Annotated in this window: 53 protein-coding genes and 1 pseudogene (2 of these 54 cut by a window edge); 41 read left to right on the forward strand and 13 right to left on the reverse strand. The window is 51.9% G+C overall.

Features of this window, described 5'->3' with window-relative positions; translation table 11 throughout:
* From MKX98_RS06415 to MKX98_RS06445, 7 genes are all read left to right on the forward strand, one after another.
* Window positions 1-484 carry the 3' portion of a glycoside hydrolase family 3 N-terminal domain-containing protein gene (locus tag MKX98_RS06415; protein WP_339222142.1) on the forward strand. The gene continues 1,100 nt to the left of window position 1, outside the view, so 484 of the gene's 1,584 nt are visible here — the last part of the coding sequence; its start codon lies off the left edge, out of view; the stop codon is at window positions 482-484.
* Window positions 485-515: 31 nt separating this feature from the next.
* Entirely contained in the window at window positions 516-2,771 is a 2,256-nt protein-coding gene (locus tag MKX98_RS06420; RefSeq protein ID WP_339222143.1) for a hypothetical protein, read from the forward strand.
* Between the two features lie 31 nt (window positions 2,772-2,802).
* Window positions 2,803-5,052 (forward strand): hypothetical protein, encoded by a 2,250-nt coding sequence (locus MKX98_RS06425; protein WP_339222145.1) that lies wholly within the window; start codon window positions 2,803-2,805, stop codon window positions 5,050-5,052.
* 124 nt (window positions 5,053-5,176) lie between these two features.
* A complete protein-coding gene (locus MKX98_RS06430) occupies window positions 5,177-6,052 on the forward strand; it encodes an aldolase (RefSeq protein ID WP_339222146.1) in 876 nt (291 codons plus the stop codon).
* The gene (locus tag MKX98_RS06435) at window positions 6,042-7,205 is read left to right on the forward strand and encodes a Gfo/Idh/MocA family oxidoreductase (protein WP_194541213.1); all 1,164 of its coding nucleotides are present in this window, start codon (window positions 6,042-6,044) and stop codon (window positions 7,203-7,205) included. Before MKX98_RS06430 ends, MKX98_RS06435 begins: the two co-directional genes overlap by 11 nt.
* A gap of 2 nt (window positions 7,206-7,207) precedes the next feature.
* Window positions 7,208-8,425 (forward strand): carbohydrate kinase family protein, encoded by a 1,218-nt coding sequence (locus tag MKX98_RS06440; RefSeq protein ID WP_199341189.1) that lies wholly within the window; start codon window positions 7,208-7,210, stop codon window positions 8,423-8,425.
* 22 nt (window positions 8,426-8,447) lie between these two features.
* Window positions 8,448-8,987 carry a D-lyxose/D-mannose family sugar isomerase gene (locus MKX98_RS06445; protein WP_194541214.1) on the forward strand — a complete coding sequence of 180 codons (540 nt, stop codon included), beginning with the start codon at window positions 8,448-8,450 and terminating at the stop codon, window positions 8,985-8,987.
* A 104-nt stretch (window positions 8,988-9,091) separates the two neighbouring features.
* Here MKX98_RS06445 and MKX98_RS06450 read toward each other — a convergent pair whose 3' ends face one another.
* The gene (locus MKX98_RS06450) at window positions 9,092-10,312 is read right to left on the reverse strand and encodes an L-dopachrome tautomerase-related protein (RefSeq protein ID WP_339222149.1); all 1,221 of its coding nucleotides are present in this window, start codon (window positions 10,310-10,312) and stop codon (window positions 9,092-9,094) included.
* A 124-nt stretch (window positions 10,313-10,436) separates the two neighbouring features.
* A complete protein-coding gene (pyk, locus tag MKX98_RS06455; RefSeq protein ID WP_194541216.1) occupies window positions 10,437-11,852 on the reverse strand; it encodes a pyruvate kinase in 1,416 nt (471 codons plus the stop codon).
* Between the two features lie 160 nt (window positions 11,853-12,012).
* Here pyk and MKX98_RS06460 point away from each other — a divergent pair, with 160 nt between their 5' ends.
* A complete protein-coding gene (locus tag MKX98_RS06460; RefSeq protein WP_194541217.1) occupies window positions 12,013-12,792 on the forward strand; it encodes an AraC family transcriptional regulator in 780 nt (259 codons plus the stop codon).
* 50 nt (window positions 12,793-12,842) lie between these two features.
* Here MKX98_RS06460 and MKX98_RS06465 read toward each other — a convergent pair whose 3' ends face one another.
* A complete protein-coding gene (locus MKX98_RS06465) occupies window positions 12,843-13,802 on the reverse strand; it encodes an LCP family protein (RefSeq protein ID WP_194541218.1) in 960 nt (319 codons plus the stop codon).
* Window positions 13,803-13,985: 183 nt separating this feature from the next.
* On the opposite strand from MKX98_RS06465, the gene MKX98_RS06470 reads away from it, so the two are divergent.
* The 5 genes from MKX98_RS06470 to MKX98_RS06490 all read left to right on the forward strand — a co-directional run bounded on the left by MKX98_RS06470 (window position 13,986) and on the right by MKX98_RS06490 (window position 17,910).
* Window positions 13,986-14,735, forward strand: a complete 750-nt coding sequence (locus MKX98_RS06470; protein WP_339222151.1) for a MerR family transcriptional regulator — start codon at window positions 13,986-13,988, stop codon at window positions 14,733-14,735.
* 132 nt (window positions 14,736-14,867) lie between these two features.
* Window positions 14,868-15,944, forward strand: a complete 1,077-nt coding sequence (locus tag MKX98_RS06475; protein WP_339222153.1) for a glycosyltransferase — start codon at window positions 14,868-14,870, stop codon at window positions 15,942-15,944.
* 168 nt (window positions 15,945-16,112) lie between these two features.
* A complete protein-coding gene (locus MKX98_RS06480) occupies window positions 16,113-16,613 on the forward strand; it encodes a hypothetical protein (RefSeq protein ID WP_194541221.1) in 501 nt (166 codons plus the stop codon).
* A gap of 163 nt (window positions 16,614-16,776) precedes the next feature.
* A complete protein-coding gene (locus MKX98_RS06485) occupies window positions 16,777-17,628 on the forward strand; it encodes a manganese catalase family protein (RefSeq protein WP_194541222.1) in 852 nt (283 codons plus the stop codon).
* A 72-nt stretch (window positions 17,629-17,700) separates the two neighbouring features.
* Complete coding sequence (locus MKX98_RS06490; protein ID WP_009594383.1) at window positions 17,701-17,910, forward strand: general stress protein; 210 nt, start codon at window positions 17,701-17,703, stop codon at window positions 17,908-17,910.
* 139 nt (window positions 17,911-18,049) lie between these two features.
* On the opposite strand, the gene MKX98_RS06495 is transcribed toward MKX98_RS06490, so the two are convergent.
* Window positions 18,050-18,388: a helix-turn-helix domain-containing protein gene (locus MKX98_RS06495; protein ID WP_071221283.1), complete on the reverse strand. Its 339-nt coding sequence runs from the start codon at window positions 18,386-18,388 to the stop codon at window positions 18,050-18,052.
* A gap of 160 nt (window positions 18,389-18,548) precedes the next feature.
* Here MKX98_RS06495 and MKX98_RS06500 point away from each other — a divergent pair, with 160 nt between their 5' ends.
* Window positions 18,549-19,487 carry an aldo/keto reductase family protein gene (locus tag MKX98_RS06500; protein WP_194541223.1) on the forward strand — a complete coding sequence of 313 codons (939 nt, stop codon included), beginning with the start codon at window positions 18,549-18,551 and terminating at the stop codon, window positions 19,485-19,487.
* Window positions 19,488-19,702: 215 nt separating this feature from the next.
* On the opposite strand, the gene MKX98_RS06505 is transcribed toward MKX98_RS06500, so the two are convergent.
* Window positions 19,703-20,677 carry an aldo/keto reductase gene (locus MKX98_RS06505; protein WP_339224341.1) on the reverse strand — a complete coding sequence of 325 codons (975 nt, stop codon included), beginning with the start codon at window positions 20,675-20,677 and terminating at the stop codon, window positions 19,703-19,705.
* A 273-nt stretch (window positions 20,678-20,950) separates the two neighbouring features.
* On the opposite strand from MKX98_RS06505, the gene MKX98_RS06510 reads away from it, so the two are divergent.
* The 3 genes from MKX98_RS06510 to MKX98_RS06520 all read left to right on the forward strand — a co-directional run bounded on the left by MKX98_RS06510 (window position 20,951) and on the right by MKX98_RS06520 (window position 22,567).
* Entirely contained in the window at window positions 20,951-21,265 is a 315-nt protein-coding gene (locus MKX98_RS06510) for a DUF2628 domain-containing protein (RefSeq protein ID WP_339222158.1), read from the forward strand.
* 199 nt (window positions 21,266-21,464) lie between these two features.
* On the forward strand, window positions 21,465-21,929 hold the full coding sequence (locus MKX98_RS06515) for a DinB family protein (protein WP_339222160.1): 465 nt from the start codon (window positions 21,465-21,467) through the stop codon (window positions 21,927-21,929).
* A gap of 128 nt (window positions 21,930-22,057) precedes the next feature.
* Window positions 22,058-22,567, forward strand: a complete 510-nt coding sequence (locus MKX98_RS06520) for a CYTH domain-containing protein (RefSeq protein WP_194541226.1) — start codon at window positions 22,058-22,060, stop codon at window positions 22,565-22,567.
* Between the two features lie 101 nt (window positions 22,568-22,668).
* Here the strand turns inward: MKX98_RS06520 and MKX98_RS06525 are convergent, their stop codons facing one another.
* Window positions 22,669-23,424, reverse strand: coding sequence for a YheC/YheD family protein (locus MKX98_RS06525; RefSeq protein WP_194541227.1), 756 nt, complete (start codon window positions 23,422-23,424; stop codon window positions 22,669-22,671).
* 213 nt (window positions 23,425-23,637) lie between these two features.
* Between MKX98_RS06525 and MKX98_RS06530 the strand changes: the two genes are divergently transcribed.
* Window positions 23,638-24,003, forward strand: coding sequence for an MmcQ/YjbR family DNA-binding protein (locus tag MKX98_RS06530; protein ID WP_194545069.1), 366 nt, complete (start codon window positions 23,638-23,640; stop codon window positions 24,001-24,003).
* Window positions 24,004-24,127: 124 nt separating this feature from the next.
* Here the strand turns inward: MKX98_RS06530 and MKX98_RS06535 are convergent.
* Window positions 24,128-25,401: pseudogene (locus tag MKX98_RS06535) on the reverse strand (chitinase).
* 400 nt (window positions 25,402-25,801) lie between these two features.
* On the opposite strand from MKX98_RS06535, the gene MKX98_RS06540 reads away from it, so the two are divergent.
* The gene (locus tag MKX98_RS06540; protein WP_194541229.1) at window positions 25,802-27,154 is read left to right on the forward strand and encodes an MATE family efflux transporter; all 1,353 of its coding nucleotides are present in this window, start codon (window positions 25,802-25,804) and stop codon (window positions 27,152-27,154) included.
* On the opposite strand, the gene MKX98_RS06545 is transcribed toward MKX98_RS06540, so the two are convergent.
* Window positions 27,149-27,391 (reverse strand): hypothetical protein, encoded by a 243-nt coding sequence (locus MKX98_RS06545; RefSeq protein WP_339222163.1) that lies wholly within the window; start codon window positions 27,389-27,391, stop codon window positions 27,149-27,151. The two genes, MKX98_RS06540 and MKX98_RS06545, sit on opposite strands and share 6 nt — an antisense overlap.
* 322 nt (window positions 27,392-27,713) lie before the next feature.
* Here MKX98_RS06545 and MKX98_RS06550 point away from each other — a divergent pair, with 322 nt between their 5' ends.
* From MKX98_RS06550 to MKX98_RS06575, 6 genes are all read left to right on the forward strand, one after another.
* On the forward strand, window positions 27,714-28,757 hold the full coding sequence (locus MKX98_RS06550; RefSeq protein ID WP_194541230.1) for a BMP family protein: 1,044 nt from the start codon (window positions 27,714-27,716) through the stop codon (window positions 28,755-28,757).
* A gap of 69 nt (window positions 28,758-28,826) precedes the next feature.
* Window positions 28,827-30,320: an ABC transporter ATP-binding protein gene (locus MKX98_RS06555; RefSeq protein ID WP_194541231.1), complete on the forward strand. Its 1,494-nt coding sequence runs from the start codon at window positions 28,827-28,829 to the stop codon at window positions 30,318-30,320.
* Window positions 30,320-31,387 (forward strand): ABC transporter permease, encoded by a 1,068-nt coding sequence (locus tag MKX98_RS06560; RefSeq protein ID WP_071221266.1) that lies wholly within the window; start codon window positions 30,320-30,322, stop codon window positions 31,385-31,387. Before MKX98_RS06555 ends, MKX98_RS06560 begins: the two co-directional genes overlap by 1 nt.
* A complete protein-coding gene (locus MKX98_RS06565) occupies window positions 31,371-32,294 on the forward strand; it encodes an ABC transporter permease (protein WP_113060298.1) in 924 nt (307 codons plus the stop codon). Before MKX98_RS06560 ends, MKX98_RS06565 begins: the two co-directional genes overlap by 17 nt.
* Before the next feature lie 91 nt (window positions 32,295-32,385).
* Window positions 32,386-33,060, forward strand: a complete 675-nt coding sequence (locus tag MKX98_RS06570) for a sulfite oxidase-like oxidoreductase (protein WP_339222167.1) — start codon at window positions 32,386-32,388, stop codon at window positions 33,058-33,060.
* 1 nt (window position 33,061) lies between these two features.
* Window positions 33,062-33,793 (forward strand): nucleoside phosphorylase, encoded by a 732-nt coding sequence (locus MKX98_RS06575; RefSeq protein ID WP_071221263.1) that lies wholly within the window; start codon window positions 33,062-33,064, stop codon window positions 33,791-33,793.
* A gap of 124 nt (window positions 33,794-33,917) precedes the next feature.
* Here the strand turns inward: MKX98_RS06575 and MKX98_RS06580 are convergent, their stop codons facing one another.
* Window positions 33,918-34,454 carry a DinB family protein gene (locus MKX98_RS06580; protein WP_233354773.1) on the reverse strand — a complete coding sequence of 179 codons (537 nt, stop codon included), beginning with the start codon at window positions 34,452-34,454 and terminating at the stop codon, window positions 33,918-33,920.
* A gap of 178 nt (window positions 34,455-34,632) precedes the next feature.
* Here MKX98_RS06580 and MKX98_RS06585 point away from each other — a divergent pair, with 178 nt between their 5' ends.
* The 15 genes from MKX98_RS06585 (at window position 34,633) to htpG (ending at window position 54,129) form a co-directional block, all read left to right on the forward strand.
* On the forward strand, window positions 34,633-35,151 hold the full coding sequence (locus MKX98_RS06585; protein WP_071221261.1) for a TetR/AcrR family transcriptional regulator: 519 nt from the start codon (window positions 34,633-34,635) through the stop codon (window positions 35,149-35,151).
* Window positions 35,152-35,676: 525 nt separating this feature from the next.
* Window positions 35,677-36,144, forward strand: coding sequence for an RNA polymerase sigma factor (locus MKX98_RS06590; protein ID WP_194541234.1), 468 nt, complete (start codon window positions 35,677-35,679; stop codon window positions 36,142-36,144).
* Entirely contained in the window at window positions 36,141-37,349 is a 1,209-nt protein-coding gene (locus MKX98_RS06595) for a hypothetical protein (protein WP_220686341.1), read from the forward strand. The genes MKX98_RS06590 and MKX98_RS06595 overlap by 4 nt, the downstream gene beginning before the upstream one ends.
* A gap of 20 nt (window positions 37,350-37,369) precedes the next feature.
* Window positions 37,370-37,567, forward strand: a complete 198-nt coding sequence (locus MKX98_RS06600) for a hypothetical protein (protein ID WP_194541236.1) — start codon at window positions 37,370-37,372, stop codon at window positions 37,565-37,567.
* Window positions 37,568-37,736: 169 nt separating this feature from the next.
* Window positions 37,737-38,336, forward strand: a complete 600-nt coding sequence (locus tag MKX98_RS06605; RefSeq protein WP_339222171.1) for a TetR/AcrR family transcriptional regulator — start codon at window positions 37,737-37,739, stop codon at window positions 38,334-38,336.
* Window positions 38,329-39,021, forward strand: a complete 693-nt coding sequence (locus tag MKX98_RS06610; RefSeq protein ID WP_339222173.1) for a DUF308 domain-containing protein — start codon at window positions 38,329-38,331, stop codon at window positions 39,019-39,021. The genes MKX98_RS06605 and MKX98_RS06610 overlap by 8 nt, the downstream gene beginning before the upstream one ends.
* A 361-nt stretch (window positions 39,022-39,382) precedes the next feature.
* Window positions 39,383-41,089 (forward strand): trehalase family glycosidase, encoded by a 1,707-nt coding sequence (locus MKX98_RS06615; protein WP_339222175.1) that lies wholly within the window; start codon window positions 39,383-39,385, stop codon window positions 41,087-41,089.
* A 211-nt stretch (window positions 41,090-41,300) separates the two neighbouring features.
* Window positions 41,301-43,046, forward strand: a complete 1,746-nt coding sequence (locus MKX98_RS06620; protein ID WP_339222177.1) for a sensor histidine kinase — start codon at window positions 41,301-41,303, stop codon at window positions 43,044-43,046.
* Window positions 43,024-44,199, forward strand: coding sequence for a response regulator (locus MKX98_RS06625; protein WP_339222179.1), 1,176 nt, complete (start codon window positions 43,024-43,026; stop codon window positions 44,197-44,199). Before MKX98_RS06620 ends, MKX98_RS06625 begins: the two co-directional genes overlap by 23 nt.
* A 141-nt stretch (window positions 44,200-44,340) precedes the next feature.
* Window positions 44,341-45,618 carry a sugar ABC transporter substrate-binding protein gene (locus tag MKX98_RS06630; RefSeq protein WP_339222181.1) on the forward strand — a complete coding sequence of 426 codons (1,278 nt, stop codon included), beginning with the start codon at window positions 44,341-44,343 and terminating at the stop codon, window positions 45,616-45,618.
* Window positions 45,619-45,641: 23 nt separating this feature from the next.
* Window positions 45,642-46,649, forward strand: coding sequence for a sugar ABC transporter permease (locus tag MKX98_RS06635; RefSeq protein WP_339222183.1), 1,008 nt, complete (start codon window positions 45,642-45,644; stop codon window positions 46,647-46,649).
* A complete protein-coding gene (locus MKX98_RS06640; RefSeq protein WP_071221250.1) occupies window positions 46,646-47,458 on the forward strand; it encodes a carbohydrate ABC transporter permease in 813 nt (270 codons plus the stop codon). Before MKX98_RS06635 ends, MKX98_RS06640 begins: the two co-directional genes overlap by 4 nt.
* Before the next feature lie 149 nt (window positions 47,459-47,607).
* Complete coding sequence (locus MKX98_RS06645) at window positions 47,608-50,706, forward strand: glycoside hydrolase family 2 TIM barrel-domain containing protein (RefSeq protein WP_339224343.1); 3,099 nt, start codon at window positions 47,608-47,610, stop codon at window positions 50,704-50,706.
* A gap of 53 nt (window positions 50,707-50,759) precedes the next feature.
* Window positions 50,760-52,001 carry an MFS transporter gene (locus MKX98_RS06650; protein WP_339222186.1) on the forward strand — a complete coding sequence of 414 codons (1,242 nt, stop codon included), beginning with the start codon at window positions 50,760-50,762 and terminating at the stop codon, window positions 51,999-52,001.
* A 250-nt stretch (window positions 52,002-52,251) separates the two neighbouring features.
* Window positions 52,252-54,129, forward strand: coding sequence for a molecular chaperone HtpG (htpG, locus tag MKX98_RS06655; protein ID WP_339222188.1), 1,878 nt, complete (start codon window positions 52,252-52,254; stop codon window positions 54,127-54,129).
* Between the two features lie 111 nt (window positions 54,130-54,240).
* Here htpG and MKX98_RS06660 read toward each other — a convergent pair whose 3' ends face one another.
* The 4 genes from MKX98_RS06660 to MKX98_RS06675 all read right to left on the reverse strand — a co-directional run bounded on the left by MKX98_RS06660 (window position 54,241) and on the right by MKX98_RS06675 (window position 57,190).
* The gene (locus MKX98_RS06660; protein ID WP_339222190.1) at window positions 54,241-54,867 is read right to left on the reverse strand and encodes a DUF3298 domain-containing protein; all 627 of its coding nucleotides are present in this window, start codon (window positions 54,865-54,867) and stop codon (window positions 54,241-54,243) included.
* A 245-nt stretch (window positions 54,868-55,112) separates the two neighbouring features.
* A complete protein-coding gene (locus tag MKX98_RS06665) occupies window positions 55,113-56,264 on the reverse strand; it encodes an MFS transporter (RefSeq protein ID WP_339222192.1) in 1,152 nt (383 codons plus the stop codon).
* A 43-nt stretch (window positions 56,265-56,307) separates the two neighbouring features.
* Window positions 56,308-56,616 carry a hypothetical protein gene (locus tag MKX98_RS06670; protein ID WP_339224345.1) on the reverse strand — a complete coding sequence of 103 codons (309 nt, stop codon included), beginning with the start codon at window positions 56,614-56,616 and terminating at the stop codon, window positions 56,308-56,310.
* A 187-nt stretch (window positions 56,617-56,803) separates the two neighbouring features.
* Window positions 56,804-57,190, reverse strand: coding sequence for a helix-turn-helix domain-containing protein (locus MKX98_RS06675; RefSeq protein WP_339222194.1), 387 nt, complete (start codon window positions 57,188-57,190; stop codon window positions 56,804-56,806).
* Window positions 57,191-57,438: 248 nt separating this feature from the next.
* On the opposite strand from MKX98_RS06675, the gene MKX98_RS06680 reads away from it, so the two are divergent.
* A protein-coding gene (locus MKX98_RS06680; protein ID WP_339222196.1) for an NAD(P)H-dependent oxidoreductase crosses the window boundary here: on the forward strand, window positions 57,439-57,671 show its start. It continues 313 nt past the right edge of the window; 233 of the gene's 546 nt are visible here — the first part of the coding sequence; its start codon is at window positions 57,439-57,441; its stop codon lies off the right edge, out of view.

Below are 57,671 nucleotides of genomic sequence, written 5' to 3' on the forward strand. Positions count from 1 at the left end.
CGTAAGAGACCGAAAGCAGTTGATACCGTATCCGATCACCAGACAGACCCGAGTTCTTCATGTAGTGATCATGAACCATGCTGATCGATATGCGGAGCTCTACGACAAAATAAAAGATGAACTCGGAAAACATACAGACCAGCTGACTCAGTGGGTTGACCCGGGACCCGACAATCTATACCGTGCGATGTGCGAACAGGCCTATGATCTTGTTATATGTTCGATTGGAAGCAAGCTTAGTTACGGACTGAACGTCGTTCGTCTGCACGATGAGGTTGCCAGAAATATGATGGCCGGGTGGAGCAAGTTGGGTACGCCGATCATCTTTGTGTCTCATTTTCATTCCTATGTGCATAAAGAATACGAGACTTCCATCGATACGATCGTGAACACATACGGTGACATTGACTGCACAATTGAATATCTAATTGAGGGCATATTCGGGAAGAGGGGGCTGAATCGCAGCCTGTATGCACATGATTAACTCCAAATCCTGGAGTAGAGGTGGGTGCAGCATGAAGAAGATCACGGCGTTGAACTGGGAGGTGGGCTGGAGTGATCATGCGGGGCAATTTCCGGATCGCTGGGTCCCTGCCACCGTACCCGGCGCAGTCCAATTGGATTGGGCCCGGGCTGAAGGATGGGGGGATCACACCTATGGTGAGAATTGGCGTCAATATGAATGGATGGAGGATAAAACCTGGACGTATCGGGCTTGGCTGCGCCCCCCGGCAAGTTCACCAGGCGAGCGGCTCTATTTCATATCGAAAGGAATCGATTACAGCTTTCATATTCGCCTGGACGGCACCGAGCTGCTGCAGCAAGAGGGGATGTTCACGCCGGTAGAACTGGATCTGACCGAGCACTTACGCGGGGAGGACGGTCTGCTTGAAATCGTGATCGATCCTGTCCCCAAGCGTCCTGGCGCACCTCCCGGCAGAGGTCGTTCACAGGCGGACCACTCCTGCAAGCCGGCGGTGAGCTACGGGTGGGATTGGCATCCACGCCTGATCCCGCTCGGAATCTGGGACGATACGTACCTTGTCGTCAGGCCGGAAGCGCATCTTGCGTCTTCTGAGGTGCGTTATGAATTAACAGAAGCGCTGGATGAAGCGGCATTGGAGCTGCAAGTGCGTCTTAGCCAACCTGCAGCGGGGGAGTTGCAATGGAGGCTGATCGGTCCCGAGGGAGAGACGGTATTTGAGGAAGCATGGGTTGTAAACGATGAAAGCCCGGTCCATGCGATACAGAAGAGGCTTTTGAAGCCTCGGCTATGGTGGCCGCATGATCATGGTGAACAGCCCCTGTACCGCTCGGAGGTGAGTTTCAAGCCGGCGGATGGTTCGGGCTCATCGACATCCAGCAGGCATCAGAGGATCGGCTTCCGCCGTGCAAGGCTGGTGATGCACGAAGGGGCATGGAAGGAGCCCTCCCAGTTTCCCAAGAGTCGAAGCAATCCGCCGATCACGATGGAGATCAACGGCCGGCAGATATTTTGCAAAGGCACGAACTGGGTAAACCCGGACATTTTCCCGGGGCGAATTCGCGCAGAGGATTACGGAATCCTGCTGGACTTGGCCAAGGCAGCCCATATGAACATGCTCCGGGTGTGGGGAGGAGGGATTGTCAACAAGGAATCCTTTTTCGAGCGATGCGACGAAATCGGGCTAATGGTCTGGCAGGAGTTCCCGCTGGCATGCAACCAATATCCGGACACCCCTGCTTATCTCCGGGTGCTGGATCAGGAATCGCGCTCGATCATCGAGCGTCTTCGAAGGCATGCGTCGGTGGTGCTGTGGTGCGGCGGCAATGAACTGTTCAATTCTTGGTCCAAAATGACGGATCAATCGTTGCCGCTCAGGCTTTTAAATGCGAACTGTTACATGCTGGATCCCCATACCCCTTTTTTGATGACATCACCGATCGAGGGCATGGCTCACGGGAATTACGTGTTTCGTTATGAATCCGGCGAGGATGTCCTGCAGTCCATGCCTAAGGCGAGGAATACGGCTTACACCGAGTTCGGCATACCCTCACCTGCATCTGTTGAACAATTAGAGAGCTTTATTCCAGCCAAAGAGTTGTTCCCGCCTAGACCTGGTACGACATGGGAGTCTCATCACGGATTCGGCGCTTGGCAGGGGGATACTTGGCTGATGCCGGAGCTCATCCAGCATTACTTCGGGCCAAGCGAGACCTTGGAGCAATTGGTGGACCGCGGTCAGCTGCTGCAGTCGGAAGGGTACAAATGTATCTATGAGGAAGCCCGCCGTCAAAAGCCGGTATGCTCCATGGCCCTGAACTGGTGTTATAACGAGCCTTGGCCGACCGCAGCCAATAACAGCATCATCATGTATCCGGCCAGGCCGAAGCCGGCTTATTATGCAGTGCAAGCTTCATGCAGGCCTGTCCTTGCAAGCGCTCGCATTCCAAAGTTTGTGTGGAGGCCAGGGGAATGGTTTGAGCCAGAGCTATGGCTGCTGAGCGATAGTCCCGACAACATCAAGCCTGGACGAATAGGAGTGTATGTAACGTTCGGTGCGGGTGAGAAATTGTTACTGCAGGAGTGGGATTTTCCTTCTATCCCGCCTGGTATGAACCAGATCGGCCCGACTGCAAGATGGTTGCTGCCTGACATGGCCTCCGGCAGAATGAAACTCGAATTGGTCGTGACTGACAGGCCCGAGTGGGATTCCGAGTATATTTTGTTATTCAAGAACGGCGAGAGCACGGAAAAAGCATCTGGGCACACACTGAATCTGAATCTATGATCGTGCAATGATTAGATAATGGAGGTTGGATATGGTCACCAGACAGACAATGGAATGGGAAGTAGGCTGGAGTGATCATGCGGGGCAAGCTCCGGATCGCTGGGTCCCTGCCACCGTACCCGGCGCAGTCCAATTGGATTGGGCTCGAGCTGAAGGATGGGGGGATCACACCTATGGTGAGAATTGGCGTCAATATGAATGGATGGAGGATAAAACCTGGACGTATCGGGCTTGGCTGCGCCCCCCGGCAAGTTCACCAGGCGAGCGGCTCTATTTCATATCGAAAGGAATCGATTACAGCTTTCATATTCGCCTGGACGGCACCGAGCTGCTGCAGCAAGAGGGAATGTTCACGCCAGTGGAACTGGACCTGACGGAGCGCTTACGCGGGGAGGGCGGTCTGCTGGAGATCGTGATCGATCCTGTCCCTAAGCGTCCTGGAGCGCCTAGAAGCCGGGATCAGGCGGACCACTCCTGCAAGCCGGCGGTGAGCTACGGGTGGGATTGGCATCCACGCCTGATCCCGCTCGGAATCTGGGACGATACGTACCTTGTCGTCAGGCCGGAAGCGCATCTTGCGTCTTCTGAGGTGCGTTATGAATTAACAGAAGCGCTGGATGAAGCGGCATTGGAGCTGCAAGTGCGTCTTAGCCAACCTGCAGCGGGGGAGCTGCAATGGAGGCTGATCGGTCCCGAGGGGGAGACGGTATTTGAAGAAGCATGGGCTGTAAACGGTGAAAGCCCGGTCCATGCGATACAGAAGAGGCTTTTGAAGCCTCGGCTATGGTGGCCGCATGATCATGGTGAACAGCCCCTGTACCGCTCGGAGGTGAGTTTCAAGCCGGCGGATGGTTCGGGCTCATCGACATCTAGCAGGCATCAGAGGATCGGCTTCCGACGCGCAAGGCTGGTGATGCACGAAGGGGCATGGAAGGAGCCCTCCCAGTTTCCCAAGAGTCGAAGCAATCCGCCGATCACGATGGAGATCAACGGCCGGCAGATATTTTGCAAAGGCACGAACTGGGTAAACCCGGACATTTTCCCGGGGCGAATTCGCGCAGAGGATTACGGAATCCTGCTGGACTTGGCCAAGGCAGCCCATATGAACATGCTCCGGGTGTGGGGAGGAGGGATTGTCAACAAGGAATCCTTTTTCGAGCGATGCGACGAAATCGGGCTAATGGTCTGGCAGGAGTTCCCGCTGGCATGCAACCAATATCCGGACACCCCTGCTTATCTCCGGGTGCTGGATCAGGAATCGCGCTCGATCATCGAGCGTCTTCGGAGGCATGCGTCGGTGGTGCTGTGGTGCGGCGGCAATGAGCTGTTCAATTCTTGGTCCAAAATGACGGATCAATCGTTGCCGCTCAGGCTTTTAAATGCGAACTGTTACATGCTGGACCGCCAAACCCCTTTTTTGATGACATCGCCGATCGAGGGCATGGGGCATGGACATTATATGTTCCAATACCGGAACGGCGAGGATGTGCTCCAGTCCATGCCTAAGGCCAGGAACACCGCATATACCGAATTTGGTGTTCCTTCCCCGTCGTCCGTAGAGCAGTTAAAGAGCTTTATTCCCGCTGATGAACTGTATCCGCCACGACCCGGGACGGCTTGGGAAAGTCATCACGCATTCCATGCGTTGTCAGATAATATGTGGCTGATGGCCGACCAGATTGAGCATTATCTCGGTCCCTGGGAGACGCTGGAACAGCTGGTGGAGTACGGTCAGCTGCTGCAGTCGGAAGGGTACAAATGTATCTATGAGGAAGCCCGCCGTCAAAAGCCGGTATGCTCCATGGCCCTGAATTGGTGTTATAACGAGCCTTGGCCGACTGCAGCCAATAACAGCATCATCATGTATCCGGCCAAGCCGAAGCCGGCTTATTATGCAGTGCAAGCTTCATGCAGGCCTGTCCTCGCAAGCGCACGCATTCCAAGGTTTACTTGGAAAGAAGGCGAATGGTTTGAGCCTGAACTATGGATGTTGAATGACAGCGCGGAGCAGATCCCGGCAGGCCGGATCGAAGCCTGGTTGACCGTTGGATCGAGTGAACGACAATTCGTGTTGGCATGGGATTATGCCGAACTGGCATCTAATGAGAATCGGCGCGGACCAACAGCCAGAATCAAACTCCCTCGTTCGGAAACCGGCAGAATGAGGTTAGAATTGATCGTCGTCAACCGACCAGAGTGGAATTCGGAATACGTCCTGTCTTTTAAGGGGCATCATCCGCGTACTGAACCTGATCGGAATACGCTGAATTTTGGTTCATAGAACCTCCCTGGCGTCTAGAGAATCTATTCAAGCAACGGAAATGGGAGAAACGAATCCAGAAATGACAGCACTTAAAGCACTTTATGAAAAAGAACTAGACCTGTTTAAGGTTGTGAAGAAATAAATGAATTGGAGATGGGTGACCATGACGGCAGATGCAAGGTTACGAAGAATGTTCAGTGAGGCGGGTAAGTGTTTTGACGTAGCCATCGATCACGGTTTTTTTAATGAGTATTCCTTTTTGCAATCCATAGAAAACATGAAACAAGCGGTCGAAACCGTCGTAAAAGCCAACCCGGATTGTATTCAGCTTAGCCTTGGCCAATCCAAGCTGCTGCAGCATATTTCTGGTAAATGCAAACCTGGCTTGGTTCTGCGTACCGATGCAGCAAATATCTATGGTCCAGAATTACCTCATTATTTATTTAGCCAAGTAATAGATCATGCCGTCGAGCATGCGGTTCGAATGGATGCTGTAGCTGTATGTGTGAATTTGCTTCTTCTACCGAATCAACCAGAGCTGCATTACCAATGTGTGAAAAATGTCATGAAGTTAAAAACGGATTGTGAACGCTACGGTATGGTCCTCATGGTGGAGCCGCTTGTGATGCTGCCTAATGAAGCGAAAGGAGGCTACATGGTAGACGGTGATATTGAGAAAATCATTCCCCTTGTCAGACAGGCCGTTGAGCTTGGGGGCGATGTAATCAAAGCGGATCCATGCGATAACATCCTGGAGTACCATCGGGTTATAGAGACTGCCTCTGGAGTGCCCGTGCTTGTTCGGGGAGGCGGCCGAGCCTCCGATGAAGAGATTGTGAACCGTACCGTGAGTTTGATGGATCAAGGAGCATCCGGCATTGTATATGGGAGGAACGTGATCCAGCATCCCCATCCAGCACGTATGACGCAGGCCTTAATGGAAATTGTGCACAGAGGCTGCAGCGCAGAGATAGCCCTTGCGATCTTAAACGGGGAGGACATGGCGGATGAGGCATAAAAAAACCATTCGTTTCGGTGTCATCGGATGCGGCCTCATGGGAAAAGAGTTTGCCAGTGCTGCTGCCAGATGGTGCCATCTGACCGATGTCGATTTTATACCGTCCATTACCGCCGTTTGTGATGCAAACCGAGCAGCCACGGCCTGGTTTGAACAAGAGATCCCCAGCGTTAAACATTCGTATACCGATTACAAAGAACTGTTAACAGACCCGCAGGTAGACGCCGTTTATTGTGCCGTACCGCATCATTTGCATGCACAAATATATACCGATATTATCCGGGCGGGAAAACATCTGCTTGGAGAGAAACCGTTTGGAATCGACCGGGAAGCGAATCTCGCGATCCGTACAGCATTAGATGAGAACCCGTCTGTCCTCGTGCGTTGTTCTTCGGAATTCCCTTTTTTTCCGGGTGCCCTGCAAATCTCCCAGTGGGTGCAAGAAGAGAAATTTGGAAAGATCATTGAAGTTGAAGCAGGCTTTTGGCATTCGAGCGATCTCGATCCTAATAAACCGATGAATTGGAAGCGAAGAATCTCCGCTAATGGCGAATATGGATGTATGGGTGATCTTGGAATGCATGTACTGCACCTGCCCATGAGATTCGGCTGGTATCCGCAGAATGTAAGAGCGTTGTTGAGGAACGTGATAGAAGAGCGGCCAGATGGTAAGGGGGGGATGGAGCCTTGCGAGACATGGGACAATGCGATTCTGGCCTGCGACGTACAAACATCGCTTCAACGCTTTCCTATGCTGCTTTCGACTAAACGAATAGCTCCCGGTCATGCGAACACATGGTTTATCCGTATCCAAGGGACGGCGATGTCCGCTGAATTCACGACGAAAAATCCGAAGCAGGTATCCTGGCTTCCGTATGAGCCAGGCGGAAGCCAGGCATGGCATGTCATGGATGCGCCTTACAAATCCGCTTACTCGACCATCACAGGAGGGATATTTGAGTTTGGGTTCTCGGATTCCATCCTCCAGATGTGGGCGGCTTTCTGCGATGAACTGGTTAACGGATCGGACGGCATGCTCCAACCTTTCCGATGCGCAACGCCTGAGGAAGCGGAAGGGAGCCATCGGGTGTTTACGGCTGCATTGGAATCGAATCGATCCGGTAACACCATTCCGATCCCGTGGAGGGCGTAAAATTGATTGAAAAACATACTCTTCCTTATCATGTCATTGTTGGTGGTCATATTTGCCTTGATATTATCCCCTCCATTCAGGACGGACCATTTCATATGGTGCCGGGGAAGTTATTAAACGTCGGAGAGGCGATGCTGGCTACCGGTGGAGCGGTTGCCAATACAGGTATTGCGCTTCATCGGCTTGGTATGCCCGTACGGCTCATGGGCAAGGTGGGTACCGATATTTTCGGCGAAGTGATCCTCTCCTTGATTCGCAGAGAGCATGAATCGTTAGCAGAAGGCATGATCGTATCAGAGGGAGAATCGAGCTCCTATACAATCGTTTTGAGTCCACTGAAGGTAGATCGAATGTTCCTTCACTGTACAGGCGCCAACGATACATTCGGAGCTGAAGATGTCAGTAAGCGTACATTGGAAGAAGCGGGTTTATTCCATTTCGGTTATCCCCCCCTGATGAGGCGCATGTATGAGCAAGGGGGCTGCGAGCTGGCAGCCTTGATGCAGCGGGCGAAAGCAGCAGGTATCACGACATCGCTGGATATGGCGAAACCCGATGCGAACTCATTGGCCGGACATGTTGATTGGAGGGAAGTGTTGCGAAATGTGCTTCCCTCCGTGGATTTATTTTTGCCAAGCGTGGAAGAAATCCTATATATGCTTCACAAAAAGCGCTATGAGGAAATGGTCGAAAAATACGGAAGCGAGCATATCATGGACCGGATCGGTCCCGATCTGCTGCAGGAGCTTTCCGCTGAATTACTTGGCATGGGGGCCGCAGTAGTCGTGCTTAAGCTTGGCGAGCATGGTCTATATATGCGCAGTACGGCTGAATCAGCCCGGCTGGAGAACATGGGGCGTTATCGCCCTGAACGTTTAACAGATTGGTTAGGGAGGGAACTTCTGGTTCCTTGCTTCATAGTAGAGACAGCGGGGACAACGGGAGCTGGAGACTGTACGATTGCAGGCTTTTTGTCCGCATTCATGCAGGGAATGACGCCGGAAGAGTCGCTGATTATGGCTGTCGGCACGGGGGCGTGTAATGTCGAACGGCCGGATGCGACAAGTGGAATCCCGACATGGGAGGAAGTTGCATCCCGAATTGACTCAGGCTGGCAGCAGCATGTATCAAAGATAGCACGTTCGGGATACCATCCCAAAGTGCATGGAGCGGCGTCAGTGTTTCATGGGAATGGAGACACAATACGCGTTAATGATTGACGTCAAAGGAGGCGAAATGTTAATGCTGACTCACAGTCAAGTGAAGGCCGCGCAGAAACGTACGGCGGAAATTCTTCATAACGCCGGAATCATCCTGTCGCCAGACGAGATGAACGAGATTGAGGTGGCTTCCTTCGGATTGAATGATCTTGAGACGCAGGGTTTAGAGCTCATTACTTACATTAATACCGATCGATACTGCGCGAAAGAGCTGGTGTTATTCCCAAGCCAAACCTGTCCCGAGCATAAGCATCCTCCAGTGGGAGAAGACCCAGGTAAGATGGAAACGTTCCGCTGCAGAGCAGGAAGGGTATATCTTTACGTCGAGGGGGAACCCTCTGCTCCGATCCAAGCGCTAGTACCGCCAAAGAGTAAGGATTACTATTCCGTATTTCAGGAAATCGAACTGACACCTGGGCAGCAATACACCATTCCGCCAGACACACTGCATTGGTTTCAGGCAGGAGAGGAAGGTGCGGTCATATCGGAGTTCTCCAGCACGAGTCGTGATGAATATGATATTTTTACCGATCCTAATATTTGCCGGGTGCCTAAAAAATAGTTGAATGACTAAATCTGCTCATGCAGAAGTTTAAAATTCGTATAACAAAAGGGTTAGGCAGAGGGCATGAGTGCCCGATCTGCCTAACCCTTTTTTCACAACCCTCATCCACCATATAAGTACGACTTTACGTCCCGCCCGATGTAGGCTCTCCATACAATCAGATTGTAAGGATCATCCCAGTCGATGTTCTGCGGCTCCTCGAACATGCGGTGCAGGCGGTTGTTGTTGAAGATGATCGAGCCGCGCTGATCAAAAGCCATCCCGTCTACCCACAGCATTCTGTCGTCGGACAGCAGCTTGTTGAACGAGCGTGTGTACGGTGAATAGTAACCGATTCCCTTGCCTTCGAGCATGGTGTAGAATACACGGCCTTGATTGTCGGCATGCATGCCGTCGGTTGTCGTTCCCTTGCTGCCCAGGGTCTGAACGGAATCCCGGATGATCGAATCGGGAATATCGAAATTTCGCAGAAGCCGCGTATCGACAGCGTACAGATTGCGCCCCGTTACCTGGCAGTAGAATAGAGTTCCGCGATCCGCGGACAGAGCTATGCCATCGGCGCCGATCCGAATCGGCTTGTTGCGGTATACCGGCTCGGTATCGATCTCAAACCGGAAACGGGGGACGTCCTGCGTGCTGTAATGACTGTCGAGGACGCGCCGAAATTTCTTCGTTCTCATATTGTAGACGATGATTCCGCCATACAGCGGATGGTCCGGCCAGCCGGAGCCCGAATCGGTAATATAGGCATAACCGTTGCGGTTATCCACCACGATGTCGTTCAGGAACGATGTTCGGGGCGGGGCAATATCGTCCGGAATGACAATAGAGTCGAGCAGGCGGTTCGCGCTCAGATCCCAGATGAGCAGCTTTTGCGAGCCTACGGGCGAGGTATCGTATGCGATTTTTCCTTGATCCAGAATCCACATCCGATGATGTTCATCAATCTCGTAGCCGAGGACGGATTGCAGCACCCGAACATCCCCCGGCGTATTCCACTCCCAGCTTGGAAAAGCCTCCAGTACGGGCTTGCCGTCCACCATCGCAATGGTATTCAGCGTAGCGGGAACCCCTTCAGCCCAGCGCGGAACCGATACATAAAAGCGTTCCTGCCGGTCTACCTTGACGCCTGCAGGCATGCAGTGCTTCCAATCCTGGCGCTCCTCGAATCGCTGCTTCATCGCGAGAGTCGGGAAGTTCCAGTCCAGGCGGCTCCAGTGAAAGAGCATCTGGTACGGACTTGTATAGCTATGGGTCTGTTTACAATGAGGGACAGTAGGCTGCTGCCACTGGCCCTCCATTGAATGATGCGGTACAACCATTTCAAGACCTCCCATAGGCAGTGCAGATCATCTTTCGCGCTTATTCCTCTAAGTTAGTTATATGCCCAGAGGGATGGATTGGCGCCGATTAAATCACCGGGAGGTCTTTTTAGGAAAATACAAGTTACACTTGCAGAATCTTAATCAGATTCGTGTTACCGGATTGACCGATCGGCACGCCGGCAGACAATACGATAATGTCGCCTTTTTCGATGTAGCCTGTCTTGATGGCATTACGGGTCGCGGATTCGAACATTTCGTCCGTCGTTGTGACTTTGTCGCCTTTTACCGGAATGACACCGGAGAGCAAGCAGATCTTGGCCAGCACTTCTTCATGCTGCGTGACCGCGATAATCGGTGCCTTCGGACGGTATTTCGAAATCATCCGCGCCGTAAATCCGCTCTCCGTTGCCGTAATGATCGCTTTGGCATTCAGCACGAGGGAGGAGCTAACCGCACCCTGGCTAATAACCTCGGTAATATCGGCTACCTGCTGTCTGGATTTGAAAGCGAATTGGTCTTTATAATCGATCATCGTCTCGGCGCGGCGGGCGACTGCCGCCATCGTGCGCACGGATTCTACCGGATATTTGCCGGCAGCGGATTCGCCCGAGAGCATGACCACGTCAGCGCCCTGGATCACCGCGTTAGCCACGTCGCTCACCTCGGAGCGGGTTGGACGGGGATTGACCTGCATCGATTCCAGCATGTGCGTTGCCACGATAACCGGTTTGCCTGCCAGGTTGCATTTATCGATCATTTCTTTTTGCATCATAGGCACTTCTTCGATTGGTACTTCGACGCCAAGGTCTCCGCGGGCAACCATGATTCCGTCGGATGCTTCAATGATGTCGTCCAGGTTCTCCATGCCCTCTCCGTTTTCAATCTTGGAGATGATCTGTACATGCTCCGCGCCGCGTTCTTTCAGGATGCTGCGGATTTCGCGGATGTTGTCGCCATGACGCACGAAAGAAGCGGCAATGATCTCAATGTCGTTCTCCAGGCCGAAGCCGATATGCATGACGTCACGCTCGGTGACGCCGGGAAGCGTCGTTTTGATCCCAGGGAGGTTGACGCCTTTACGTGGTTTGAGCACCCCGCCGCTGATGATTTTGCAAAGAATGTCCGGTCCGTCGACGCGGAGAACGTTCAGGTCCACGAGGCCGTCATCGATCAAGATGCGGTCTCCCGGTTTAACCACTAGATTCAGCTCGGCATAATTGACCGAGATGCGCTGGGCATCGCCAAGAATTTCTTCGGTAGTCAGGATCAGCTCCTCACCTGGTTTCAGAAGGCAGGAAGCCTCCTTCAGCTTGCCGATCCGTACTTCAGGTCCTTTAATGTCCATCATGATCGGGACATACGTGTTTAATTCGGCTGCGGCCCGGCGAACATTCCGGATCCGGGTGACGTGATCCTCCAGCTCACCATGTGCCATATTCAAACGGGCAACGGTCATTCCCTCCTGAATCATGTTCTTCAACAGCTCAATGGAATCGCACGCGGGTCCCATCGTACAAATGATTTTAGTTTTTAGCATGGCTGTTTGTTCCTCCTTTGTATTTGTTCTCTTCTGCTTTTATACAGCATTTCGACTTCATTCAAACTTCCCTAATGATCACATTGTAGCCTGTCTTGTCGAATCATGATATGAACTATAGTACAATGGATGGATTATAGTATCGCAGTTGAGGTGAGTTATGGTCACTCCGATAGAAATAAGGCAAATTAGCGGTGTCGATTGGTATGAAGAAGCTGATCATGAGCAAAGAGCATGGCGCTTAAGCCTTGTGACATATGGAAAATGTGTATATTGGGTGAATGGCGATAAGCAAATTATGGAGAAAGGGGAATTGCTGCTTATTCCAGCCGGCGTTTCGTATTATGGCAAAAGCATCCCTACCGTGACGCACACGCAAATCGTCGTACAATGGACGGAAGGCGCCTCGACGGACTTATCCGTGCTGGATCGGAAAGAAGCCTTGAAGTTTAAACCGGGTGTTTATGAGTTAATCCGCGAACGGTTGAAGGTGATCCATCAGCAGTGGCAAGAACGCCCATCTTATTATGTCTTGATGATCGAAGCATTATTGACAGAAGTGTTGATTTATATCAGCCGTGAGCTGGACAAGGGCGTCATCACGCCGGAGAAGCACTTGCACGTGGACCGGATGAAGTCTTATATCGAGCGGCATTACCGTGAGAAAATAACGAAAGAGGAGCTGGGCGATGTCATCGGCAAAACCCCCAATTACGCAGCGGTACTCTTTAAAAGCGTTACAGGGCAGACCATCAGCCAGTACGTGCACGCTCAGCGAATCAAACGGGCAGTGTATTTGTTAACGGAATCGCAGCTGACGGTACAGGAGATTGCCGTATTTCTCGGATATCAGGACCTCTCCTACTTCTATAGAATCTATAAACGAGTCACGGGCACCGCTCCATCAGATTTATTGCATGAGCGTCCACGAACGATATAGGAGATTTAACGCAAAAAAAGAGGGCTATCTATGCCCTCTTTCGATGATCGCTATTTTATTCCGGCGTCATTTTCGAATAACTGCTTCACATACTGCTGCAATTTGTTTTTATCTACGCCGAGCACCTGTGCCCGACCGACCTTCTCGTTGGTCAGCAGCGAGAATGGGGGGAGCTGCTGCTGGTCGATTTTATCCAGATTCACATCAAAACCCAGAGCCATCAGCTTCAGCATTTCTTTAGGGCTTAGATCGGTTTCGATGTATGGTGCAATTGAATCCAGGATGCCGGGAAGCTTAATTAATGAGCCCGTGGTCTGCATCTTCTTGGCGACTTCCGTCATGAGAATCCGCTGCCGTTCCGTACGGGCAAAATCGGACCTCGCATCGTGCCGAAACCGGACGTATTGCAGCGCCATCTTGCCGTCGAGATGCTGCAGTCCTTGTTTTAAATCGATGTCGTACATATGCTTGTCGGCTTTACTTGTGTAATACATGTCTTTCTCCACCTCGATGTCGACTCCGTCAATGGCGTCGACCAGGGCTATGAAGCCGACAAAATCGGTGTAAACATATTTATGTATGGGCAGGTCCAGCAGATTGCTGATGGTTTGTCTCGTCAGCTCGATTCCGCCGTAAGCAAATGCCGAATTCAGTCGTCCTTTGCCATGGCCGGGGATGTCCACATAGGTGTCCCGCAAAATCGAGAATAAATGGGCTCTTTTCGTCACAGGATCGATGGAAGCCACCAGCATGGTGTCGGATCTGCCGGCATCGTCTCCCCGGGAGTCTCCTCCAATCAGAAGAATATTGATGCGTTCTTTACCCTCCCACTTGGGTATTTCAATGATTTCTTCCGTTGCGGCACCCGAAGCTTCCACTGGCTTCGCCGGATTCGAAGCGGTCGAAATTTGGTTTGAGAACTGAATGATAGCGTAGGTATAGTACGAGATAATCCCCAAGATTCCAACAGATACTAAGAGCATGGTGTATTTTAACCATTTCCTTTTCATAGTTCCTATACATCCTTTCTGTTTACTACTGCATAATGGACCATTCTAGCAAAATAATGAGCAAAAATCATATTTTCCCGCAGGAAACGATTCTCAAGTGGCAACAAACCTTAGATAAATAACGTGTTTGACTCTCCTCCAAGGGGAGGCCTTAGACTGGAAGTCGAAGGAGGGAACAGCATAATGTTATACACGGTAAAAGAGGTTTCGGAGCTGTCCGGGGTGACCATTAAAACGCTGCATCATTATCATAAAATCGGTTTGCTTCTGCCGGCCGAGATCAGCGAAGCGGGTTATCGCTTGTACGGTGCAGCCGAACTGGAGCGATTGCAGCACATTCTGTTTTACAGGGAAATGGATTTTCCGCTGGAACAAATCAAGGTGCTGATGGAGGAAACTCCTGAACGGCGGCAGATGCTGTTACAACAGGAGAAGTTGCTGATGGACCGCGCGGATCGATTGAATGCGATTCTGAAAACCTTAAGAATATCCATAACCAGTACGGAGGAGGGCAAGCGCATGGAGCCTCAGGAATTGTTCAAAGGTTTTGAGAGCGAAGAAGAATGGGAGGCAGCTTTAACGGAGCAGAATGAACACCTGAAAGAGCAGTATGATATGGATTTGCTCGAGGGTGAGCCCGTCGATGTTCCAAGCATGAACGAGCAGGCAAGGGAAGCGGCTGCCTTTATGGCAGGCATGGCAAACGCATTGAAAACGGGGATCAAGCACGATGATGCGCGAGTAAGAGATTCGATTCGCGATCATCTGCAGTTTATGAATGAGCAGGGTTACGCCTTTACGGCTGCGGATTTTGCGGGTCAAACGAAGTTTTTCCTGAATGACGACTTTCATCTCCGGATGCTGGAAGAGCAGCAGACGGGACTGGCTTATTATCTGCATGCGGCTGCGGAGGCGTACGCACAACAGACATAATACAGGCCGTTCTCCATCGATCAAGACCGCCGAAATCGCGGTCTTTTTTGCTATGTCTATGATTTATTGTCCAAACCTCGCGAGATGGCATTCCATATGATGTCTGGGAGACAAGTTTATGGGGGGCTGGACATGATCACGATTAGTTTGTGCTTGATTGTAAAGAACGAGGAGCAAGTGTTGGATCGGTGCTTAAACTCCGTTAAGGATGTCGTTGACGAAATTGTCGTCGTAGATACGGGGTCATCGGACCATACGCTCGGAATTGCAGCCAAATATGAGGCTCGAATCTTTCATTTTGATTGGATCGACGATTTTTCCGCTGCAAGGAACTATTCGTTCTCTCATGCGACGAAGGAGTATATCTTATGGCTGGATGCGGATGATTGGCTGCAGCCGGCCGATCTGGAAAGGTTCAAGGCACTCAAACAAAATTTGGACCCGGCGGTGGACTCCGTATGCATGGATTACTACCTTGCCTTCGATCCGTTGGGGAAACCCACGGCAGTTGTTAAAAGAAACCGGCTGGTGAAGCGTTCTAGGCATTTTCAATGGCGTGATCCGGTGCATGAGCATTTAGAGGTTGCGGGAAATATCATGTTATCCGACATTGCCGTTAGTCATGGACGCGTACACACGGACTCCGGGCGGAATTTGCGTATTTATGAGGCCCATCTTGCGAAGGGAGGCACCCTCTCCAAGCGCCAGTTGCTGCATTATGCAATGGAATTGTCTGCGAGCGCCTATTATGACAAGGCCATTGAAATATATGAAACGATTATTCATGATCCGGTCAGCTATTTTGAGGAAAAACTGGATGCGTGTGATCGCATGGCGCATTGTTACCACGAGCTGGGACAAAAAGAACAAGAACTGCAATCCCTGTTAAAGACGTTTAATTATGACGTGCCGCGGGCCGATTATGTATGCCGGATCGCGTACTATTTCCAAGAGCTCAACGATTATGCAAAAGCGGTTCACTGGTACGAATTGGCGCTCAAGCTGGAGATGCCAGGGGATCGATTATACGGCGTTAATCAAGCGGCCTGGACATGGTTTCCCCATTTGCAGCTGACGTATTGTTACGGAAAACTAGGGCAGCTGGAGCAGGCTTATGAACATAATGAAAGGGCTCTTTCTTACGCTCCGGATGATCCGGACATCTTATACAACAAGCATTTGCTGGAGGAGAAGCTCCGCTGCAAGTGATCTTGCGGCTCTAACCGCCGCCCTGTCGTTCTGTCATGTCGGAGTACTGGATCGTGCCTTTTTTATGTCGTTTGGGCATATACCGTTTCTGCCGAATCTATGAATCGATATACTACTATGAAACTAGTTTCGTAGAGAATATGGATAGAACGACAGGAGGAGAGTGAAATGGCGTTCAAACGATCAGGGTCCAGAAAGCTTGTCTACAAGAAAACGCTCAGTAAGCATACCGCATCCAAGAAGAAGCGTGTCGGCAAAATAAGAAAATCCGCGTTTAGAGCAGTCTCCGGCATCGACCAAGAAATCAATGACGGCGTATTCAGCAAAGTCCAATATCAAGTTGAAGAACTGGATCTTAAGAATGAATACAATTCATCAACATCGACCTTCACTCCTAAGCAAAGAGGTATCTACTCCCTGTTGGCCAGCGTTTCTTTTACAACGATCACGCTTACGCCTGTTCGAATGGATTTGGAGATTCGGGTTAACGGCGTCCCGAGAATATCGGAGGAAGAAAACTTTGAGCCGAGAACAGGGAAAATTGATGCCGCCGGACTGATACCATTAATGGCTCGCGATCGAGTGGAGGTATTTGCAAGGGCAACCGGAGAAAACGGCACAATTCTCAGCGGATTCGCTACCCGGTTTGAAGGGGTCCGGATCAATTGATATAGCAGTATAGATTGATGATTCAGCCGCGCGGGTCGCGGCTGTTATCATGTTAACGGTACATAGAAGCTGGGAACATTATGAGTTACCGCTGTTTAATATCGATCGGACCGGGTAAAAAATAATCGGACTTACCATGACGCATACGAGGAGGACGATATGGATGTTTATTCACATGAAAGAACTTCAGTTCCGGGCCAAACCTGAGAAGCCGGATCCGGTATACGCGAGAAAGCTTCAAGAGGTGCTGGGTGGCCAGTATGGTGAAATGTCCGTCATGATGCAGTATCTCTTCCAAGGATTTAACTGCCGGGCAGACCGGAAGTATCGGGATATGCTGCTGGATATCGGGACCGAGGAGATTGGCCATGTCGAGATGTTGAGCACGATGATAGCCCAGCTTCTTGACGGCGCTCCTGCGGATCAAGTCGATGAAGCGGCGAAGGACCCGATGATTGCCGCCGCACTCGGAGGCATGAATCCTCAGCATGCAATCGTATCGGGACTCGGGGCAACCCCGACGGACAGCAACGGATATCCATGGAACAGTAAGTACATCATAGCGAGCGGAAATCTGCTGGCTGACTTCCGTGCGAATCTGAATGCCGAATCGCAAGGTCTGCTTCAGGTCGTCCGTTTGTATGAGCAGACGACGGATCCTGGCGTTCGGGACATGCTGTCCTTCATGATAGCCCGTGATATCATGCACCAGAACCAGTGGCTGGCCGCGATTGAAGAGATCGAGGCCATTGAAGGTCCAATTGCTCCTGCTTCGTTTCCGCGCGAACGCAGCGTAGAAGAAGCTACACGCCAATTCATGAATTTTTCGGTTGGGGAGGAGAGCAGTGCGGGACGCTGGGCGAACGGACCGCTGCCGGACGGTACCGGCGATTTCGAATATGTGGCTAATCCGACAGCCTACGGCGACGCACCCGTATTAAATCCTCCGGCAAAACACCAGCATTCTACGCTTGGCACAGGTCCATATGTGGTGAATGAAGGATTTGAAAAGTAATGTTTAATTGTTTACGGATGGGTTAAATACATGACATAGCAGCAACAAAAAACAACTTAGGAGTGATGAACAATGGCTAACAACAACGGCAACAAAATGAGCAGAGAAGAAGCGGGACGCAAAGGCGGCGAAGCAACGGCCAAGAATCACGACAAGGAGTTTTATCAGGAAATCGGCCGTAAAGGCGGAGAAGCCACATCAGAGTCCCATGATAAGGATTTCTATGAGGAAATTGGCCGCAAGGGCGGAGAATCCCGCGGCAATCAAAACAATAACGATTAAATGTAATCTACAAATCAAAAAATAGCAAGCTTAAAAAAGCAGCGGCGGTTCCGGTTAAACGGAATCCGTCGCTGCTTTATTTTTGTGCTGACCGCTGGTTCCAAGCACGGTTGCAAAGATACATCAAGCCAACTTGAAGTCAAGTCCACCGCGCAGCCCACAGCTTCATTTCCTTGCAGATGACATGCAGGTCCATGCCTTTCGGCGTCAGCGTGTATTCCACCGTAACCGGAACGGTAGGGAATACTTCGCGTTCAAGAACGCCCTGCTCTTCCAGATGGCGGAGCGTCGTGGTCAGTGCCCGCGGGCTGACATTCGGGATTTGCCGCTGCAGCTCGCCAAAACGCTTCGTGCCGCCAAAGAGCTCGCGGATGACGAGAAATGCCCATTTTCCGCCTAAGACCAACAGTGTTTTTTCGATATTACATTCGATATGTTCGGGTGTTTTCGGTATGTAACTGCTCGATTTATTTCCCATATGGGTAGGCTCCTTCCGGTATTCTATTAACTATACTCAAGTATATCAACTATCCTCTCTATAATATAGTGAAGAACATTTCACTTCTTCCCTGAGAGTAGGAACTACTTTAGAATAGAAAATGCAGCATCCAAGTTATTCGATTGAAGGAGGAATTGCCATGAAATACAGAAGATTAGGACGCACAGGTCTCAAGGTTAGTGAGATCAGCTTGGGAAGCTGGCTTACATACGGTGGTTATGTGGAACGCGAGAACGCGGTAAACGCAATTAAAACGGCTTATGATCTGGGCATTAACTTTTTTGATACGGCGAATGTATATGAAAAAGGTGCAGCCGAAGTGTTGGTTGGCGAAACCCTGAAAGCGTATCCGCGCGAGTCTTACGTGCTGGCGACCAAGGCATTTTGGCCCATGGGCGATGGCCCGAACGATCGCGGCTTGTCCCGCAAACATATTATGGAGCAGGCACATGCCAGCTTGAAGCGGCTTAACCATGATTACGTGGATATTTTCTACTGCCATCGACATGACCCGGAAACGCCGCTTGACGAGACGCTCCGCGCGATCGACGACCTTGTTCGCCAGGGCAAGGTGCTTTATGTCGGCGTCAGCGAGTGGCAGGCATCGCAAATCGCGGAGGCATTGACGGTAGCGGATCGTTACCTGCTCGACCGCATCGTGGTCAATCAACCCATCTACAATATGTTTGAACGTTATATTGAAAAGGAAATCATTCCGCTCAGCGAGCGTTCCGGCATTGGGCAGGTCGTATTTTCCCCGCTGGCACAAGGCTTGCTAACAGGCAAGTATACTTCGGCTTCCGATATTCCTGAGGGCAGCCGTGCCGCGAAGCTGGAGTGGATGCGCAAAGGCATTACCGAGGAGAAAATCGCGAAGGTTCGCGAGCTGGAGAAGATTGCGGGTGAGCTTGAAGTGTCGGTGGGCAATCTGGCGCTTGCCTGGATTCTGCGCCAGCCGAACGTAGCCAGTGCGCTTGTCGGCGCAAGTCGTCCGGAGCAGGTAACCGAGAACGTGAAGGCATCCGGCATTGAGCTCAGCGATGATGTTCAAACTCGTATTGAAGAGATTTTGAAATAGAGCAGTAAATCGGCTAAGAATTAAGACGTATATCGCATGGATTCTTGGGAGTAAGAGAATTCGAGCCTCCCTCTATCTGCGGATGCTTTTAGCATCAGGGATGATTGATGATGTACCATCTAAATAAAGGCTTCTACTATTGAAGAAAAAAAGAGCTGTGCAGGGGAATCCATGAGTCCCTGGCGCAGCTCTTTACTATTTAGATTAAACGCTGTTTACCCCAGTCGATAAGTCGCGAACGGCTTGGCATAAACAAAGTCGTCGCTGATTTCATCCAGGCTGGAACCTAGTGTCTCATCGATCTCAATCTCCAGGCTCTTCAAGTTATCGTCCAACTGCTCGGTTTTCGTAGCTCCGACAATGACAGTGGAGACAGCAGGACGATTCATCAGCCAGGCCAGGGATAGGGCGCTTGGAGAATGACCATGCTCTGCAGCCAACTGGCTGACCTGCTGCCCAAGCTTCAGATTGCGATCTTCCAGGAAGCGATTGAAGTTCGGGTCCGTTTCCGCACGGGAGCCGGAAGGCGTGCTGGCACCTTGACCGTATTTACCGGTGAGAATGCCCCCGGCCAGCGGGAAATACGGGATGATGCCAACGCCCTGATCGAGGCAGAGGGGAACAAGCTCCAGTTCCGGCGTACGGTCGGCAAGGGAATAACTCGTTTGGGTGGATACATACCGGGCGTATCCGCGAAGCTCGCTGATCCCGAGCGCCTTCATAATTTCCCAGGCGGCATAGTTGGAAGCGCCGATATATCGGACCTTGCCCGACGATACCATATCATCCAGCGTGCGTAAGGTTTCCTCGAGGGGAGTATTCGGATCAAACGTATGAATCTGATACAGGTCCACATAATCGGTTTTTAGCCGCTTTAAGCTGTCCTCCAGTTCTTGCTGCAGATGATAGCGGGAAGAACCGCGTTCGTTCGGCCCTTGGCCGCTTACGAGCCCGGCTTTCGTGGCTAATACGACGTTATGGCGTTTGCCGGCGAGCGCCTCTCCGATGATGCGCTCGGATTCCGAGCCTGCATAAATATTAGCGGTATCGATGAAATTGATGCCGTGGTCCAGTGCATGGTCAATGATGCGGGCGGATGTCCCTTGATCAGCCCTTTTGCCAAAAGCGTTCGTGCCCAGACCGAGCTGCGAAACCTTCAGTCCGCTGTTGCCAAGACGGCGGTAGTAAATCTTGATCCACTCCTTTATGTATTGATTTTCCTATAGTATAAACATGATTCCGGAATCGGTTCAAATGAATCGAACGCAAAAGAATGATATAGATGTAAGATTCTACATCATTATTCGACAATATTTAAAAAAAGTGATTAACTTCCATACCATCAAATGGTAATATAGTCTTAGGAAAAAAGATTCGGATTGGACAATGAGAGATACTACATAAGAACTACTTCGGATGTTGGAGTACGACTTCTTTTTTTACTAATCTTTGGAGTGTGAATCATGAAGATTTATCTGAAGAATGATGCTGGGGTAACTAAACAAGTGAAGGTAGGCTTTAGCTGGACGACGCTATTCTTTGCCTTTTTCCCGGCCTTGTTTCGTGGCGATCTGAAGTGGGCAGTTATTATGTTTATTATTTCTGCCATCGTCGGTCCATTTACGTTGGGAATCGGGGCTTGGATTAGCGGAATCATATTCTCATTCGTGTACAACAAGATTTATATTAAAGAACTGTTGGAAAAGGGTTATCGTCCTGCAACCGAAGAAGCAAGAGCAGTGCTTGAGAATAATCAAATTATTGCGAGAGTAGCATAGTTCGATTTCATGCGTAAAGCCTGGAACCTGAGTGAATCTTTCATTCAAGCTCCAGGCTTTACTATTTTATATCTTATAGCCTAATCGAAAGCGGAATGTACGCAAATACTAAAGGTCTTTCGAATGCCTTAGGACTCCTTGCGATAGGCTCAATATTACGATAGGATAGTTACGAACCATTTGGAAGGGGGATAATCATATGAATGAAGCGATTTTTAACCAATTGGATTTTGCCAGAGGCGGGACCTTAAAGTCGGTAGAAAATCTAACGGAGCAAGAGGCCGATATCATCCCGGAAGGATTTGCGAACAGCATTCGCTGGAACCTGGGACATATCTACACCGTGCATGAGCAGTTCGCATTTGCGACTGCGGGCGAGCAGCCCCGACTTCCAGAAGGATTCGAGGCGTGGTTTGCAACCGGAACCAAACCGGCCGATTGGACGTCGAAGCCGCCTGCGATTTCCGAACTGGTAGAGCTTTTGCAGGAGCAAACGACCCGAATTCGTGAAACCTTCTCGAATCGCCTCGACCAGGCTTCAGCTCATCCGCTGACCATCGGTCCCCTGACGTTCCAAACCGTGGGGGAATTTCTAGTGTTCAGCTTGTATCATGAAGGGATGCACACGCAGACGATTAAGGCATACAGAAAATTAATAAAGTAACGATGAAAACGAAGCGATAGAAGAGTGCCCTCGCGCATCCCTTCTATCGCTTTTGTTTGTCGCTGCGGTGATCGATCCTTATAATGGAATCAGGCACAGATGGGGATCATCGATTGGAGGATGTAATTATGGCGATTGAAATCGAACGCAAATACCTATTGGAGGCTTATCCGGAAGACTTGATATCGGAAGGAAGCATCGTGGTCGAGAAGGAGCAGTTCATCGAGCAGACGTATTTGGCGCTGGATGGGGATCAGGAGCTTCGTGTCCGCAAAATAACGGATCTGACATCGGGACAGGTTGAATTCACCCATACGTTCAAAAAAGGGTGGGGAATTGCCAGGGAGGAAGTAGAGTTCGCCATTTCCGAAGGACTCTATGACCAAGTGGTGAAGGCGCATGGCGCGATTCCGCTGACCAAGAGACGGGTTACCGCCCGCTTAGGGAACACGATCATCGAAATCGACGATTATGCGCAGATTCAATTGCTGGTGCTGGAGGTAGAGTTTCCTTCCATAGAAGCTGCAGACGGCTTTGTACCGCCGGCGTGGTTTGGACAGGATATCAGCACGGAGAAACAATACAGCAACAAGAAGGTATGGCGGGAACTGCAGCAGCAAGCTGGCAGGGAATCGTAGCAGAAACCAAGCCCCTGAAATCGGCCCCTAGTAAGGTTCAATAAAAAACTGCCGGGCACTAAGCCCGGCAGTTTTGTTTGTGCGAGAAGGGTGTATCCTTATTATTTCGTGCGCCCATAATGCTTTCCGTAAGAGAGAACCTTATGGTACAGACTCCGATCCTTTAACGTTTTGAGCGGATAAATTTGCGGTCTGGTGTTCACCTCGAGAATCCATGGTCTGCCATTGGAATCCACAGCTACATCGAGTCCCAGCTCTTTGAAACCGCGATAATGGCGGTCGAAGTTTTTGCCAACGGCCACGCCAAGTCCTTTGAGCTCGGACTCCAGCTGCTGGGTGAAGGCCGAGTTGAAATTGGTGCCGCTCATCGTTTTGCGGAACGTTCCAATGGTGCCGCCTTGATTATAATTGGTTGCGACTTTGTTAGGGTTGCCGACTTTGGTGAATAAGGCGGTGCTCACCCAGGCTCCCTGCTTAGTCTTCTGGACCATCACCCGGATATCGAATGGCTTGCCATTGCTTTTGGCCAAACGAATTCCTTTTTGCAGCAGGTAGGGTCTGCTCCCGGCAAAGCGGTTCAGATCACGGTACAATTGAGATGAGCTGGAGTACGACGTTTTCTTGGTATTCAGCTGGCTTTGGTAGCCCCCGTCCGTTTTGCGGATTCGGACGATGTTTACACCGCCTGAACCATCCGTAGGTTTGAAGAAAACCGTGGTGTAGTCCGCCAGCATAGCGTTCAGGTTTTTTTTGCTGAACGGCAATGTGTGCGGTACGTATTGTCTGAAATAAGAATCTTCGTTTAACCATTTCGTTTTCTTCCATTTGCTCTTGATGGTACTGCTTTTATATTTCATAGTTAAGAGGCTCACCTCTCTCTTTTTTGTTCAGCATATGCCGAAAAAGTAGAGCAAGCCTCCACGTTGGCCTTGAACCAAGCTATGTACTTGAAAGAATTTTTTTATCGAAAATAATAAGATGATAAATAAGACTGCTGCGACTGGATTGAACAGGGAAACATCATCTACTATAATCAAATAGATCTGATGAAAGAAGGAGAGAATTTCCAGGTGCGAAGCCCACTCATTGCTTACTGTCTTTCCAAGAAAGCTGCATCCGAAGACTATCCGTTCGGACCGCTTCCGATCGTCATGAAAGTCGGGGGCAAAATGTTTGCCCTGATTACCACAATCGCAGGAGAGAAGGTCAGCCATATATCCCTGAAATGCGATCCGGTGATCGCAGAGAATTTGCGTCAGCAGCATGACGCGGTGCAGCCCGGATATCATCTCAACAAGAAACATTGGAATACGGTTGCCGTGGACGGTTCCTTAACGGAAGCGGACCTGCACGATATGATTGATCATTCCTATGATTTGGTGCTCAAGAGCTTACCTAAAGCTCAGCGCGTTGCAATCGCTCAGCGGCTGGTCTGAAGCCTGCTGAAATGATTCATCGCCCTGTGGCAGAGTGGAGGCAGGAAAACATCCATTTGCCAGAGGGCGATGATTAGAGGATACCATCAAACCTGTTCCAACCTATCCGCAGGAAGGTTTCGTATCAGAATGGTCTCATTCCCAACGTATCTACTTTCTCTCCGGTAATATCAACGCCCATACGGCTTGTAATATCGCGGTAATGGCCGGCGCGCCGCTGCACCGGGCTGCCCTCGGTTTCACCGAGGTTGGCTTCCAGGCCGTTCAAGACCATTACGGTCGTACCGAAGCCGGGATCGCCAAGCCCTCTGAACTTCTCGAGCGGGGAAGGCTTCCATCTGCCAACCATGACGTCGTGGGCGGAAGGCTTCGGGTCTTGCGGCGTCATCCAGAACAGGATGGCGGTCATGTAGCCGATCTTACCGTCAGCGGCAACGATCTCCGGATGGTCCAGCAGCACGCTTTTGTCTCCATAGATGATGGAACTGAACAGGCCGTAGTTAAAGTTCCAGCTGAGCATGATCGGTCCCCGTCCATAATAGCGTTTGTCTGGTGTTCCGGGATACAGCTCAGCGCTGGCGGGATCGACGAAGGCGTCTTTATTAACGCCAGTCCGGCCGGCGATGTTCTCGTTCCAGAACAAACCCCAACGGAGCGGTCCTCCCGGGGCGGTAGCCCAGCCTCCGCCCGTCTCGTGGGACAGATTGGCGAGGAAGGCTGCCAGTTCGCGCTTACGGTCCTTCTTGAACCCTTCCTTCAGGAAAGTGCCGCCATCAATGATAACGGTTTCAATCGTTTTGTTAAGGTTCTCAGCCGAATGGAAGTCAGCTGAACGCACAACGAGTGTTTCAACGCGGGCGTCCTTGTCTAATCGGTAAATCTCCTGTGCGGAAGAGTTCCTTGCCGCGTGCTGATCTTGATCTTAAGATTGGAGACCTCCGCGACCGCGTTGATGAGATTATCGTATGAGAAATAGTCCGTCTGATCGGCTTTGTAGTATTCTTTGCCACTGGCGACTTTAAACCATTCCGCCGAACCCAGCCGATAAGGGAACAACGCCTCGAAATCTTCCTCTGATAGCAGCGCTTTAACGGCTGCAATCGCCTTCTCCGGAGTGTAATCCGGATCGAGGCCGTCCCAGTTCTGGTCGATCTCCTTGCGGCTGATCAGCCTATGCTCCCCGATCACCAGGGAATCGATTGGATTCTCCGTGATTTGTGCTGGAGCCGAGGTGCCGGATCTAGTGCTGGCTGCCGAATGAGTGGAAGATGCATCGGCTTGGGGCGCTTCATCGGCTGCAAAGGCATGAAGCGGGGGCATGAGGAGGGCAGCGCCGAGCGCTGCAATCATACTTCGCTGGATCATCTTGCGAGATAACGGATATTTCCACACGGTCATACACATTCTCCTCTGCATCATTGGGATTGGATTACACTGCCATCATATATACGGTATGTTTTTTTGTACATAGTCAGGAATTCCCACGATGTAACGCACAGTTGACACTGAAGGGAATCTCTGGCGGGACCAAGCCGGGGGAAATATGACGATAGGCAGGGGATATGCTGTGGAATGGCCAAGGATGCCGTCGAAGTTCGAATACCGGCATTCGCAGCGCCCTCCAACTTGATGACTAGTTTTTTCACGTAAAAACATTATAATGTTATTATGTTTTTGATTCTATGAATCTATGATTCTAATGAAAGGATCCTTCACTTCATTTTGTTCTGTTCATTTGCGTAATTTCATATATATATTAGAGATTCATCATCTTATAGACGAAGAAGGGTTAACTGACATGAGTTTATTTGTTCGCGAAAAAGGGTTCTACAAAAGTTTTTTCTGGCTGACGCTTGTCATCGGGATGCAGAACCTGATATCGGTCGGCGTGAATTTGTCGGACAACGTCATGCTGGGAGGATACAGTGAATCGGCGCTATCGGGCGTTGCCCTCGCGAACCAGATCCAATTCCTGCTGCACATGCTGGTTTTGGGCGTATGCGAAGGATTGGTCATCATGTCATCCAGATTCTGGGGTGCGAAGGATTTAGGCTCGATCAAAAAAGCGGCAAGCATCGGCATGCGCATGGCGATCTTCCTCAGTATTGTGTTATGGATAATCGTGTTCTTTTTCCCGCATGAGGTATTGTCTTTGTTTACGAAGGAAGAGAATGTCATCGCCGCCGGCGTGGACTATTTACGAATCATCTGTTTCTCTTATATCTTCTTTGCCGTCACCAATTCCTTGCTGGCTTCACTGCGAAGCGTGGAAACGGTAAAAATCGGCTTTGTGGTATCATTATCGACCTTGATAATCAACATCTGCCTGAACTATATCCTCATCTACGGGTATTTGGGTTTCCCTGAACTGGGCGTGGCCGGATCGGCAATCGCTACCCTGACGGCAAGAATCATTGAATGTGTGATCGTCATCGTTTATATTAAGCGGTTCGACCGTAAAATCTTGTTAAAAATGCAGGATTTCCTGCAGTTCGATATGGAGCTCTTCAAACAGTACATTCGCGTTGGCTCCCCGATTCTGATGTCCAACACGATATGGGGGCTTGCCATGGCGGCACAAACCGCCATCCTGGGGCATATGGGAGAATCGGCGATCGCCGCCAACAGCATTGCCACAACGATTTTCCAGATGGTGACCGTCATCGTATACGCTTCGGCCAGCGCAACGGCTGTGCTGATTGGGAAGACCATCGGAGAAGGTTTGATGGACAAAATCATATCCTATGCCAAAACGCTGCAGATTCTGTATATCCTTCTTGGCTTGCTGACGGGCGCCGTGCTGTTTGTGATTAAGGATTTCGTGCTGGGCTTTTACTCCATTTCCGATGAGGCGAAGACACTCGCGCTGCATTTCATGACGGTGTTGTCGATCACCGTCGTCGGAACGGCTTATCAGATGCCGGCATTGACGGGCATTGTGCGAAGCGGGGGAGACACCCGCTTTGTGCTCTACAATGATTTGATTTTTATGTGGCTGATCGTGCTGCCCTCATCGGCATTATGCGCGTTTGTGTTCCACTTACCACCGCTCGCCATATTCATTTGCTTGAAGTCCGATCAGATTCTGAAGTGTTTTGTGGCGATCGTGAAGGTCAACCGATTCAAATGGATACGATCCTTCAGCTCATGATGGGTAGACGGCAGTCATAAGATAAGGAAATCCATAGAGTAAAAAAACCTCGGGAATGCGTATCCCTGGGTTGAGTGCAATGAATGAGATGGAATCAGCTGCTGTCTTTTCATCTTTCAAAGACCGTGAAGATCTGTCCCGCGGTGAAGCGGCAGAGCTGATTGATTGATCGCCAAACAAAGACTCTTTAATAATGGAGGAAGGTTCGAGAAGCATCTCATATGTTGCTTGCTTCATCTAAATAGAAATCAAGTTTTTAAAAGGGCGCCATCAGGCATCTTTTTTTTGGAGGTATTTTTGTAGGATACCGAGAATTTGAAAATAATGCGTTTTCATCCTGATCCCTGTCGAAAACGTTTGATCAAATGTTGGCAAATTCCGAACATTATCGACATTTGGACAAGGTAATGTTCTGTGATATCCGCAGTTTTCCACCAAATTTTTGCTAAAAGACACATTAAACTACATAAAACGCTAAAATTTTTGTTTTGACATCTGCTTGTCTATACCATAGGATAATAGTATAAAAAGTGCTCACTTAGGAGGATAAGGTCAGGAAATGAAAAAGACATGGTCAATTCTATTAACACTCGTATTATCCGTTGGATTGCTTGCAGGTTGCGGCAATGATGATAAGTCTACTGACAGTGGTGCAGCTAATGGCGGTTCTGAAGGATCTCAAGATAAGAAACGCATTGCACTTGTTCTCCCCGAGAAGATCGGCGTGAATCCTTTCTTTGCATTGATGGACGAAGGATTGCAGAAGGCTGCTGCCGATTTCAATGTCGAAGTGAAGACGATTGAATCGACAGACCCGGCTTCGATTGAGCAAAACCTGCGTACGGCGGTTGCCGAAAAATATGATTTGATTATTACATCCACCTTCCAGATGGAAGATGCACTGAAGAAGGTTGCACCGGAGAATCCGGACGTGCCTTTTGCCATTATCGATACGGTAGTGGATTTGCCGAATGTCCGCAGCGTCGTATTCCGTGAACATGAAGCAGCTTACCTGCTTGGTGCAGCAGCTGGATTGGCTACGAAGACCAACAAGGTTGGCAACGTGGTTGCAGACGACATTCCTATTATGCATAAATATATGACCGGCTTTGCAGAAGGTGCAAAATCGGTAAACCCTAACGTTGAAATTTTCGTTAACTACGTCGGCGGTTTCACAGATCCGGCTAAAGCGAAGGAACTCGCGCTCCTGCAGAACTCCAAAGGTGCCGATTTCGTTGCAGGCCTTTCCGCTGTTGGTGATTTGGGCGTATTCGAAGCCGCGAAAGAGAAAGGCTTCTACGCTTCAGGACAAGACACGGATAACACGGGCACGGATCCCGAGCACGTTGTGCTCGCTCAATTGAAAGGTACAGACGCTGTTGTCTACGAAACGGTTAAAGACTTTGCAGAAGACAAATACTCATTCGATATTCGTGATTACGGACTGAAAGAAGGCGGCGTGGGTCTTACTTACGTTACGCATGAGAGCAAAACACCGCTTAACCCATTCATTGGACAAGACATCGTGGATCAGCTTAAGGTGATTTCCGACGATATTATCGCCGGAAAGATTAAAGTAACCAACGCATTGGAACAAAATTAGTTCTCACCTGGACCGGCTGCACATGAGCAGTCGGTCTTTCATTCAGAAGCGAAAGGAAGGCATGACTCGATGCTACTCCAGATGGACAATATTACGAAAAAGTATGGCGAGTTCAGCGCAAACCGCGGCATTGATTTTTCGCTGCGCGCGGGTGAGGTTCATGCGATTGTCGGGGAGAATGGTGCAGGCAAAACGACGCTGATGCGGATATTGTACGGGATGGAGCAGCCAACCTCGGGTACGATTCGGCTGAATGGCAAGGAAGTTTCGTTTGCAAGCCCGCTTGACGCGATTAAAGGCGGAATCGGCATGGTGCACCAGCACTTCATGCTGTTTCCTACGTTTACGATCGCCGAGAACATCGTGATCGGCAATGAGCCGGGCTCAGGTGCAGGGTTTGACCGCAATCAAGCCGTAAAGATCGTGGAAGGACTCTGCGAAAAATACGGCATGAAAGTGGACCCGCGCGCCACCGTTAGCAGCAGCGCCCCCGGCGTGCAGCAGCGGGTTGAAATATTGAAGGTGCTGTATCAGGGCGCCGAGATCATTATATTGGATGAGCCAACAGGCGTGTTGACGCCGCTTGAGGTGCAGGAGCTTCTGGATGCCATTAAACAGCTCTCCAAACAGGGAAAGAGCTTTATTCTGATCAGTCATAAGCTGAACGAGGTCCTTGATGTGGCTGATCGCATCACGGTGCTCCGTGACGGCGCCGTCACAGGCGTAGTGGAGAAGGGGAATACCGATGCCCATGAGCTTTCCCGACTCATGGTCGGCCGTGAGCTCATGGAGCTGGATCGTAAGCCGGTCACGCCGGGCGAGAAGGTGCTGGAAGTATCGGATGTTTCAATCCGCGGTACGAAAGGAAAGCCGGTTCTGGACGGCGTCAATATGGACGTCCGTGCGGGTGAGGTTGTCGGGATTGCCGGTATTTCCGGCAACGGGCAGTCCGAACTGCTTCAGGTGATCTCCGGTCTGGCTCAGCCGGACAGCGGGCGAATTGCCGTTTCGGGCAAGGACGTAACCGGCATGTCGACAAGAGAAATACGGGAGCACGGATTAGCTCATATTCCCGAGGATCGGTATGTGTGGGGGGCGAATCGCATTGCAACCGTTATGGATACCGGGCTTATGGGTCACCATCGCCGCTTGCAGAAGGGCGGCTTCCTCAATCTGAAGGACATTCGTAAGCTGGTTTCCGGATGGGTTCAGAAGTTCTCGATCAAGACGGGCTCCCTGGAGACCAGCACGCAGTATTTATCCGGCGGCAATCTGCAGAAGCTGATCGTCGCACGGGAACTGGAGCAGGGAACTCCGTTCCTGATCGCAGCCGAACCGACGCGCGGCGTTGACATCGGGGCCATGGAGACGATTCATAGCGAACTGCTCAAGCGGCGCGAAGAGGGCACGGGAATTTTGCTCGTATCGTCGGAATTAACGGAAATCTTGAAGCTGTCCGACCGCATTCTGGTTATGTTTGAAGGCCGGATCGCGGGCGAGCTGTCGGCGAAGGAAGCGACAGAGGAGAAATTGGGACTGCTGATGGCGGGAGGAACCTTGTAATGAATAAATGGACAAAATTTACGCTTCCGCTGCTCCAGCCGATCGCCGCCATCATTGTGGGGCTGCTCGCCGGTGCCATTGCCATCATGATTGCCGGCGGCGATATCCTGCAGACTTACGCGGAGATGTGGAAGGGTGCCTTCGGCGGCATGTATTTCTTCACGAATACGCTATCCCGGGCGACCCCGATCATTCTGATCGGTCTGGGTGCGGCGTTTGCCTTCCGTGCAGGTTTCTTTAACCTTGGCGCGGAAGGTCAGATGGTGTTTGGCGCACTCGCTGCCGCATTGGTCGGATTGTACATGCCGGGTCCCGGCTGGCTGGTGTGCATCGTTGCGATTCTTGCCGGTGTTATCGCAGGTGGATTATGGTCGGTGATGGCCGGTTATTTTGATGCCCGGTTCCGGGTGAACCTGCTGATCTCCACGCTGCTGCTGAACTATGTGGCGGTATTGTTTGCAGGCTATCTGGTTGCCTATCCGCTGAAAGACCGTTCGGGCTCGGCTGCGATGGCGCAATCCGAAATGCTGGATAACAGCGTGTGGCTGCCAAAGCTGATTTCCGGCATGCCGCTGCATGTAGGATTTGTGCTCGCGGTGCTGGCTGCGTTGATTATATTCGTTCTGCTGAAGCGCTCCGTGATTGGTTACGAGGTGCGGATGCTTGGCGGCAACCCGCTGTTTGCCCTGTTTGGGGGCGTTAAACGCGGTCCCATGATGCTTGGGGCCATGTTCTTCAGCGGCGGCTTGGCCGGACTTGGCGGCGCCGTTGAAATTCTGGGCTCCCAGTATCGTTATATCGATGGTGCATTATCTACGGCCGACTATGCCTGGACGGGCATTATGGCTGCATTGTTGGCAGGATCGCATCCGATCGGCACGCTGATTGCATCGATCTTTTTGGCCGCGCTGCAGACAGGCGGTATGGGCGTGGAACGGAATACGGAAGTGCCGCTTGAGGTAGGAGCGATCATCCAAGCCGTGCTGATTCTCTTTATATCCGCCCGATTCACATACAGCTTCCTGAAGCGCAGAAAGGGGAACAAATCCGATGGAACAGCTGTTTGATCTTGCTTTAATCAACTCGGCCCTCCGCGTGCTCACTCCGATCTTGCTTGCGGCCCTCGGCGGTGCCCTGTGTTCGCGCGTCGGATTGTTCAACGTCGGTCTGGAAGGCTTTATGCTGCTCGGGGCTTTCTCTGCCGTGGTGGGGAACCACTTCTTCGGCAACGTCTTTTATGCGATATTGTTCGCGATTGCAATCGTTTCGATTTTCTCTTTTATATTTGCTTATCTCAGCATCAATCTGCAGGCGAACGTCATTGTGGTCGGTATCGCGATGAATGCGTTGGCGGCGGGATTGACCACGTTTAGTTTACGGGCTATTTTTGATGTTAAAGGTGCATTTTATGATAATACGATGGTCGGGCTGCCGAAATGGAACATTCCGATTATCGAGGATATACCGGTGCTCGGTCCCATTCTGGCCGGCCTGACGCCGCTTGTCTATCTGTCGTTTTTGATTGCGGGCCTCATGTGGTATTATTTCTATCGCACGAAGAACGGCTTCCGGTTCTTGGCTGCCGGCGAAAATCCGCTCGCTGCCAAAAGCGTGGGCATCCGTGTAAGACGGTATCAGTATGGAGCCGTACTGGCGAGCGGCGTGTTATGTGCCCTTGCCGGCGCGCAGCTGTCGCTTGGACAAGTGACGATGTTTACGGAAGGCATGACGGCCGGACGCGGCTTTATCGCGCTCGTTGCCACGATGCTGGGCCAATCGGGTCCGCTTGGGGTAACGGCGGCAAGTCTGCTGTTTGGCTTTATGGATGCACTCAGCATCCGGTTCCAGGGGCTGGCGCTGCCGACGCATTTTACGCAGATGCTGCCGTATGTCGTGACGATTCTGGCGATGTTCTTCTTTAAGGACAAAAGCTTCCAGCAGGATGCGCTGAAGCAGGGATCCAGCTCCAGATAGGCGCGTATGCCGCGCCGCGACGACCTGTGATTGAAGTCATCCAAACGATAAGCGGATGCAACAGCGATCAAGCGTAAAGGAGATGAACTTGGTGCACAAAAAGGCAGAACGATTGAAAAAAATGAGGCCGGTGGCGGTGAGCAACCTGACCGAGGAGCAGCGTGCCAAACTGCCGCCGGGGCAGACGCTGACCGAGAAATTCCCCATTTTGCACGAGGGGGAGGTTCCACATTACGACATGTCGGAGTGGACGCTCAAGGTGTTCGGGGAAGTCGAAGAGGAACGGACGTTTTCTTATGAAGATATATTGGCGATGCCAACGGTGACCGTGAACGCGGACATCCACTGCGTTACCCGCTGGTCCAAGTTCGATACGGTATGGGAGGGAATCCTGTTCCGGGATTTCCTAGCGGGGCTGAAGATCAAGCCGGATGCCAAATACGTCATGTTTCATGCCGATCCCGATTACGATACGAATGTACCCATCGAGGATCTGCTTAAGGACGATGTGCTGCTGGCCTATCGCTTTAACGGCGAGCCGCTGACGGACAAGCATGGCTGGCCGCTGCGTACGGTTGTGCCGCATCGCTATTTCTGGAAGAGCGCCAAATGGCTGCGCGGGATCGAGTTTATGAAGGAAGACCGTCCGGGCTTCTGGGAACGCAACGGCTTCCACAATGAAGCGGACCCGTTCAAGGAAGAGCGGTTTAGCGGCGAGGTGCTGGATATACCCGAAGATGAATGGACACATAAGGAGTTTGACTAAAATGTTGATGCCTATCTTGCAAGTGAACTCAGAGGATATACCTGAATTTGTGATCGTCTGCGGCGATCCCAAGCGTGCGGAGACCATTTCCCGCAAGCTTACAAACGCGCGCGAGCTCGCGTTCAGCCGCGAGTACCGCACCTTCGTGGGAACGTATGAAGGCGTTGAACTCGCGGTAACCAGCCACGGCGTTGGATGTCCGGGAGCTGCGGTTTGTTTCGAGGAGCTGATTCGCGCGGGGGCGAAAACCCTGATTCGCGTCGGCACGGCCGGATCCTATCGGGCGGATACCCCCGCGGGAAGCCTTGTGGTCAGCACGGCTGCGATCCGTACGGATGGCCTGACGAAACAGCTCGTGCCGGACGGCTTTCCAGCGGTTGCAGACAGCCAGGTAGCGGAGGCGCTGTACGAATCCGCGGTTTCAATTGGCGAAGGCGTGGTGCGCAAGGGGATTACTGTAACCCTGGACGTGTTCTTTAACGGCGTTGAAGAAGTACCGCACCAGAAGTATAAAGCAGCGGGAGCGCTCGGCGTTGAGATGGAAATTGCGGCATTGTACGTCGTTGCGGCGATCCGCGGCGTTCGCGCGGGCGCGATTGTCGCTATGGACGGTTTTGCCGACGCAGACCTCGCGGCCGAGTACGACCCGAACACGAATGTGGTTGCCGACGCGGTGGAACGCGAGATTAACACGGCCTTGCAGGCTGTGGTGAAGCTGGCGAAGCAGGGTTAGTAAGGGGTAAGAAAGCCGGGTTTCCTAAAGCGTAAGCTGCAGGAGACCCGGCTTTTTATTTTGCGTGAGATGAATTCGGGGGAGTATCAGGAACTTGCAGCTGAAAATCCAGTCATACCCATCTTTACTGTTTGGGCGGCTGAACCGTGAAGAAGGGAACCTTCTCAATACCCACAGCTCGAACATAAGTGAATAGTTGCCCTTTATGGTGGATTTCGTGGTCGACCATGTTGCTCAGCCACACTTTTCCTGGGGCAACGAACCCGTTAAAGTCCAGCGGCTGCTCCAGCAGGATGTCGGACAATTCATTAAAAACCGCCGTAGACGATTCGGTCGAAGCTTGCACGATATTTCTAATGTCATCGATGGTTTCGAATTCGGTGGAAATAGAGGGTGGAGAGAACGAGCCTTTTACAATGGAACGCAGGAACATGTCTGAGGACGCCGCAATATGAACTGCTAATGCGCCCAAGGTATAGGCATTCTCCCACGGTTTATAATCCAGATGCTCGTTCTGAACGTCCTGCAGCAGATGAAGCAAGACCGTACGGTGTTTATGCCATCGTTCGAATAGCTGTTGACCTTCATGACTCATGATTTGTCCTCCTTGATCGATCACAGAATAAATTTCTTGGATGATGCGGTTTAATTTGCGGTTCATAAAACAGTTCGATAAGAAATAGCGGATTCCTTCCCTACGCGTTAAGCTATAGCCAGATGTTGAATTTAATAATTTTGGAAAAAGCAGTTGCAAAAATAAAGCATACCGTATATACTTTGTTTAATTAGTGATTGGTCAATCAATAATGGATCGAAATGAATGAAAGGAGGGGGAAGAAATGGCTAGAGCGTCAACCTCTGCGAATCGGCGCAATGACATCGTGGCGGCAGCCATCGAAGTGTTTGCAGAAATCGGGTATTATCGCGCGACCACGGCTCAGGTTGCCGAACGGGCAGCGATATCCCAGCCATACGTCTATCGGTTCTTTACCAAGGAGTCGCTGCTTGTGGAATCGCTGGCTGTTTCCTGGGAGCGCATTGTGAAGGCATTCCAAGCGGTGATCGAATCCGCTTCTTCAGAGAATCTGGAGTTGGGTTTGATTCAGGCATACGAAGGGATTGTGCAATCGCATCGCAGCGAGATCCTGCTCCAGATGCAGGCGCAGACGATTCAGGAAGCGCCCATCCGCGAAGCGATGCAGCAGGGAATGAATGAGGTGAAGGATCTCGTGGAGAATGCCTTTGTGCGAGCGGGATTTGAGGATGCCGACAAGAAAACCTCCGATTTTCTGGCCCGGGGCATGCTGTGCAATGTAGCTATGGCGATGGATATGCCGAATATGATGCCCATAAGATAGAGTACGCCCAGGCGCGCTCTGAAGTGCCGCACCGCGCACCTCAAGACTGGTGCGCGGTGGGATAAGGGCACTTTTTTATAAATAATTGTGATTGATCAATCAATAATGAATTGCTCGAGTGGTTGACTCTTTAAAGGAGGTGAATCCAATATGGCTAAACTTCAGCTCAAATTTATGGACGGTTTCTTGGTAGCGGTTATGCTGGTAAGTGTGCTTAGCTGGTGGGACTGAGCCATCAGGGAAGATGAATGATCAGGTTAAATGAAAACAATAAGGAGGAATGAAGTATGAAGGAAGAAATACGTTCGATATGGTTTTCCAGGCACACGGTCTTGCTCGGTGTAACAGCCACTCTGCTGGTGTTGTTCTCCATGTGGGATTAATTATAGGTAAACACGCTGACTGCGTAGACGGTTGGCGTGTTTTTTTATGGGCACGAAAAAAATTTCAAGACTATCCATCAGTTTCTTTTGCCCAAACGTTATATTAACAGAAAAGACAAAACGAAAAGTGAGAGGTTGGCTAATGCAAGTATGTGATCTTTATGAAAACCTGAAGGACGATGTCCAGCGTTATGCCAGATCCATCGCCAAGCATGCTTACGAAGCGGATGATCTGGTCCAGGATGCCTTTATGAAAGCCATCAAGGAGCCGAACCTGGCAGCGCTGCCCCTTCACAAGCAAAAGGCCTGGTTCTTCAGAGTCGTCAAAAATCGCATGATCGATATTAGCCGCCGGGAGAAGCGGCTCGTATCGTGGGAGGATGATCTGGACATCGCCGAGCTCCCCGTTTCAAGCCGCAATATCGAAATGACGGAATGGCTCGCCCGTTTGCCGCAATCGCAGAGCGATATCGTGTTCAAGCGCTTTTGGCTCGGGATGTCCAGCCAGGAAATCGGTGAACAGCTGGGCATGCCGGCAGCCACGGTTCGTTACAAATTGCAAACCGCCATCAAAAAATTGAGAAAACTATGGGAGGAAGATATGAAATGAGCAGAATCATCGAGAATGTAGGGATGTTGGATCTTACGCAGGCAACGGAGGAAACCGTAACAAGCATCGAACGGATCGGAAACGTGGGCCTTGTGATATACCGGGCAGAGACGGCACACCTCCTCACGCTGTTAAAAAACGCAGGCAATATCGGCAAGACGATTGAAATCCCCGAGGGACACCGTTATTACAGCGGCACCCTGCGGCTGGACGAGGAATACTTTCAGCTCTTGGAGCAGCCGGACCGCGTATTCGTTAACGGCACGGTCATCATCGATAAGGGAGTATCCCTTGAAGCATTCCAGAATGGCACGCTGCACCTGGTGGTCAACGGCGAGGTCTATGCTCCCCGGCATCTGGCCGCTGCCGTTACCTCTGCACTCCTCAAAGTGGGAGGCGCCAGCGCGGAGATTCACGCTTACGAATACGAACCAAGGTTCGAGTCCGGGAAAGTGCAGCTGAACAATGCATATCTGGCCTCCGGCAGCGAGCCTATGGAGCTGGTTCTGAACGGCATGGTTCATCTGGATAAGGAGCTGGATATGGAGCAGTTCTCGGCCCGGATTGAAAAGATCCAAGTCAACGGCAAGGCGATTATCCATGAACATCAATCCCCTTATTTCTACGATAAATTGAAAAAGATCAACGGCTTGGTCGAGGTGATCCCGGCAGGATTCGAGCATGTAACCAAACCGCTACGGCTAAACGCAAGAAGCGTACGGCGCTTTAAAAGCCATAAGCTCTACACGAGTAAGCCGCTCATTCTCGAGGCGGACGTGACCCGGGACGCCTTCAGCCAGGCCGTGTCGGAGATACATTCCAGTTCGTTCATCATTTGCGGCGAAGAGATCGAAGATCTGGTCTGGGAGCGCTGTCCCAACCTGAATACGGAAATCGTAAGTTATGAGCGGCTGTTTGTGTTCATCAGCGGCGAGGAGACCTGGTCGAAGGATCAGCTGGCGGCTTTGGGCCAGCCGGCGAGCTTCATTGTTGACGGGACGCTGACCTTTGACGATGACGTCACCGAGGAAGATATTAGGGCTTCGATGTCCTCCCTGGATCTTTTCGGCGAAGTCGTTGTAGGGGAAAAAAGAATTAAAGGCATTTTGTACCCTTACCTTCGGGCAAACAATGGAAGTATTATAGTGAAGGGGACGGAAGAGGAGCTTGCAGGTATTGGTAATGTCGGAATGTTGTCGCTATAAAAAGAAAAGAGGAATGAAACATGAATATCAATAATGAAGATATTGCCAAACAGCATGTTCGCGATCTCCGTCAGGAACTGGAACGATGCCGGATGGCAACGAAATTGCGCTCTAAACGCAATGAAGCGGCCCACGCCGCAGCGGCTGTACGTACAGTCGAGGGAAAATGGAAGTCACTGTTAAAAACCATCATGATGATGGGAAGAAGAATGCTTTAATCAGTTGAGCCGGTTAAGCTACAAATCCTAATTATTATGAATCGTCGATGCGATAAGCATCGGCGATTTTTAGTTTTTTTGCCTACCGGTAGTTAAAAAATATTGACATCCATCATCCTCCGTCTTAAAATTCTACTTATCGGTAGGTAAAAAAGGAGCGGATGACAGCGTGAAAAAGAAGGATTTAACCTCACAGCAAATCGTCGAGGCTGCCATCGGATTGTTTGCGACACATGGCATCGAGAAGACCAGCCTGGCGATGATCGCCGGCGAAGTGGGCATTACGAAACCGTCGATCTACTATCATTTTGCGTCCAAGGATGAACTGGTGGAGCGGGTCTTTGAATACATGTTCAGCGATTACCATTTCGATCATTATTTCTCCCTGACCGAAATGAACGAGCGTAACTTCGCGGAGAAGCTGTATCAAGGGGGATTGCGCATGTTTCCGGAAGAGGAAGAGGCTTTCGTGCCGGTGATGCGCTTATTGAGCGAGTTCATGCTGACCGCAAGCCGGAGTGCCAATTACGGCCAGCGGGTGGTCGCCATGCAGCAATCGTTCCTGGACGGCTTTCGGGAACTGATGCGGTTAGGCGCAGATTTCGGGATCATTGAGCGGCAACATGCAGATTCCAAGGCGTATGTGCTGGCACTGGTCATTGATAATATCACGAGTTATCTCATGATGGATATTCGATTGGATTACCAAGCGATATGGAGGGAAGCGGTGAACAGTGTCCTCAGGAAAGGAGCGGATACTATTGAATAACGGGATGGAATACAGTGATCTCGGATTATCGTGGGCAGACCGAATGCTGGTCTGGGCGGTGCCGCCTTTATTAGGCGCGGTGGTCGGCTGGTTTCTGCCTGCGATTGCGGATTGGGCAACGGGCCTGGCTTGGGTGCCTTTTCAAGGACCGCTGGAGTTGATCGCATCGATCCAGGGCCCATGGGTTGTTATCGTAACCGCTGTTCTGGGCCTGCTTGCGGGCATGGTGCTCTCCCACTTAGCCATTAAAGAAAGCCTTGCGGTCCGCCTGTCGGACAAGGAGATTACACTCCGCATTCATGAGGCTGAACGAACCTTTATGAGAGAAGAAGTTTCCGCTGCCTTTATGGACGGCAAGCAGCTGGTGCTACTGGGCAACGAGGGGGAGGAGCTCTATCGCGAGAAACCGGAAGCCAAGCGGGAAACGGTGGCCGAAGCCTTCATGCGTCACGGTTATTCCTGGAGAGACCGCGATCCGTTCGCCGATCATTACGTCAGATGGGTTGCCGACACGCCGGGGCTTACGCCCAGCATGAATGCGCTATTCCTGGCGCGGGAGAAGGCCATCGAGAACGACGATCAAGAGGACGCGGCCGATCTGCGCCGGGAGCTCTCGAAGCTGGGCATCACCGTGCGCGATGACGGAAAAAGACAATATTGGCGTCAGCACGGGCAGAAGCCATAACGCCTGAGCGACTATAGCAGACGAAGCCATCATAGCGACATAATGGCTCACTAAATACCGAATCGCATAATTCCGGTTGAACGACAAGCGGTTCATTCAGATGACAGTAGTCGCCCAGCTAAACCAGATGATCGCCATTGTCATAAGCTGATGATGCGGTCATCTTCGTTTTTATAGAAGTTTCGCGTCGCTGTGGTTTGCCATAACATTTGTCCCCCTTCTTATCGAACAAAATGGCACCTCTCCCGCTCAGTCGAACCTCCGGCAAACAATATCCCTCTATCGGCAAGACATCCGGCAGTCCTCTCTTCCCATGAGAAGTTTTACAATGAAAGCGATACCTCAGCGAAGGAGATGTCCTATGAATTTTGATCTGAATATCGTACCTTTCAGCCGTAGAGAGTCCTTCTTGGCAATTTCCCTTCTGCCCGCGGCAAAGGACCGCAGACCAGGACTTTACCTGCGAACCGTCCGCGGAGGGGATGACAAGTTTGGCGAGGCGTTTCTGATAGAGCTGCTAAACCGGCAGAACGAGCCGGTTTCCTTTGAACCTGTAGCATCACCCGACAAAATCAGGCTAACGGCCTCCGATTCGGAAGGCCACGCGGACATTTGTTTATCGGACTCCCGGACCGTCCGGTTCCGCGCGGAAGGCTGCGGCATAAGGCTTACCTTTTCCCCCGCAGCGTATGACTACGCCTACGAGACAAATCCGGACAGCTGGGAAGTGAACAGCTTCACGCACGGCTGCCGCTTCATGCTGACCCGGCTTGTTGGCCAGATGAGCATGGAGGTCGAATGGAACGAGATCAAGAGCTCGCGTGTGACCGCCGACTTCTCCGTGGACACTGCAACCGATACGGCTGAATTCGCCGTAGAAGAGTTCATGACCGTCATGACGCCGCTTACCGACTGGGAGTCCTTCGACGATGCGGTTGAAAGCGTTCGCGAGGATTATGCCAATTGGTTGAACAATACCCTGACCGTCTCTGAACGGTGGCAGGAAGCAAGGGAGCTCGCTGCCTATATTACCTGGTCCTGCGTAGTTCCGGCCGAAGGCTGTTTAACCCGCCCAGCCATGTATATGTCCAAGAATTGGATGACCAACATCTGGAGCTGGGACAACTGCTTTAACGCGATGGCCCTCGTGCGGCATCAGCCGGAGCTGGCTTGGGATCAGTTCATGATCTTTTTTGACCGGCAGGATGAGAGCGGCTTGATCCCCGACTTCGTGAACGATAAATACGAGCTTTGGAATTGCAACAAACCGCCGATTCACGGCTGGACGCTGGCCTGGATGATGCGCCGGACGGATTACATCAAGGAGGCCCAGCTGCGCGAGGTCTATGGTCCTCTAGCGAAATGGACACAGTGGTGGTTCACACACCGGGATCATGACGGCGACGGCATTCCCCAATATAACCACGGCAATGACTCGGGCTGGGACAACAGTACGGCGTTCAATAACGGCATCCCCGTTGAGAGCCCTGACCTTGCCGCTTATTTGATTATCCAGATGGAGACGCTGGCTGAAATCGCGGGTTTGCTGGGCCTGACCGAGGAATCGAGTCAATGGAGACGGAGTGCGGATGATACGCTGGATCGCATGCTCCGGCATTTCTGGAGAGACGGTCGATTCACCGCCTGCCGTTCGGGAACGCATGAGGTATCCGAGGGAGACAGCCTGCTGCTGTTCGTTCCGATTCTGCTGGGAAAACGCCTTCCCGAGCATATCCGCACGGCTCTATTGGAAGGACTTCGAGAGGAAGGCCGATTCTTGACGAGCAACGGCTGGGCGACCGAGAGCGTAAACAGCCGTTACTATAAGGCGGACGGATATTGGCGCGGGCCGATCTGGGCCCCTTCCACGATGCTGCTAGTCGAAGGGGTGGCGGCCGCCGGCGATATGGAGCTGGCGATGGAGATTGCGCAGCGGTACTGCCGGATGGTCAGTCTCAGCGGGATGGCCGAGAATTTTGATGCCCTGACCGGAGCGGGGCTGCGCGACCGGGCGTTCACCTGGACTTCCAGCGTATTTTTGATTCTTGGACATGAATACACGTTATAACTGTCACGGACTAACACTTCTTCCCGGGCTTTTGGCCTTGAGGGGGAGGTGCTTTTTCCGTTTTCTCTCATTTTCCATTTGCCGCCTAATTACAAGCTCTTTGTTCGGGTTTATAATGAAAGCGGTATCACGAACGGGTTCACAGTCCTGCCTCATAGCGAACGAGTGGATGTAAGTTTCACGATACGATACGACAATAGGGAGAGTAACCATGAATCTTCAGGGGATCAAAGATCGAGTGGGCCGGCTGTTCACCGGCACCTATCACAGTATACGAACCAAGCTGCTTACTTGTTTTTTAATCGTCACCCTGATTCCGCTGTTCTCGCTTGGCGGACTTTCTTATGTTCAATCCGCTAAAGTGATTAATTCCCAGTTCGGCAAATACGGCGATAATGCCGTAGCGCAGCTGGAGCAGCAGACCAGTTCGGCATTGGAGCGGATGAAGCAGACGGCGGAGACGATCTATTCCTATTTACTGGATCCGAGCCACTCGGGAATCGGAGCCGGGACGCCATCCACATACGGCGACATTATGGAGAAGAACGACTTCGAATCGTTGTTGAAGTCGCTTCGGACGCAGCTGACAGCAGGAATTTACATCATAACGTCCTCCGGCTATTACTATGGGGAGAACAATCTGGATATGAATAAACTCGGCAATATCCCGCTGTGGAACACGAGGCCGAAGGCATATGCCGGGACTTATTGGCTCGGTTTTTATAAACAGGATCATTCCATCAAGAGCAGCGATAGCGACAATGTGCCCGTCCTTGGATTGGCGGTGCCGATCCATCACCCCGAAAAGGCTCAGGACGGCAGCATCATTCTGATCGAGGAGAACGCCGAGGAGCTGCTGCGCAGTTATGCCAAGTTCGAGGCCGACACGCATGCCCACCTGCTTATTACATCGCCGGACGGCACAATTGTGTATGAGACGGATGCTCCGTATACGCCCCGTGACAACGATGTGACCTGGTCGCGGACGCTTGACGTCAACCAATGGACCATAGAAGCCAGAATTCCCGCCAAGGCGTTCTATCAATCCTCGGGCATTATCCGGGCGAACACGATGGTTGTTGCCATCGTCTCCTGCTTGCTCGCTTTTGGCATCGCCTATCTGTTCTCCTCCCGGTTCACCTCGCGAATCCGGACCTTGAAGGACTCGATGCAGAAGGTAAGCTTCGGCAAGCTGGATACCCGTACGCCAATCGAGGGCAGGGATGAGCTGGGCAGCCTAGATATGAGTTTTAACCGGATGGTTACGGGCGTGCAGACACTGATTGGCGAAGTGGAGCAGAGCGAGCGGCTGAAAAAAGAGGCGGAGCTGCGCGCATTCCATTATCAGATCAATCCCCATCTCCTGTTCAACACACTCAACTCCATCCAGTGGAAAGCCAGGCTGGAAGGCGCGGAGGACATCCGTCAGATGCTGTATCATCTGACGATGGTGCTGGAGGGGAATTTGGATATTTCCCAGGAGCTCGTCACGCTGAACAGGGAGCTGCGCATGATCGGTCACTTTCTGAAAATTCAGGAGATCCGGTACGGCGAGGTGTTCCGTTACGAGCTGGATTGCGATGAGGCGCTGCTGCCTTATTTGATTCCGCGGATGACACTTCAGCCGCTGTTCGAGAATATTTTTTTCCATGCCTTCACCGATGGTCAGGGAGAGATCCATGTCAAGGTCGAGGAGGATCATGACGAGCTGGTGCTTACGCTTCGCGATAATGGAGCCGGCATCAAGGAGGAGAAACTCGCACAGTTATTCTCGCCGGAGATGAAGCGGAAGGGACGCGGCGGGCTTGGCGTACGGAACGCCGATCAGAAATTCAAGCTGCATTTTGGCCCTCTATACGGACTCAAGGTGCATTCGGTTAAGGGAGAAGGAACAACGATTACCATACGATGGCCGAAAAAGGAGGAGTCTTGCGATGATGAAAGCAGGGAACATTAAGGTGATGATTGCCGACGATGAGAGCATTGTGCGGAAGGGACTCCGCTCCACGGTCCCGTGGGACCGGTTCGGAATGGAGGTTGTGGCAGACAGCCCCAACGGTCAGGCGGCCTGGGAGGCTTTTCTGGAGTTTCGTCCGCAAGTGGTCATTACGGATATTGTCATGCCGGAGATGGATGGGATCGAGCTGTCGCGCAAGGTGAAGGAGGTTGCACCGGAAACCCGGATCATTCTGCTCAGCTGTCACCGGGATTTTGAATATGCCCAAGAGGGGATACGGCTCGGCGCTTCGGGATATCTGCTGAAAACCGCCTTTGAGGACGAAGAGCTCGAAGCGATGCTGGGAAAATTCCAGCGTGAGCTGTCCGATACGCCGGCCCACGGGTACGAGTTGGAAGAACAGGTTTCTGCTCACCTGTTTGCTTGGCTTAACGGGCACAGTGACCGTTTCCCTGGAGAACTCCGAAAGCTTTGCAGCCGCGTCGGGCTTGGAGAGGGCAAGCCCATCTCGCTGTATCTGATCAAAACGGCGGGCTGCAGCAGCAATTGGGAGCACCTGCTGCAGGAGCAGGGCACCGATGAGCCGGGTTTACGCAGCAGCAAGCTGATTCCTTACGGCGCGGACAGCTGTTATTGGGCCGTACCGGAGGAGTTTAAGGGAGCGGCAGACAGCCTGCTGGTGGAGATCAAGAGCCGGTGCGGGAAGCTCACCTGGAATTCGCGGGAATGTCTTCACGGTTTAATGGATGTGCAGGCAGCCTTTCAATCCTTGCACAAGGAAGCCGAGCTGGAACGGGTGTACGGTCTGAGCGGCGAGCATTGGCCGGAGCCGATCCTGCAGGCGGTTCATCTGCTGCACGAACATCCCGCGGACGAGTGGTCGGCAGCGGAGCTGGCCCACCAGGTGGGGCTGAGCCGCAGCCATTTTTCGATCCTGTTCAAGAAAACGGTTGGCGACAGCTTCATCACATTCCAGTATAAGCGCAAGCTCCGTCTCGCCTATGGTCTGCTGCGCGAAACCTCCTTAACGATGCAGGAGATCGCCGAGAAGACCGGGCTTGGCGACAGCAAATATTTCAGCAAATGGTTCAAGCGCTGTACGGGTCAGACGCCAAGCCAATACCGTGCCGAACAAAAAGGGGAATCATTGTAAACAAATGAACACCCGTCTATGTAAGTTCGAACAAAAATACGATCATCTGCGAATCAGCGCACGTTTTGAACCGCTTTCATCCGAGTTATGATGAAAGCGGTTCAATTCATATCAACTCAATACTTTAGGGGAGCTGACAATATGAAAAAGAAAATGTCATGGATCGCGTTGGTTTCGATGATGACGTTAATGGCATCCTTGCTGGCCGCATGCGGCGGCAGCGGCGGGACTGGGGGATCGAAGGAGCCGGACGGCAATTCATCGGGCGCGGCAACGACGCTTCGCTTCGCTACCTGGGATACGGGAGATGCACTGAAGATCGAGCAGGAGATCGCCAAGAAGTTCGAGGAGTCGCATCCCGGAACCAAGGTACAGGTGGAGGCCTACGCCGACGGATTCGATCAGAAGCTGGCAGCCGGATTTGGCGCAGCCAATCCGCCGGATGTGATGTACATGTGGGATTTTCCGACGTATCACCAGTCCCTGGAGCCGCTGGATGGCTACGCGTCCAAGGACGAGGACTTGAATATCGATGATTTTTACCAAGGATTGTTTAACTACGGCAAGATTGATAATCAGCTGTATGGAATCCCGGCGGGCTTTACGACCCGGGTGGTGTACTACAACAAGAAGATGTTTGACGATGCGGGCATTCCCTACCCGAGCGATGGATGGACATGGACGGAATTCCAGGAAATCGCCCAGAAGCTGACGGATAAATCCAAGAAGCAGTACGGCTTCGGCGTTCGGGCCGAGAATGATACGTATGACCTTCAAGGGTTCGTATGGAGCAACGGCGGTTCCTTTATTTCGGAGGACGGGACAACGATTGAAGGGTACATGAACAGCAAGGAAACGGCGGAAGCCATTCAGATGCTGGGCGATATGCTGAAGAACGGCTCAGCCGTCCTGACCGGAGGCAAAGGGCAGCAGAGCGGTGAGGATATTTTCAAGGCCGGCAAAATTGCCATGTGGGAGAGCGGTATCTGGCCGCTGGAATCCTTCAGGGAAGCCGGAATCGATGTGGGTACGGTGGAGATGCCGGCCTTCGAGGGCAAACCTGTGAAGGGCGTGTTGGCCGAATCCGCGCTATCCATAGCGAAGGATTCCAAGAACAAGGATCTGGCGTGGGAGTTCATTAAGTTCTACGTATCGGATGAAGCGATCAAAATGCGCGTGGCCGATCTGCCGGTCCGGGTCAGCGTGGTCAACGAACTGAAGAAGGACCAGGATCCGCTCTACAAGCCGTATTACACGATGCTGGAGCGTTCGGACAATACGCCGGCCTTCCTGCTGAATCCGAAATGGAACGAAGTCAACCGCCAGCTGTCGGCAGCCGTGGAATCCGTCATGTTCGGCAGCGATGCCCAGGAGGTTCTGAACCAGGCGGTGAAGGATAGCGAACGCTATTTGAAATAAACGAAGAAAGAAGGTTCGCGATAATGGCCCACACTCATGCGCCTTACTCACAACAGCAGACAGCGGCCCCGAAGCGACTTGGACCAAAACGATGGGGTGGGGCCGTGCCCTACCTCTTCATTTTTCCATGGATATTCGGATTCCTGGTTTTTACGCTTGGTCCGCTGCTGTTTTCCCTCGTCATTTCGTTTTTTGATTGGCCGATCGTTGGCCAGGTGACCTTTGTCGGCATCGACAACTATGTGGAGATGTTCTCGAACGATCCGCTGTTCTGGAAATCGCTGCTGGTTACGTTAAAATTCGCGGCTTTGTTCGTGCCGCTGAACATCATCGTGGCTCTGGGACTCGCCATGCTGCTCAATCAGAAGGTAAAAGGGAGCGCGTTCTTCCGCACTGCCTTCTACCTGCCGTCGGTCATTTCCGGCGTAGCGCTCGCCATGATCTGGTCCTGGGTGTACAGCGGGGATTACGGGATCCTGAATTTTTTCTTATCGCTGGTCGGCATCGAAGGGCCGGATTGGCTGAACGATACGAAGTGGTCCCTGGTCGCCATGGTCATTGCAAGCCTGTGGGGACAGGGCTCGATGATGCTTATTTTTCTGGCGGGTCTCAAGGGAATTCCGAAGGACCTGTATGAGTCGGCCTCGATGGATGGGGCAGGCAAGATCAGGCAGTTCTTCAATGTGACCATCCCGATGATCACGCCGACCCTGTTGTTCAACCTGATTACGTCCATCATTGCTGCCTTCCAGCAGCTGACGCTGGCGCTTCTGCTTACGGGCGGGGGCCCGCTGAAGTCGACGTTTTTCTATGCGATGTACATGTACGAGAATGCGTTCAAGTACTTTAAGATGGGTTATTCCGCAGCTAACGCCTGGTTCATGTTCCTGATCGTGCTAACGCTGACGTTTCTTGTGTTTAAGTCCTCGGAGGCCTGGGTGTTCTATGAGGGCGAGATGAAGAAGGAGAAGGCGAAGCCGAAGCGTGCCAAAGCAGGCGTGCTTGCCGGCAGAGAGGGGCGTTCCGCATGAAAAAAGTAATTACTTACACACTGCTCATCTTGTGCTCGCTGTTGTTCATTGCTCCGCTCTTCTGGGCTATCACAACAGCGCTGAAGTCGCAGCAGGAGCTGTATCTGTTTCCTCCAAAATGGTTTCCTTCCGTGTGGAGATTCAGCAACTTTGCGGAAGCCTGGAGCATTCAGCCGTTTAACCTGTTTTTGAAAAATACGCTGATCGTGACACTGCTGTCGACGCTCGGGCAGCTCATATCGTGCACGCTGGTGGCGTACGGGTTCGCCCGGTTTCAGTTCAAGGGGCGGGATGCGCTGTTTCTGATCGTGCTTGCCACCATGATGATTCCGTGGGAAGTGACCATGATTCCGCAGTATATGGAATTCAACTACCTGGGCTGGATCAATACGCTCAAACCGCTGATTGTTCCGTCCTGGTTCGGTTCCGCCTACTTTATTTTTCTGCTGCGCCAGTTCATCATGACCTTGCCGAAGGAGCTGGATGAAGCGGCAACGATTGACGGGGCGGGCAAAATGACCGTTCTGCTGCGGATCATCGTGCCGCTGATGGGGCCGTCGCTCATTCTGGTTGCCGTGTTCCATATGATGAGCTGCTGGAACGATTATCTGGGTCCGCTCATCTTCCTGAACGATCAGACAAAATATACGCTGACGCTGGGGTTATCCCAATTCAAGGGCATGCACGGCGTCGACATGCAATCCATCATGGCCATCACCTGCCTGATCTCGATTCCGCCGCTGGCCGTCTTTTTCTTCGCGCAGCGTTATATCGTTGGCGGCATCGCCACGACGGGGATCAAGGGATAAACGGTGCCGGTTGATAATAGGCATCCACGATCAATGCAGCATGATGCAATATCCGAACATAGTTGTGCGTGTTCAAAAAGCCATGGACAGATGACTTTTTGAACGACAACTAGAAGCTTAGACCGCTTGGGAAAGGATGGAGAGACATGATGAAAGACCGTCATATAAGCCGCGACTGGGATGACCTGAGCGTGCTGGAACGGAACCGGGCGAAGAGCCGGGCCTATTTCATTCCGTTTGCGGATGAGGACGGAGCGCTCAGTTATGACAGAGGCAGCTCGGCCTGGTACCAATCGCTGAACGGGGTGTGGAAATTCTACTATGCCGAGGAGCCTGAGAGCGCTCCTGAAGCATTTTATCAAGAGGATTACGATGTATCGGCCTGGGATGACCTTCCGGTTCCGGGGCACTGGCAGCTGCAGGGCTACGGGCATCCGCATTACACGGACCTGTACTATCCGTTTCCTGTGGATCCGCCGCATGTGCCAAATGCGAATCCGACCGGAAGTTACGTACGCGAGTTCGAGCTTCCGGAACATTGGGACGGCAGAAAGATTTGCGTCAAATTCGACGGGGTGGACAGCGCGTTTCATGTGTGGCTGAACGGGTCGTTTATCGGTTACAGCCAAGGCAGTCGGCTGACCACGGAATTCGATTTGACGCCTTATTTAAAGCCTGGGGTAAACAGGATGTCCGTCCGGGTATACCAGTGGTCCGATGGAAGCTATCTGGAAGACCAGGACATGTGGTGGATGAGCGGCATTTTCCGGGATGTGTATCTGGTTGCCGAGCCGTCGGGACTTCGCATCAACGACTTCCGCGTAACGACCGAGCTGGATGAGGAGTATCTGAACGCCAAGCTGAACGTGCGTTTGGAACTGGGAGGAAGAGAGCACGGCTCCGCCCAGTTGCGGCTGTTGAATGGAGACGGAGCGGAAGTGGGATCAACCGGCAAAGACGTCGGGCACTCCGCCGTGGAGGACTTTGCCATAGAGGTAGCCGGTCCGGATTTATGGAGTGCCGAGTCACCGGCACTGTACCATCTGGTGATCACCCTACGGGATGCTCAGGGGGAGACGCTGGAGACGTTGGCGCAGCGCGTGGGCTTCCGCACCATCGAAGTAAAGGACGGACAGCTCCTCGTTAACGGCAGGGCGATCCTGCTGAAAGGGGTCAACCGTCATGACCATCATCCGGATACGGGCCGAACCGTCACCTTGTCCACGATGCTGGAGGACATCCGCTTGATGAAGCAGCACAACATCAATGCCGTACGGACGGCGCATTATCCGAATGATCCGCGGTTCTACGAGCTGTGCGACGTGTATGGGCTGTACGTGATGGAAGAGACGGATCTGGAGACCCACGGCTTCGAGCCGCTCGGCAACATTTCCCGCCTGAGCGACGATCCCGAGTGGAAGGAAGCGTACGTGGATCGCGTCCGCCGGATGGTGGAGCGGGACAAAAACCATCCGTCCGTGCTGTTCTGGTCCCTCGGCAACGAATCCGGCTTCGGCTGTAATTTCCGCGCAATGGCGGACTGGTGCCGGGAGAATGATCCCACGAGGCTGATCCATTACGAGGAGGACCGCGAAGCCGAGGTGTGCGACGTGGTGAGCACGATGTATTCCTCCGTCGAGAAGATGGAAGGCTTCGGCAAAATGACCGACCATCCCAAGCCGCATATTCTGTGCGAATTCGCGCATGCGATGGGCAACGGGCCCGGCGGACTGCGCCCCTACTTCGATACCTTTGAAGCGCATCCCCGCCTGGCGGGCGGTTTCGTATGGGAATGGATCGATCACGGGCTGAGCAGAAGGACTCCGGACGGCCGGAAGGATTATGCATACGGCGGCGATTACGGCGATGTGCCGAACAACAGCAATTTTGTCATTGACGGTTTGGTTCGTCCGGACCGGACGCCTTCAACCGGACTTCTGGAATACAAAAAGGTCATTGAACCGGTCCGTATGACGATGGGAAGACACGGTGTGCTTCATATCATGAACCGTTATGATTTCATTTCGCTGGATCATTTGCAGGCCCATTATCGGGTACTGTCCGATGGACAGCTTGCCCACAGCGGAGTGCTGGAGTTTCCCCGCATCGAAGCAGGCACAAGTGCAGAGCTTAGCCTCTCGAAGGTTTTGGAGCAGGCGACAATAGGCGTGAGTCCTTATGCCGAGCTGTGGCTTGAGGTATCCCTCTCGCTGGCTGCGGACTGCCGCTGGGCGGAACGGGGACATGAGGTGGCGTGGTCCCAGCTTCTGCTGCGGGAATCGTCCAAGCCAGAATTCGAGTCAACGGCTGCCCTGCGGCGGGGCCCCTTGCAGATTAGCGAGGAGAAGCGTAGCCTTCAAGTGGGGAATGGAAGCTTTCAGTTGTCACTCAGCGCTCTCCGTTCAGGCTTCCAAGGCTTATCCCTGCATGGCAAAAGAATCATGCTTGGCGGTCCCGCGCTGAACTTCTGGCGTCCGCCGATCGATAACGATATGTACGTGCTCCCGGATTGGCGCAAGGCCCATCTGGACCGGCTCTCTGAACGGATCGATCATTTCGAATGGAAACGATTAGACCGGGAATGCGTTGAGGTACGGCGGGTTTCCCGCATTGCCCCGCCGGTATATGATTGGGGCTTCCGCTGTGAAACGACCTATACGATCACCTCCAGCGGTCTGATCATCATGGATGTGAAGGGTGAGCCAATCGGCACGCCGCCTGCCATGCTGCCGAAAATCGGATTGCAAATGCAAGTCGCGGGCGACATGGAACATGTCCGGTGGTACGGCAGGGGACCTGGGGAAAGCTACCCGGACAGCCTGGAAGCGGGACGGTTCGGGGAATACCGCAGCACCGTGGACGGCTTGTTCACGCCTTATATTTATCCGCAGGAGAACGGGAACCGATCGGATGTCCGCTGGATCTCGCTCGCGGATGGCGCGGGAATGGGGCTTCTCGCCGTTGGCGAGCCCGCCTTGAACTTCAGTGCGAGCCGGTACACCGATCAGGATGTCGAGGCCGCGGCGCATGCCAGCGATCTTGTTCCGCGCAGTTTCATTACGCTGAACCTGGATTACCGGCAGAACGGGCTTGGCAGCAACAGCTGCGGTCCGGCACAGGCTCCCGAGCACTCAATCGAGCCGGAGCCGTTCTCGTTCCGCATGCTGCTGAAGGCTCACGCTGCCGAGGATACCGACCCGGTACGGCTGAGCCGGCGGATGCGCTCGGAAGCGGAATTATACAAGTAACCGACTGATTTCATTTCAGATCGTTTTCGGATTTTCTGGAGAAGGGGAATAACATGTCCTTTTACATCAAAGACCTGCTGCAGCTGTCTACAGGGGTGCGCCGGTTCCTGATAAGCGAGGCCTTCTACGGCATCGGAATCGGTCTCTATACACTCGTCCTGAATCTGCATCTGCTCTTCCGGGGGCTAAGGGAGGACGAGATCGGCGCGTTGGTATCGATGGGCATACTGATCATGGGCGTTCTCGCCATTCCGGTATCCCTGCTCGCTAACCGGACCGGAAGAAAGAAACTGCTGGTTGCCGGCGTATTCTTTATTGCCGCGGGCAATGTGCTTTTTGCCGTCAGCGATGAATTGCTGTGGTTCTATGCCGCTCAAATATTGGTGTCTGCCGGCTTGACGCTGGTGGAGACGACGGAGATCCAGCTTCTCTTCCATTATTGCCGTTCCCGTAAGGAGGAAGCCCGTGCATTTTCCTTGATGTTTGCCGTCTTTACGGCTTTCACGGGTCTCGGAACGCTGGCGGCAGGATATATCTCGAAGGGGTTCGAAGGAAGCAGAGGTTATGAAGTGTCGCTTCTGCTGACCGGGCTGGTGCTTGTGCTTCACGGCGTCATCCGGGCGTTCTGGCTGCCTGCCGAGAACAAGGCTTCGGAGGCGGCAGCGGCGGCAGCTTCACCTTCGAGAGGCATCTCCAGGCTAATGGGACCTCTATCCTCCGGGACCTTGTGGCTGTTCGCCGTGTTTACGGCGCTGCTCGGCGGCTGTATCGCCATGACCGGCTCCTTCCTGAACGTCATCGTGAAGTTCCGCCTGGATTGGATGGACGACCAGGTATCCCTGATTCTGGCCATCGGCGCGATCCTTCTGTTTATATGCTCGTTGATGACGCCGTACGTCATGGAGCGGTTCGGTTATAACATGGCCATTATCTCGGTATTTATCGTTAATATTGTGCTGTTTGCCGCTCTATACATGATTCTCCCCGTATGGCTGTTTGTCGGGCTGTTTCTACTGCGGGGCGGCGGCGTGACCATGCTGTCCAATCTGCTGGACAGTCTGCTGATGTCGGCCTTTAATGAAAAGGAACGGAATCTGTACGCCGGCATGAGGTCGGTATTCCGGAGTTTAGGCTCGTCCGGGGCAACCTTTGTTGCCGGACTGATCCTGGCCCGGCAGGATTATCGGCTTCCCTTTCTGGCCACGGCCGGCGTGCTGCTCCTATGCGGCCTGTATTACGTATGGTGGATTCGCCCGGTCTTATCCAAGAGAATAAACAGCGGTATCGAGCCATGAATGTGAAGGGTCGTCTATAAGGGAAATCCCCTTTTTAGGCGGCCTTTTTGCCGATTGCAGCAGGCTCTTTCATATTCATCTTACGGCGTCTGCTTCACTGCTGCAGGCTGAATCCGTATTTGTTCCAGGGAAAGTCTTTAAACATATTGACATCAAAAATTGGTACATGTTTAAATAGAAGAAGTGTTAGCACTCTGATGTAAAGAGTGCTAAAAAGAAACCTCGTTCAGATTGGAAGGGAGATTTTTTCATGGCGAAAAAACAGTTTAAAGCTGAGTCCAAACGGCTGCTCGAGATGATGATTAACTCCATCTATACGCAGCGCGAAATTTTTCTGCGTGAGCTGATTTCAAATGCCAGCGACGCGATCGACAAGATTTACTATAAAGCGCTGACCGACGACAATTTGACCTTTAATAAAGAAGACTATTACGTTAAGATTACCGCAGATAAAGCAAACCGTACGCTGACCATTACCGATACGGGGATCGGAATGACAAAGGAAGACCTCGAGAACAACCTGGGCGTCATCGCCAAGAGCGGTTCCCTTGCATTCAAGAGTGAGAACGAAGCGAAGGACGGCCACAATATCATCGGCCAATTCGGCGTAGGTTTCTATTCCGCATTTATGGTTGCCGATGTCGTTACCGTGACGAGCCGTGCCCTCGGCAGCGACGAAGCGTTCAAGTGGGAATCCGAAGGCACGGATGGATATACCATTACGCCGGCCGACAAGGATTCCGTCGGAACCGAGATCGTATTGAAGATCAAAGAGAACACGGAAGATGATCAGTATGACGAGTATTTGGAAGAGTACCGCTTAAGAGCGATCATCAAGAAGTACTCGGACTTCATCCGCTATCCGATCAAGATGGACGTGAAAACGCAGCGTCCGAAGGCTGATGCCGAGAATGAGTTCGAGGAAGTCCAGGAAGAGCAGACCATCAACAGCATGGTGCCGATCTGGCGCAAGAACAAAGGCGAGCTGACGGACGAAGATTACGTGAATTTCTACAACGAGAAACGGTACGGCTTCGATAAACCGCTCAAACACATTCATGTAAAAGCGGACGGTGCCGTTGTATATAACGCGATTCTGTTCATTCCCGAGAATACGCCTTTCGATTATTACACCAAGGAATACGAGAAAGGGCTTGAGCTCTATTCCAACGGCGTCCTGATCATGGACAAATGCGGCGACCTGCTGCCGGACTATTTCAGCTTCGTGAAAGGGATGGTCGATTCCGAGGATCTGTCGCTGAACATCTCACGCGAGATGCTCCAGCATGACCGTCAGCTGACGCTGATTGCCAAGAACATCAAGAGCAAAGTCAAAAGCGCGCTGCAAGGCATGATGAAGGACGAGCGGGAGAATTACGAGAAGTTCTTCGCATCCTTCGGCAGAGGACTGAAATTCGGCGTCTACAACGATTACGGCATGAACAAGGAAGATCTTCAAGATCTGCTGCTGTTCACTTCCTCCAAGGAGAAGAAACTGGTCTCCCTGGACGAGTACGTATCGAGGATGCCGGAGGATCAGAAGTATATCTATTATGCTTCCGGTGATTCCATCGACCGGATCGAGAAGCTTCCGCAGACGGAAATGGTGCTCGACAAAGGTTATGAAATTCTGTACTTCACCGACGATGTCGATGAGTTTGCGATCAAGATGCTCATGAAATACAAGGAGAAGGAATTCAAGTCGGTATCCAGCGGCGATCTTGGCCTCGATTCCGAGACGGACAAACAGGAGAATGAAGCTGAAGAGAACGACAATAAAGAGCTCTTTGAAGCTATGGGCAGCCTCTTGGCCGGCAAGGTGAAATCCGTTAAAGCCTCCAAACGACTGAAATCCCATCCGGTATGCCTGTCCACGGAGGGCGATGTCTCGATTGAGATGGAGAAGATCTTGAAGGCGATGCCGAACGGACAGGATATCCAAGCCGACAAGGTGCTGGAGATTAACACGAACCATGAGGTGTTCAAATCCCTGAAGGCACAGCAAGCGGATCAAGATAAGCTGAAGCTCTACACGAATCTCCTGTACAATCAAGCGCTGCTGATCGAAGGCTTGCCGATTGCCGATCCGGTGGAATTCACGAACGATATTTGCAAAATCATGGTGTAACCGTCGTAGCTGGCTCATGCGATGATAATAAACAAACCCGAAACGCTGGTATGACACCAGGGAATCGGGTTTGTTTTTTTTATGCTTATCACCTGAACACGATGCAGTTCTCTACGCCACGTCCGCGGCAAGATCCGATAACAATCCGTTCTCGGGCGCCATGCCCAAGAGGTCATATACCGATATCGGGAACATCGGAAAGCCGACATAGTACGGCGTGATGGCATATAGCGGATAGAAGATGACCAGTGACTTATCTGCCAGATAGAAATCCTGATTCGGCGAAACGGTGACCGGACTGCTCTCCAGCACGGGAATGCCGCGTTCCTTGATCTGACGATTCACTTCGGCGGCCAAAACGGCTTGATAGCTGGAGCCCGGACGGAACAGGTCGGATAAGGCGTAGGATTTACCGGTGGCCGTGGAAAAGGTCAGGCCTTTCGTTACCGTATGTCCATGTGCCATAGGTTCGGAGTAGGTGTAGTTGGTCAGCACGAGGCTAAGGATGCCTCGTTCATTCGTTTTGATCTCAAAAGTGCCCGTCGTTTGCGGGTTGGTGCCGGTCTGAATCTGCTGCTGTTCGCGCTGCATATCCTGGATTTGATCAATAATCGCCCGGTTGATGGCTTCTTCTGCTCCTGGATTCATGAGGCCGTATACCTGCGGATAATGAATCACGAGACCGGGTGCCGTATGCGTGAGGGTATGGATGCTCACCGGCGGTACATATTGCGCCATGCGTACCATCGCTCCAATCTAACATCAGATACGTTAGCCTATTCGAAAGCGGGCGCGAAGGTTACGAAGTCTGGAGGCTCGGAAGTCCGGAACCACGAAAGTTTGGAACCTCGGAGGCTGGCGGGCTTGGAGGCTCGGAAACTCGGAAACTCGGTCATCCCCGCGGAACGGCTTTCGAGCAGACAGAACGCTCTTATGCGGCGGTTCCGGTCCGTGGCGTGTGTTTGCCGGAAATCGGATAGCCTTCACTCTTTGTCCGCAACGCCAGACGTAAGCAGTCTTCTTACAAAGATCGTGAATATGACCAGGGATACGACAACCGATACTGCCGTAACCGTAAACAAGTATGCATAGCCGATACGCTCGGAGACCAGGCCCAGCAGGATCGCGCCAAGCCCGATGCCGAGATCGAATGCGGTCATGAAGGAAGCGTTGGCTGCGCCTCTCCGATCTTCGGGAGCAATGCGCAGGGTGGCTGCTTGAAGAGCGGGCTGGGCCGAGCCGAAGCCGATGCCGTACAGAATAGCTGCGATAATCAGTCCGGGCAATCCGCTCGACAGGCTTAAGACGATGAGAGCGCCAGCCGTTACGACAAGGGACGGAATGATGACAGCCGCTTCGCCGAAACGGTCCGACAGCTTTCCGGCAAAGGGCCGAATCAACGTAAGAGCGACGGCGTACACCAGGAAAAAGGTTCCCGGATTGACCCGAATGGACTCGGCAAACAGCGGGAGGAAGGTTGTAATTCCCCCATAAGCGACAGCCAGAAAAAAGATGGCGACCGTGACAGGGAGAACGGATTTCTCGACTAGCTGAATCCGGCCTGCCGAAGGTTTGGCTTGATAAGGTGCTCTGGTCATGTAGGCCAGTATGAAGGCAACCAGAGAGAGCCCGGTAGCGACAAGAAACAAGGTCTGAAAGGAATATCCACCGACAATATAGGTCCCCAGCATGGGGCCGATGGCCATCGCAACCGTCATCGCCATCCCATACCAGCCCATGCCTTCCCCGCGGCGGGAGGCCGGGATTAAATCCGTAATGACCGTACCGATAGAGGTTGTCGAAAAAGCCCAGCTCGCGCCGTGCAGGATCCGCAGTGCAAGCAGAAGCAGAATGCTGCCGACCCAATCGTAGAGATACATCGAAAGAACAAAGAAGATAAGACCCCAAATGTAAAAAGCTCTCCTGCCGTACCGATCCACCAATCCCCCGACCATTGGGCGAAAGACTACCGCCGTCAGCGTGAACGCGCCGGCCGCCAAACCTACCTGAGTCTCGGAGCCGCCTAAATGCTTGATATACAGCGGAAGCGTGGGCAGCAGCAGATAGAAGCCCGTAAATAGAAACAGCATCCCGACCGTCATCTGAATAAACGGTTTCGTCCATAAACGTTCCATCTTCGTATCCCTCCTTATATCCAATGTGAAAAACGCTTGAACGCTAGTCTTCTTCGGACTTAACGGCCGTTATTTCTTTCTTGACCCACTCGATATTCGTCATTGCCATCTGCTTCCGGTGATCCAGCACCCTCAGCAATTGAAGCCGCTGTTTCTCGGGCTCGGGCTTGTAGAACGTGATCTTCGCCTCAAAATCCGTTACATGCTGCAGGTTTGTCTCGAGATAAATTAAATATTGCTCGAGGCAGTCGAGTCGAACCTTTTTCGGAACTGCATTTTTAAGGATCTCTTGGAGCATATAGCCGTGTTTATCCCCGGTCATCAATTCACCCAGAACAAAAATTTCATACATATGAGGTGCAACAATTGAAGCCGATCCCAGAAGGATCGGCTGGAAGAATGCGAAGGGGGAAAGAAGCCAACTCAAATTGAGAAATATAGCAGACTTGGATCCGGTTTGCACAGCAGGGAGTAGATGCCTGTGCTTGCACAGGCGAGCCGTGCCCGGCAAGAGCATTAAGGGTTTTGCTTCCTGCTGTTTACAGTCCGCCTGCGTTTTTTCCGTGACTCTCTTTAGGCTGGCCGTTGACCTTCTCGACATAATCCAAATGTTGAAATCCCCAGGTGCACATGTCGGTCAGAACGCAGTCCAAGCTTTTTCCATGCTGCGAGATGGAATACTCCACCTTGGGCGGAATCTCCTGATATACCTTGCGTACGACAAGCCCATCCTGTTCCAGTTCGCGCAGCTGATTCGTGAGCATGCCTTGGGTCACGCCCGGAAGCAGACGCCGGAGCTCCCCGAACCGTTTGGTTCCGTCCTGCAGCAGTATAAACAGAATCAGCGGTTTCCACTTACCGCCGATTAATTGCAGCGTTGTCAGGATGCCGTCGGTGTTAGGCCGTTCATGATCGGTTGTTCTCATGTTCTCATCTCCCATAGGAAGTGTGTTATCGGTCTTTGTTCATTTGATGTTAGTAATGTAGCACAGTATTCGATTTAAACCCAGTACTATTCTTCTTCGTACTTAGTACGTTTTGACGTACTATGCATGGGATGAATAGGTATGCTAAAACCGACTAAGTACATAAAAAGAGCGTACTTTTCAACCAAACGGATCCGAAACATAATGGGGGTGTCAAACAAACCAAATGGGACAGGAGAGACCTGAATATGAAAATCATGGTGATGGTGGTTCATCCGAATTTAGACAACTCGCGTGCGAATCGAGTGCTGATGCAGCACAACAGGCTCTATGCGAATGGAAATGTAGATATCCGGGATCTTTACAAGGAGTATCCGAATTGGATTATCGATATTGAGCGCGAGCAGCAGCTTCTTCTTCAGTATGATCGAGTAGTGTTCCAGTTCCCGTTGTACTGGTACAGCTGCCCGCCCCTGTTGAA

Source organism: Paenibacillus sp. FSL W7-1332 (assembly GCF_037969785.1).
In the GTDB taxonomy this organism is placed as follows: Bacteria; Bacillota; Bacilli; order Paenibacillales; family Paenibacillaceae; genus Paenibacillus_AQ.

Coding starts and splice junctions, on each gene's coding strand:
- MKX98_RS06420 (WP_339222143.1), top strand. CDS start 516: ATGAAGAAGATCACGGCGTTGAACTGGGAGGTGGGCTGGAGTGATCAT.
- MKX98_RS06425 (WP_339222145.1), top strand. CDS start 2,803: ATGGTCACCAGACAGACAATGGAATGGGAAGTAGGCTGGAGTGATCAT.
- MKX98_RS06430 (WP_339222146.1), top strand. CDS start 5,177: ATGAATTGGAGATGGGTGACCATGACGGCAGATGCAAGGTTACGAAGA.
- MKX98_RS06435 (WP_194541213.1), top strand. CDS start 6,042: ATGAGGCATAAAAAAACCATTCGTTTCGGTGTCATCGGATGCGGCCTC.
- MKX98_RS06445 (WP_194541214.1), top strand. CDS start 8,448: ATGCTGACTCACAGTCAAGTGAAGGCCGCGCAGAAACGTACGGCGGAA.
- MKX98_RS06450 (WP_339222149.1), bottom strand. CDS start 10,312: ATGGTTGTACCGCATCATTCAATGGAGGGCCAGTGGCAGCAGCCTACT.
- pyk (WP_194541216.1), bottom strand. CDS start 11,852: ATGCTAAAAACTAAAATCATTTGTACGATGGGACCCGCGTGCGATTCC.
- MKX98_RS06460 (WP_194541217.1), top strand. CDS start 12,013: ATGGTCACTCCGATAGAAATAAGGCAAATTAGCGGTGTCGATTGGTAT.
- MKX98_RS06465 (WP_194541218.1), bottom strand. CDS start 13,802: ATGAAAAGGAAATGGTTAAAATACACCATGCTCTTAGTATCTGTTGGA.
- MKX98_RS06470 (WP_339222151.1), top strand. CDS start 13,986: ATGTTATACACGGTAAAAGAGGTTTCGGAGCTGTCCGGGGTGACCATT.
- MKX98_RS06475 (WP_339222153.1), top strand. CDS start 14,868: ATGATCACGATTAGTTTGTGCTTGATTGTAAAGAACGAGGAGCAAGTG.
- MKX98_RS06480 (WP_194541221.1), top strand. CDS start 16,113: ATGGCGTTCAAACGATCAGGGTCCAGAAAGCTTGTCTACAAGAAAACG.
- MKX98_RS06485 (WP_194541222.1), top strand. CDS start 16,777: ATGTTTATTCACATGAAAGAACTTCAGTTCCGGGCCAAACCTGAGAAG.
- MKX98_RS06490 (WP_009594383.1), top strand. CDS start 17,701: ATGGCTAACAACAACGGCAACAAAATGAGCAGAGAAGAAGCGGGACGC.
- MKX98_RS06495 (WP_071221283.1), bottom strand. CDS start 18,388: ATGGGAAATAAATCGAGCAGTTACATACCGAAAACACCCGAACATATC.
- MKX98_RS06500 (WP_194541223.1), top strand. CDS start 18,549: ATGAAATACAGAAGATTAGGACGCACAGGTCTCAAGGTTAGTGAGATC.
- MKX98_RS06510 (WP_339222158.1), top strand. CDS start 20,951: ATGAAGATTTATCTGAAGAATGATGCTGGGGTAACTAAACAAGTGAAG.
- MKX98_RS06515 (WP_339222160.1), top strand. CDS start 21,465: ATGAATGAAGCGATTTTTAACCAATTGGATTTTGCCAGAGGCGGGACC.
- MKX98_RS06520 (WP_194541226.1), top strand. CDS start 22,058: ATGGCGATTGAAATCGAACGCAAATACCTATTGGAGGCTTATCCGGAA.
- MKX98_RS06525 (WP_194541227.1), bottom strand. CDS start 23,424: ATGAAATATAAAAGCAGTACCATCAAGAGCAAATGGAAGAAAACGAAA.
- MKX98_RS06540 (WP_194541229.1), top strand. CDS start 25,802: ATGAGTTTATTTGTTCGCGAAAAAGGGTTCTACAAAAGTTTTTTCTGG.
- MKX98_RS06545 (WP_339222163.1), bottom strand. CDS start 27,391: ATGAAGCAAGCAACATATGAGATGCTTCTCGAACCTTCCTCCATTATT.
- MKX98_RS06550 (WP_194541230.1), top strand. CDS start 27,714: ATGAAAAAGACATGGTCAATTCTATTAACACTCGTATTATCCGTTGGA.
- MKX98_RS06555 (WP_194541231.1), top strand. CDS start 28,827: ATGCTACTCCAGATGGACAATATTACGAAAAAGTATGGCGAGTTCAGC.
- MKX98_RS06560 (WP_071221266.1), top strand. CDS start 30,320: ATGAATAAATGGACAAAATTTACGCTTCCGCTGCTCCAGCCGATCGCC.
- MKX98_RS06565 (WP_113060298.1), top strand. CDS start 31,371: ATGGAACAGCTGTTTGATCTTGCTTTAATCAACTCGGCCCTCCGCGTG.
- MKX98_RS06575 (WP_071221263.1), top strand. CDS start 33,062: ATGTTGATGCCTATCTTGCAAGTGAACTCAGAGGATATACCTGAATTT.
- MKX98_RS06580 (WP_233354773.1), bottom strand. CDS start 34,454: ATGAACCGCAAATTAAACCGCATCATCCAAGAAATTTATTCTGTGATC.
- MKX98_RS06585 (WP_071221261.1), top strand. CDS start 34,633: ATGGCTAGAGCGTCAACCTCTGCGAATCGGCGCAATGACATCGTGGCG.
- MKX98_RS06590 (WP_194541234.1), top strand. CDS start 35,677: ATGCAAGTATGTGATCTTTATGAAAACCTGAAGGACGATGTCCAGCGT.
- MKX98_RS06595 (WP_220686341.1), top strand. CDS start 36,141: ATGAGCAGAATCATCGAGAATGTAGGGATGTTGGATCTTACGCAGGCA.
- MKX98_RS06600 (WP_194541236.1), top strand. CDS start 37,370: ATGAATATCAATAATGAAGATATTGCCAAACAGCATGTTCGCGATCTC.
- MKX98_RS06615 (WP_339222175.1), top strand. CDS start 39,383: ATGAATTTTGATCTGAATATCGTACCTTTCAGCCGTAGAGAGTCCTTC.
- MKX98_RS06620 (WP_339222177.1), top strand. CDS start 41,301: ATGAATCTTCAGGGGATCAAAGATCGAGTGGGCCGGCTGTTCACCGGC.
- MKX98_RS06625 (WP_339222179.1), top strand. CDS start 43,024: ATGATGAAAGCAGGGAACATTAAGGTGATGATTGCCGACGATGAGAGC.
- MKX98_RS06630 (WP_339222181.1), top strand. CDS start 44,341: ATGAAAAAGAAAATGTCATGGATCGCGTTGGTTTCGATGATGACGTTA.
- MKX98_RS06635 (WP_339222183.1), top strand. CDS start 45,642: ATGGCCCACACTCATGCGCCTTACTCACAACAGCAGACAGCGGCCCCG.
- MKX98_RS06640 (WP_071221250.1), top strand. CDS start 46,646: ATGAAAAAAGTAATTACTTACACACTGCTCATCTTGTGCTCGCTGTTG.
- MKX98_RS06645 (WP_339224343.1), top strand. CDS start 47,608: ATGAAAGACCGTCATATAAGCCGCGACTGGGATGACCTGAGCGTGCTG.
- MKX98_RS06650 (WP_339222186.1), top strand. CDS start 50,760: ATGTCCTTTTACATCAAAGACCTGCTGCAGCTGTCTACAGGGGTGCGC.
- htpG (WP_339222188.1), top strand. CDS start 52,252: ATGGCGAAAAAACAGTTTAAAGCTGAGTCCAAACGGCTGCTCGAGATG.
- MKX98_RS06660 (WP_339222190.1), bottom strand. CDS start 54,867: ATGGCGCAATATGTACCGCCGGTGAGCATCCATACCCTCACGCATACG.
- MKX98_RS06665 (WP_339222192.1), bottom strand. CDS start 56,264: ATGGAACGTTTATGGACGAAACCGTTTATTCAGATGACGGTCGGGATG.
- MKX98_RS06670 (WP_339224345.1), bottom strand. CDS start 56,616: ATGTATGAAATTTTTGTTCTGGGTGAATTGATGACCGGGGATAAACAC.
- MKX98_RS06675 (WP_339222194.1), bottom strand. CDS start 57,190: ATGAGAACAACCGATCATGAACGGCCTAACACCGACGGCATCCTGACA.